Annotated in this window: 42 protein-coding genes; 9 read left to right on the forward strand and 33 right to left on the reverse strand. The window is 24.3% G+C overall.

From position 1 onward, the window contains the following. Together IC214_RS00470 and IC214_RS00475 are read right to left on the reverse strand one after the other, a co-directional pair. On the reverse strand, window positions 1–1,087 hold a 1,087-nt coding region (locus tag IC214_RS00470), incomplete at its 3' end, for a DUF4116 domain-containing protein (RefSeq protein WP_227845477.1). A gap of 205 nt (window positions 1,088–1,292) precedes the next feature. Then, window positions 1,293–1,598, reverse strand: coding sequence for a hypothetical protein (locus IC214_RS00475; protein ID WP_227825181.1), 306 nt, complete (start codon window positions 1,596–1,598; stop codon window positions 1,293–1,295). A 420-nt stretch (window positions 1,599–2,018) separates the two neighbouring features. Here IC214_RS00475 and IC214_RS00480 point away from each other — a divergent pair, with 420 nt between their 5' ends. Continuing rightward, window positions 2,019–2,864, forward strand: coding sequence for a DUF6076 domain-containing protein (locus IC214_RS00480; protein WP_227825180.1), 846 nt, complete (start codon window positions 2,019–2,021; stop codon window positions 2,862–2,864). Between the two features lie 33 nt (window positions 2,865–2,897). Here the strand turns inward: IC214_RS00480 and IC214_RS00485 are convergent, their stop codons facing one another. The 8 genes from IC214_RS00485 to IC214_RS00520 all read right to left on the reverse strand — a co-directional run bounded on the left by IC214_RS00485 (window position 2,898) and on the right by IC214_RS00520 (window position 7,068). Continuing rightward, window positions 2,898–3,326 (reverse strand): DUF4116 domain-containing protein, encoded by a 429-nt coding sequence (locus tag IC214_RS00485; protein WP_227825179.1) that lies wholly within the window; start codon window positions 3,324–3,326, stop codon window positions 2,898–2,900. A gap of 19 nt (window positions 3,327–3,345) precedes the next feature. Beyond that, window positions 3,346–3,879, reverse strand: coding sequence for a hypothetical protein (locus tag IC214_RS00490; RefSeq protein ID WP_227825178.1), 534 nt, complete (start codon window positions 3,877–3,879; stop codon window positions 3,346–3,348). Window positions 3,880–3,967: 88 nt separating this feature from the next. Continuing rightward, window positions 3,968–4,327, reverse strand: coding sequence for a hypothetical protein (locus IC214_RS00495; RefSeq protein ID WP_227825177.1), 360 nt, complete (start codon window positions 4,325–4,327; stop codon window positions 3,968–3,970). Beyond that, window positions 4,328–4,849 carry a Panacea domain-containing protein gene (locus IC214_RS00500; RefSeq protein WP_227825176.1) on the reverse strand — a complete coding sequence of 174 codons (522 nt, stop codon included), beginning with the start codon at window positions 4,847–4,849 and terminating at the stop codon, window positions 4,328–4,330. It lies immediately after the preceding gene. 10 nt (window positions 4,850–4,859) lie between these two features. Next, the gene (locus IC214_RS00505; protein ID WP_227825175.1) at window positions 4,860–5,369 is read right to left on the reverse strand and encodes a Panacea domain-containing protein; all 510 of its coding nucleotides are present in this window, start codon (window positions 5,367–5,369) and stop codon (window positions 4,860–4,862) included. A 20-nt stretch (window positions 5,370–5,389) separates the two neighbouring features. Next, window positions 5,390–5,593: a hypothetical protein gene (locus IC214_RS00510; RefSeq protein ID WP_227825174.1), complete on the reverse strand. Its 204-nt coding sequence runs from the start codon at window positions 5,591–5,593 to the stop codon at window positions 5,390–5,392. A 28-nt stretch (window positions 5,594–5,621) separates the two neighbouring features. Further along, complete coding sequence (locus IC214_RS00515) at window positions 5,622–6,092, reverse strand: Panacea domain-containing protein (protein WP_227825173.1); 471 nt, start codon at window positions 6,090–6,092, stop codon at window positions 5,622–5,624. A gap of 106 nt (window positions 6,093–6,198) precedes the next feature. Further along, the gene (locus IC214_RS00520) at window positions 6,199–7,068 is read right to left on the reverse strand and encodes a hypothetical protein (protein ID WP_227825172.1); all 870 of its coding nucleotides are present in this window, start codon (window positions 7,066–7,068) and stop codon (window positions 6,199–6,201) included. 144 nt (window positions 7,069–7,212) lie between these two features. On the opposite strand from IC214_RS00520, the gene IC214_RS00525 reads away from it, so the two are divergent. Beyond that, a complete protein-coding gene (locus tag IC214_RS00525; RefSeq protein WP_227825171.1) occupies window positions 7,213–7,848 on the forward strand; it encodes a hypothetical protein in 636 nt (211 codons plus the stop codon). 6 nt (window positions 7,849–7,854) lie between these two features. Here the strand turns inward: IC214_RS00525 and IC214_RS00530 are convergent, their stop codons facing one another. Beyond that, window positions 7,855–8,517 carry a hypothetical protein gene (locus IC214_RS00530; protein ID WP_227825170.1) on the reverse strand — a complete coding sequence of 221 codons (663 nt, stop codon included), beginning with the start codon at window positions 8,515–8,517 and terminating at the stop codon, window positions 7,855–7,857. A gap of 120 nt (window positions 8,518–8,637) precedes the next feature. On the opposite strand from IC214_RS00530, the gene IC214_RS00535 reads away from it, so the two are divergent. Together IC214_RS00535 and IC214_RS00540 are read left to right on the forward strand one after the other, a co-directional pair. Further along, complete coding sequence (locus tag IC214_RS00535; RefSeq protein ID WP_227825169.1) at window positions 8,638–9,639, forward strand: LCP family protein; 1,002 nt, start codon at window positions 8,638–8,640, stop codon at window positions 9,637–9,639. A gap of 83 nt (window positions 9,640–9,722) precedes the next feature. Next, window positions 9,723–9,995, forward strand: a complete 273-nt coding sequence (locus IC214_RS00540) for a hypothetical protein (RefSeq protein ID WP_227825168.1) — start codon at window positions 9,723–9,725, stop codon at window positions 9,993–9,995. A 47-nt stretch (window positions 9,996–10,042) separates the two neighbouring features. Here IC214_RS00540 and IC214_RS00545 read toward each other — a convergent pair whose 3' ends face one another. Continuing rightward, on the reverse strand, window positions 10,043–18,778 hold the full coding sequence (locus tag IC214_RS00545) for an immunoglobulin-like domain-containing protein (RefSeq protein WP_227825167.1): 8,736 nt from the start codon (window positions 18,776–18,778) through the stop codon (window positions 10,043–10,045). Between the two features lie 162 nt (window positions 18,779–18,940). Between IC214_RS00545 and IC214_RS00550 the strand changes: the two genes are divergently transcribed. Then, on the forward strand, window positions 18,941–19,288 hold the full coding sequence (locus tag IC214_RS00550) for a DNA-directed RNA polymerase subunit alpha C-terminal domain-containing protein (protein ID WP_227825166.1): 348 nt from the start codon (window positions 18,941–18,943) through the stop codon (window positions 19,286–19,288). A gap of 38 nt (window positions 19,289–19,326) precedes the next feature. On the opposite strand, the gene IC214_RS00555 is transcribed toward IC214_RS00550, so the two are convergent. From IC214_RS00555 to IC214_RS00605, 11 genes are all read right to left on the reverse strand, one after another. Then, the gene (locus IC214_RS00555) at window positions 19,327–19,869 is read right to left on the reverse strand and encodes a hypothetical protein (protein WP_227825165.1); all 543 of its coding nucleotides are present in this window, start codon (window positions 19,867–19,869) and stop codon (window positions 19,327–19,329) included. A gap of 13 nt (window positions 19,870–19,882) precedes the next feature. Further along, entirely contained in the window at window positions 19,883–20,890 is a 1,008-nt protein-coding gene (locus IC214_RS00560) for a hypothetical protein (RefSeq protein ID WP_227825164.1), read from the reverse strand. 507 nt (window positions 20,891–21,397) lie between these two features. Beyond that, a complete protein-coding gene (locus tag IC214_RS00565; RefSeq protein WP_227825163.1) occupies window positions 21,398–21,724 on the reverse strand; it encodes a hypothetical protein in 327 nt (108 codons plus the stop codon). A 347-nt stretch (window positions 21,725–22,071) separates the two neighbouring features. Further along, window positions 22,072–22,293, reverse strand: coding sequence for a hypothetical protein (locus IC214_RS00570; RefSeq protein WP_227825162.1), 222 nt, complete (start codon window positions 22,291–22,293; stop codon window positions 22,072–22,074). A gap of 87 nt (window positions 22,294–22,380) precedes the next feature. After that, on the reverse strand, window positions 22,381–22,716 hold the full coding sequence (locus IC214_RS00575) for a hypothetical protein (protein ID WP_227825161.1): 336 nt from the start codon (window positions 22,714–22,716) through the stop codon (window positions 22,381–22,383). 54 nt (window positions 22,717–22,770) lie between these two features. Continuing rightward, window positions 22,771–24,309 carry a hypothetical protein gene (locus IC214_RS00580; protein WP_227825160.1) on the reverse strand — a complete coding sequence of 513 codons (1,539 nt, stop codon included), beginning with the start codon at window positions 24,307–24,309 and terminating at the stop codon, window positions 22,771–22,773. 284 nt (window positions 24,310–24,593) lie between these two features. Continuing rightward, complete coding sequence (locus IC214_RS00585; RefSeq protein ID WP_227825159.1) at window positions 24,594–25,145, reverse strand: hypothetical protein; 552 nt, start codon at window positions 25,143–25,145, stop codon at window positions 24,594–24,596. Window positions 25,146–25,222: 77 nt separating this feature from the next. Next, a complete protein-coding gene (gene nrdG / locus IC214_RS00590) occupies window positions 25,223–25,723 on the reverse strand; it encodes an anaerobic ribonucleoside-triphosphate reductase activating protein (protein ID WP_227825158.1) in 501 nt (166 codons plus the stop codon). Between the two features lie 140 nt (window positions 25,724–25,863). Continuing rightward, entirely contained in the window at window positions 25,864–27,009 is a 1,146-nt protein-coding gene (locus IC214_RS00595) for a toxic anion resistance protein (RefSeq protein ID WP_227825157.1), read from the reverse strand. Between the two features lie 34 nt (window positions 27,010–27,043). Next, a complete protein-coding gene (locus IC214_RS00600; RefSeq protein ID WP_227866130.1) occupies window positions 27,044–27,862 on the reverse strand; it encodes a hypothetical protein in 819 nt (272 codons plus the stop codon). A gap of 139 nt (window positions 27,863–28,001) precedes the next feature. Beyond that, a complete protein-coding gene (locus tag IC214_RS00605) occupies window positions 28,002–28,544 on the reverse strand; it encodes a DUF2196 domain-containing protein (protein ID WP_227825155.1) in 543 nt (180 codons plus the stop codon). Between the two features lie 215 nt (window positions 28,545–28,759). Here IC214_RS00605 and IC214_RS00610 point away from each other — a divergent pair, with 215 nt between their 5' ends. Beyond that, window positions 28,760–29,188, forward strand: coding sequence for a hypothetical protein (locus IC214_RS00610; RefSeq protein ID WP_227825154.1), 429 nt, complete (start codon window positions 28,760–28,762; stop codon window positions 29,186–29,188). Between the two features lie 32 nt (window positions 29,189–29,220). On the opposite strand, the gene IC214_RS00615 is transcribed toward IC214_RS00610, so the two are convergent. Next, on the reverse strand, window positions 29,221–29,520 hold the full coding sequence (locus tag IC214_RS00615; protein WP_227825153.1) for a hypothetical protein: 300 nt from the start codon (window positions 29,518–29,520) through the stop codon (window positions 29,221–29,223). 221 nt (window positions 29,521–29,741) lie between these two features. Here IC214_RS00615 and IC214_RS00620 point away from each other — a divergent pair, with 221 nt between their 5' ends. Together IC214_RS00620 and IC214_RS00625 are read left to right on the forward strand one after the other, a co-directional pair. Further along, window positions 29,742–30,752 (forward strand): NlpC/P60 family protein, encoded by a 1,011-nt coding sequence (locus tag IC214_RS00620; RefSeq protein ID WP_227825152.1) that lies wholly within the window; start codon window positions 29,742–29,744, stop codon window positions 30,750–30,752. A gap of 155 nt (window positions 30,753–30,907) precedes the next feature. Further along, on the forward strand, window positions 30,908–31,648 hold the full coding sequence (locus tag IC214_RS00625) for an MjaI family restriction endonuclease (RefSeq protein WP_227825151.1): 741 nt from the start codon (window positions 30,908–30,910) through the stop codon (window positions 31,646–31,648). Between the two features lie 360 nt (window positions 31,649–32,008). Here the strand turns inward: IC214_RS00625 and IC214_RS00630 are convergent, their stop codons facing one another. Next, on the reverse strand, window positions 32,009–32,812 hold the full coding sequence (locus IC214_RS00630) for a hypothetical protein (RefSeq protein ID WP_227825150.1): 804 nt from the start codon (window positions 32,810–32,812) through the stop codon (window positions 32,009–32,011). A 27-nt stretch (window positions 32,813–32,839) separates the two neighbouring features. Continuing rightward, the gene (pth2, locus tag IC214_RS00635) at window positions 32,840–33,247 is read right to left on the reverse strand and encodes an aminoacyl-tRNA hydrolase (protein ID WP_227825149.1); all 408 of its coding nucleotides are present in this window, start codon (window positions 33,245–33,247) and stop codon (window positions 32,840–32,842) included. A gap of 131 nt (window positions 33,248–33,378) precedes the next feature. Here pth2 and IC214_RS00640 point away from each other — a divergent pair, with 131 nt between their 5' ends. Next, on the forward strand, window positions 33,379–34,026 hold the full coding sequence (locus tag IC214_RS00640) for a hypothetical protein (RefSeq protein WP_227825148.1): 648 nt from the start codon (window positions 33,379–33,381) through the stop codon (window positions 34,024–34,026). Between the two features lie 56 nt (window positions 34,027–34,082). On the opposite strand, the gene IC214_RS00645 is transcribed toward IC214_RS00640, so the two are convergent. The 7 genes from IC214_RS00645 to IC214_RS00675 all read right to left on the reverse strand — a co-directional run. Next, window positions 34,083–35,219, reverse strand: coding sequence for a hypothetical protein (locus tag IC214_RS00645; protein ID WP_227825147.1), 1,137 nt, complete (start codon window positions 35,217–35,219; stop codon window positions 34,083–34,085). A 152-nt stretch (window positions 35,220–35,371) separates the two neighbouring features. After that, on the reverse strand, window positions 35,372–35,662 hold the full coding sequence (locus tag IC214_RS00650) for a hypothetical protein (protein WP_095903682.1): 291 nt from the start codon (window positions 35,660–35,662) through the stop codon (window positions 35,372–35,374). Between the two features lie 905 nt (window positions 35,663–36,567). Then, entirely contained in the window at window positions 36,568–37,251 is a 684-nt protein-coding gene (locus IC214_RS00655; protein ID WP_227825146.1) for a DUF4116 domain-containing protein, read from the reverse strand. A gap of 151 nt (window positions 37,252–37,402) precedes the next feature. Further along, entirely contained in the window at window positions 37,403–40,606 is a 3,204-nt protein-coding gene (locus tag IC214_RS00660) for a tetratricopeptide repeat protein (protein ID WP_227825145.1), read from the reverse strand. Window positions 40,607–40,619: 13 nt separating this feature from the next. Then, window positions 40,620–40,880 (reverse strand): hypothetical protein, encoded by a 261-nt coding sequence (locus IC214_RS00665; protein ID WP_227825144.1) that lies wholly within the window; start codon window positions 40,878–40,880, stop codon window positions 40,620–40,622. A gap of 120 nt (window positions 40,881–41,000) precedes the next feature. Next, window positions 41,001–41,519 carry an ImmA/IrrE family metallo-endopeptidase gene (locus IC214_RS00670; protein ID WP_227825143.1) on the reverse strand — a complete coding sequence of 173 codons (519 nt, stop codon included), beginning with the start codon at window positions 41,517–41,519 and terminating at the stop codon, window positions 41,001–41,003. Between the two features lie 289 nt (window positions 41,520–41,808). Beyond that, window positions 41,809–41,926: transposase (locus tag IC214_RS00675; protein ID WP_227866131.1), on the reverse strand; the 118-nt coding region annotated here is incomplete at its 5' end.

The raw sequence follows: 41,926 nt of genomic DNA on the forward strand, positions 1-41,926 counted from the left end.
TTTTAGCAGTTTGATTATTTACAAATACTAAAGCCAATCCATTTTGTCTTACTGCCTCAACACATATTTCTTCTGTCTGTTCTTTTACATATTTTAAAGCATTTCCATTCTGCTTTACCGCTATAAGACACATTTCCTTAGTCTGTGCATCTACAAATTTTAAAGCATTTCCATCTTCCTTTACTGCCTCAACACATATCTCTACAGTCTGATTTTTTACAAACTTAAGAGCATATCCATTTTGTATTACTGCTTCTTTACATAATTCTTCTGTTTGTTCCTCCACATACTCAAGTGTTGACCCATTCCTCCTTATTGCTATCAAGTATAGTTTATATACTTGTTCCTTTGATAGTATATCCCTATTTACATACTTGAGTGCATTTTCATCCTTTTTTACTGCCTCTATACATATTTCTGGAGTTTGTTCTTTTACAAATTTCAAAGCACTTCCTTCTTGCCTTACTGCTATTAAACATATCTCATTAATCTGTTCGTCTGAAAGTTTATCCTTTAACTTACTCCATTTTATATATATTAATGCACTTCCATATTTTTTTACAGCTTCAATCCATAAGTTATATATCTGTTCTTTAGCTAAATTAAGTTCGTCCCAATTTACATATTGTATAGACCAGCTATACTTCTTAACTGATTCAATACAAATTTCATAGCTTTGATTATTTATATATTGAAGTGCATCTCCATCTTGTCTTACTGCTATTAAAAAGATATTCTCTATTTGCATTTCTGTTAAGCCATCTAATATTACATACTCTAAAGCTTTACCATTTTCTTTTACTGCTTTAGTATATATGTTATATAATTGTCTGTTACTAAGTTTATCTATTAGTTGTTTTAAGTCTATAAATTCAAGATTTAAACCTTGATACTTTACCCCTTCTATACATAGTTTTTCTAACTCTTCACTTGTCATTCGGTTTTTTATTCGTTTCCATTTTATATACTTTAAAGATTCTCCATTTATTTTTATTGCTTCCATGCAAATATTAAAATTTTGATCAACGAAAATTAAATTCCTACAGTCTTCCCTTATTTTTAATAAATTATGTTTTTCTAATTTCATAAGAAATCCCCTTTTTTTATTTATGTAATTATATTGAATTGGCAAATTATTTATAATAAATGTATTTATGAGACTCATATTTCTTAGTTTTTCACATTTACCTTTTACTAAAAAATTCAATTTTCTATAAAAATTTATAATTTTTTGATTATAAACAATATATCAAACAATTTATAAGATAAAATTAAATAATTACTGATATAATTTATTTCCAATAAAAAATAATTTTTTTAGCTTTAGCTATATTACTATTTATATCTTCAATCAATTTTTTTATATTATTGAGTCCTTCTCCACCTTTAACAACTTTACATTGTTCATAATAATCTTCGACAAAACTCTTTTTAATACTATAAAAACTTGAAAGTTCTATTTCAACCAAATCCTCTTGATTATAAAAATCAACAAAATTTTGGAAAAAGTCAAATTCTGATTGATCCATACAATTTGATTTTAAAAATACATCCCCTTCTATTTTATTTATAACTACATATATGTTATAGGAAAACATAAAAATTACCTCCTTTAATTTTTAAAAAGATATATGGGCCCTTTTATATCTCCTTTATTTATTATTAATAATGATACTATTTTGTTAAGATTTTTAAAATAAAGAATTGAAAATTTAAATATTTAAAATATTAATTCTCTATGATATTATGAAAATGGAAAGAGGTGAATTTCTATCTTAAAAAAGATTAATTATCCATTTATAAAGGTTTTTATTGATAGTAAAAACAATGTACATTATGTAAGACATTTTGATAGTAAAAACAGTTGTCCTAAACATTTAGACTGTGTAGGTACAGATTTTATAGACTTTATATTACTTGATTTATCTAAATATAAAGAACAGTTAAAATTATATTATGATTATGATAAACAAAAAACTAATTTTTACAATCTACCTGAGGATCATTATGGTATATATATGGTTATCTATAAAATAGCCAATATTATTAGTGAGCATGAAATAGCACATTTTTATTTAATAGGTAAATTAAACAAGGTTTTTAACAGTAAAACTACCCTATTAGAACAAATAGATTTAGCTTTTAATGTTTTAAATGAGTTAGTTATACTTCATGATATTTTCCAGGATGGAGCTAATATATGTTTTGACATAGATTTTTCTACAGCATTTAGTAAAGTTGAAAGATTCGCTGTTTTTTTAGGAAAATATCCAAGCTATGCAAATTTCTCTTTAAACACTAAATTTGCTATAACTGTTACAGAAAATGGGAGAATGGATTTTGATTCTGTTATGAGTATAAACAACAAAAGTATTAATAATAATCGAGAATTAGTTTCTATTATAGGAGAACAATCTACTGGTAGAGTTAGCTTAATTAATTATATTATTTTAGAAGAATTAGAGGAATTTCTATTCTATGAATTTTCTGAGATGGCCAAACTTGGATTAGTGGTTAAAAAATGTAATCTTTGTGGAAAATATTTTATATTAAAGAATAAGCACAATACCTTATTTTGTAATAGGATATATAAAGATAACTTTACCTGTAAACAAATTGGTAATAAAGAATCATATAATAATAAAGTCTTAAAAGATTCTATACTTAAAAAATATGAAAAGATTTATAAAGCTAATTATGCTAAAATGCAACGAGATGAAGCAAAAGAGATGCATGGATTAAACAATGGAATAGCAAGAGATAAGTTTAAAAATTGGTCAAAAAAAGCACAACATTTGAGAAAGGAATACTTAGCTAAAAAGATTTCAGGTGATGAACTAATATTACATATAACAAATAAATAGAGAGTGATTTTTATCACTCTCTATTTATCTGTTTTATGAAACTAATTTAGTAAACATTTCTATTAATTCATTTTTTGATACTCCAAATTCATCCCATTTTATATGGTTGAAAGATCTTATATCTTGCTTTAAGGCTTCTAAGCATATTGTGTAGTTCTGTTTTTCTACATACTTAAGTGCATTACCAACTTTTTTGACCGCTATTAAACACATTTCTTCTGTCTGTGCTTCTACAAACTGAAGTGCATAAGGACTTCTCTTAACTGCTTCTAAACATATTTCTTCTGTCTGATCTTCTACAAATCTTAAAGCCCAACCAGTTTCTTTTACTGCTTCTAAACATATTTTTTCTGTCTGTTCCTTTACATACTGTAAAGCCATTCCGTCATCTCTTACTGCTTTTATACATAACTCCTCAGTTTGTCTTACTGCTGTATATAAACTATCTTTAATTTGAATCATAAATATTCCTCATTTCTATTTAGTATTTATCTATACTCTTTAAAGCTTTCACATACCATAAATTTTCTATATCACTATTACTTATCTCTTTTAAATCTTCTTCTCTTTCAATAACTCCCCAAAAACTTTCATTCCCATAAATTATTTCATTTAATTCAAACACAAACATAGCAGGGTTTGTTCCAGAACTTATATCTAATTCTTTTGTCTTAGGAGCATAACTTATTAATAAGGAATTTGATAACTCTCCAAGATAAAGACCTAAGTATGTTTTATTCTCATATTCTTTTTTACATGGTCTTACCTTAACAAATTTTCCTATTTCAGATTTCCTATAGCTACCTTTGTTTATATATTTATCATTTATTTTTGATACTTGAATTGGATATTCTATATTGCCACTTCTATAGTTTTCACACATAAAATTTTCTTTAAATTCATTAGCTCCTGCTATTCCATCCATCTCATTTATTTTTATATATAATTTATTACTTTCTAAAATTTCACAGTTTCTAAGAAATTGTTTAGAACAACTAAAACAATTTTTATCCATATAGTTACACCTCTTTTATTTTATATAATAAAATAGTATCATGTTTGTTGTTTATATTCAATAAAATTATCACTATTTTTTATTAGTATTAAATTCTTCCCACATTAATCCTATCATCTACCCAATTTCCTTCTAATTTATCTATATCTAAATCCCATATTCCCTCTTTTATTATTTTAGAGAATGAAAACTCAGGGAAAAATAAGTCATCTATAATTAAATCTGGCTTTGGCATACAGAAGGTGATATAATCTACCAAATTTGCTTTATTAATTATTTCTTTCGTATAATTTAAACCACCCTTTGACCAAATTATTATATTAGCTTTTTTAGATAACTTTATTATGGACTCTAATGCTTTTGGGAAAAATGAATCCCCCATATTTGGAGTTATGGTATCATCCACATCTATATATATAGTTGCTAAGTCATCTTTATATTCTTTCATTTAATTCACCTCTTTCTCCTCTAACAAGAACTTTGGAATTAAAATACCATTATTTTCTTTAGCCCAAAACTTTATGTCTTGAGTTGGAATTGAGCTATCTCCTATTTTATAATTCCAAATAAAAGGATTTGTATCTTTTAGATATTTAACCAAATCCCAAGTGTTTATGTTCTTAGTAATATTAAGTATATCTTCAATGACCTCTTTTTCTTTCTTAGTAAATAAGTTACAATCTGCAGGGCAAACATCTTTTATTATATGAGATTCAAATGTCTTGCTAATTTCAAACCAAACCTTTGGCATAGCTGGCCCATAATCCCAAGCTTCAAACCTTTCATCTAAATTTAAAAAGATGCTCTCGTTATATAAATATAAATATTTTGCTTGAATTAAATACAATAACTTATTTAATCTCAAATTATCTATTGCTTTATTCAATTTATTTTCACAGTACCATAGTACATAGGTTGCTACATCTTGAGCACTATATCTGGACTCTATAAAAATACTTGTATTTACCATAAAAATCCCTCTATTCTTTACTTAAATTTAACTTTTTATCTAATAATTCCTTAGATATCAATACCCCATTTCTTTTTTCTATATAATATTCTATATCAAATGAAGATATTGTTTGTCTATCCATAAAATGCTCTGGCTCCTCTAACCTTAGATATTCTATTATATCTTTAGTACTTATATCTTTAGTAAGTTCAATTACCTCCTCAATAGTGTCTTTCTCTTTACCTTTTACTAAATCATTGTTTTTAGGTATGATACCTGTAATTGGCTTTGAATTAAATTCATAAAAAGTAAACCAAACTTCTGGCATTGCAGGTCCATAATCCCAAGCTTCAAACCACTCAAATTTATCACTAAAGATACTATCTTTATATAAATAAAGATATCTCTCTTGAATTAAATACAATAATTTTTGTAATCTCAAATTTGTGGATGGATTTTTTAATTTATTTTCACAATACCATAAGATATAATTTGCAATATCTATAGCATCATAATCATTAAACTCTATACAACCCATAAAACTTCACCTCTTTTATCTTAGATTTCAACCTCTTTATTTTCTATCTTTTTCAACTTAGACTTATATTCTTCATCTGTAATTTTCTCTTTACTTTGACAAGAATTATAATAACTAATCCATATAAAGTCTTTTGTACATATTAGAATTGGCTTATATGGATAATGTTCACTATTATCTATATACTTAGAATATTTACATTTTTTCTGTTCACATACAACCATTTTTACTCCTCCTTCTATAATTTTTCATTTATTTTTCCTTAGATATCCAATACAAAATCTCCCATACAGGAATCGTTTTTTCTTTGAGAGTACAATATGCTTTCCAGGTCTCTTCTCTCTGGGTTTCTTTTATTAAATCTTCAATATCCCTGTATGCCAATGACTCCACCATATCATTTATAAATTTACTATCATCCTCTGTAGATATCTCAAAATATCTACATGGGCGAATTCCTGTTATATCTTCTACTCCATAATTATTATAGGAATAATAAACATCTGGAAATACAATTCCATAGGACCAGGCCTCCATGTCATTCTCAAATAATAGTTTATTAAATTTACAAATATACTCCTTTTGCAAAAAATATAAGATTCTTTGTAATTTAGAATTATTTATTGGTTTGTTTAATTTATTTTCACAGTACCATAAAATATATTCAGCCACATCCATTGCATCATAATTAGGACAAAATCCAGTAAGATTAATAAATTCCATAAAATTTCCTCCTCTTTTATAATTATTAAATATAAAACCTATGTTTTGTTTAATCTATTATATAAATGAACATAATAAATAATTCACATGTATAACTACATGTGAATTAAAAAGCTTCTGATTCTAATATTTCTTGTATATTAAGTATTAAATCTTTTGTAGCATTAACTTCATTGGCAGATACATTTCTGTTGTTTAAATCTAACCAATCTAAATATCTTTTGTCTATATTATTATTAATGGAGATGTAATCTGAAAAATTGTCTTTCAAAGAAATCAAATCTTTTTCAAAATTCTCAATATCTATATCTTTATATTTAATTAATTTATTAATAGGAACCGTATCTTCTTTCTTTAATAGAGTCCCAACTTCTTGTATCAACTGAAAATCTTTTAATTTTTCTAATAGGCAAGTTAAATACATTCCAAATTTTATGATATCTTTCTCTTTCTCTACAAACCATTTTTCTTGATATTGTTTTTTACAAATCTTCATTTCTTCATTTAACTTATCTATTAATGGTTTTTTCTTTATAAACATTAGCTCATCAGAGCTATCTCTAATTTCAATCATTAGTTTATTTTTGTTCAATTCTATTTTCTTAATATGATTTTTAAACTCTTCTAAGCTTTTTAAAAACATTGGTATCTCTTCCAAGTATTCTATTTGCAATTCTCTACCATCTTGAAAATATATTTTTTTAAAATCCTGAATTTCTATTTCTTCTATTTTATCAGTTCTCCCAATGTATTTTTCGCCTCTTATTTTAAGAAAATTTATTTTATTTTGATCCATGTTTAATACTAAAAAATTTTTTGGATAATTATAATATAAACTTTCTAAAGGCAATCTGTCCTTAATCTTATAATTTTTATTTGATCCATTATCTATCTCAAGACCACTACTTTTTGTATAAGATACTTTATTAAATAATCCTATTTTTATTTCTTCTAAATAATCAAATATATATATCACCTCAACTTATAATCATTACATTAATTATAAAATTTATATTTTATATAGTCAATAAAAATTATAATCTTTCTAATAATTGTGTATATATATTATATATTTTAGTTTTATTTTAATATTTCAAAATAAATTTTAGGAGGTTTTATTATGAATTTTAACAAGGATAATTTAGAAAAAAAATTTTTAAGACATCAAATAATAAGAATTGATGGAAGTAATGTATTTTTTGAAGTTTTATCTAATGCTTTTCCAATAGGAAAAGTACAAATAAATTTTAGGAAATATGATAAAAATGCAAATAAAGGTGAGAAATTTACTCAACAGGTAGATATATTTATAAACATAGAAAATGCCTTAGTATTGTGCCAAGATATATTATCTGGAAAAATGGAAAAATTAGCTGTTCTTTCTGAAAAGGAAGCTAAACAAAAAGATAGTAAGTATCCTCAGCCTATTTGGAAAAATTTAGGTGGTACATCTGTAAAAAAATTGAAAGAACAAAATAAAGAGAGAAAAGATGGCTATGCTCTATCAAGGATGTTAAAATTATCTCCTGGCAAAATTGGATTTTTATTTACAGCAGAAGAAGGTAAAGGAGAAGAAACAGATACAGGACTAATAACTCCAAGATATAATCAAAATCCTGATAGTAGAATTTTGGTCCCTTTAAATTCAGAACAATTAAAGACATTAGCTCTAATGATTAAGATACACATAGAATCTTATCTAACAATAAAATACAATCCATATTTTTCAAATTCGTATTGGGAAAATAAACAATAAAAGAGCCTATGGCTCTTTTATTTCTATATTATCTATTATTAATTGAATAATTGTAAAAATATTTATATTTATTATGTTAAATAGATCTATAGATAAATTATTTGTAACTATTATAGCAAATATCATTTTTAGCACAAACCCAAAAAATCCAGTTACTATTAACCACTTAATACATTTCCTTATTTCACAAAAATTTTTATTTGCGAAAGAGATAAAAAATAATAAAATAAAAAACAGGGTTGGTATGAGGCATATAGCACTATTTACAACAAATAATAAACATATAGTTAATACTATAGAAGTTTTTAATAATAAGTTTTTATAGTCTCCTAATAGATCATAATTTTTAATTTTATACTCTATAAAATCATTGATTGATTGAGACAGATTCCCTATTACAACATTTGTGACTTCATCATTGTTTTCTTTAAATTTTAATCTCCTGCCAATATAAATAGTTAAAAATGTACAGATAACACTATAAATAAAAAGTTCCCATTTAGCTACAATAAAGGATGCTATTATGGAGATAATTAGTATCCCACAGCATAACAATAACTTAGAATCTATTTGAGTAAAAGGTATAAGCTCTTCCTCTAACATTTCTTCTTGATCTTTTATATATTTTTCTTTTTTAATTTTTCTATCTCTATTTCTAATTATATTCATATTTATGCTCCTTTCTTTATATATATATTGTATTAAAATATATTTTTATTCGTTTTTATTGACTATATAAAATATAAATTTTATAATTAATATAATATACTAATTATAAAGGAGAGAATAATGAAACTGAAAGCTAAAAAAATAATAAAAACATTATTTATTTTATTATTTATAGTAATAATGTTTGTTGTTAGCTTCTTTACCTCCTATACATTATCCAATAATAAGATCGAGACAAAAAAGGTAAAAGAAGATACGATAAGTATAAATAAAAAAGAAAATAAATTCAAAAAAATAGAAGGCATTACAAATATACTTCTTTTGGGCACAGATGAAAGGAGCTCTAATGTTACTACACGAACTGACACAATGATAATTTTAACTATAGATACAATAAACAATAAGATAAAATTGACTTCTCTTTTTAGAGATGCTTTAGTTAATATCCCTGGCCATAATAAAAGCAAACTTAACCATGCATATGCATATGGAGGGGTTGATCTTTTAGAAAAAACTATTGAAGAAAATTATAATTTAAGTATAGATAAATATGCATTAGTTAATTTTAATGATTTTGTTAAAATTATAGATGTTCTTGGTGGAGTAGATGTTGAAATAAAAAAATCTGAACTTAAAGATTTTAACAAGCATCTAAAAGATATACCTAATAATTCAGAAGAAATAAAATCTCCAGGTTTAAAAACTTTAACTGGTGCCCAAGCATTATCCTATACAAGAATAAGATATAATTCTGGTGGAGAGCAAGGTAGAACAGAAAGACAAAGAAAGGTTATTAGTTCCATGGCAGAAAAAATGAAACATGTTAGTGTGTTTAAATATCCATCTATATTAAATACCATTATAAAATACATTGATACTAACTTAAACTTTAAAGATATATTAGATATATTATATACAGCTAATAAAATAGATTTTAATACAATTGAAACTCTATGTATCCCATTTGAAGAACTCTCCATATGTGGTAAATATAAGGATTATGGTTGGGTTTTTAGAACTGATTTAGATTTAACAGCAAAACTACTAAATGATTATATATTTAAAGATATTCCTGTTAATTTAAATAACATCAGCAAAAATAATCTTACAATTATTGAATAAAATTCAATTAAATATATCTAAAATTTCTCGTATAATAAACTTAAATATGCTACAATGAAGTTATATTTGGAAAATTATGGAGAGTGATTAAGATAGATAAAAATGACAATGAGAAAAAACAATTAAAAGATTCACTTATAGGATTTTTAATTAAATCGTTTATTTTAAATGTTTCTTTTATTTATATGAATAACCACATGGAAGCAAGTATAATGACTTTTTCGCTTCCTTCTGGAAAAACTCTTTTTTCTGTTGATGGTTTCCCTATATTAAAGTTCTTACTTTTTTCATCATTGTTGATTGAATTTTTTATACTTATAATTGATATGATGAATTATTATATTAAAAATTTATAGATATAAATTAATAATACCAAGTGGATATCCACTTGGTATTATTATGTTTATTTTTTCTTCCTATTAAAGAATAATCCTCCTATGGCCAATAATCCTAAAGCTACAGAACTTAATATTCCTTTATCCCCTGTAGAGGGGCTTTTACCATTTGAATCTAAGCTATCAGTATTTGTTTTTTCTTCATTGTTGTAATTATTGTCATCATTGTTATAATTATTGTTATCATCATCATCATTAGGATTTTTATTATCTGGTTCTTTTCCACTATAATCGTCATTGACCACTATTGTTCCATCTGGTCTGATTATAGCTCCATTAATAAATTTATCTGAGCTACCATCTGGTTTAATAACAATTACATTTGGAGGTATTATGATGTTTCCTTCTTCATCTATAGATGGAGTTTCTCCATCTGGCTTTATTACTGTCCCATCTGGTGTTACTATTGAACCATCTGGTTTTATTACATTTCCGTTTTTATCTATATAAATGTCATTTTGTCCATCTCCATCTTGATTATCATCTATGTCAGGTAAATTACTTGAGTTATCTTCATCTTCATCTTGATTAGGCTGATTAGGCTTAGAAGGTATATGGTCTCCTTCTTCCTCTTCGTTGTCGTTTTCGCCCCAATCTGGATTTGGATCTGGTTTTTCTCCAGCCCCATTATCCCAGCCACCTTCATAGACATAAACACCTCTACCACAATAAGAAGTATTTCCATTACTATCTGTTACTTTGTATGTTAAATAATAAATCCCTGGTTTTAAAGTATTAACATATCCACTAACTTTTAATTTATTAGTAATATACCCATCTTCTTCATCATATGCTCTTACATCGCTATAAGGATTAAATTCTGTTCCTACAGCTATATATGCAGGATATGCATATATTTGAGGGAATGCTCCATTGCCTTCAGTATTTGAAGGGTCATTTGAGTCAGAATCCTCCTCTATTTCATAGTCTACAACATGGACAACTCTATTCCATCTAACTCTATTATCTCTTGAATCTCTTACATAATAGCTTACAATATAATCCCCTACTTTACTTGTGTCTAAGTTGGTCGTATATGTTACCTTAGAAGTTAAATCCCCATCTTCTATATCTGTTACTTTAATTCCATCCATAACATTATATTTAGAACCTACTTTTATATAAACTTCTTCATTTAGCATATTTACAACTGGAGCATTATCAATCTTGTCAGGTTTTTTATCTGGTATATTCTCATTAAAATCTGCCACTCTTATAATAGCAGTTTCTTCTGTTAATTGTCCTTTAAAATCCATAACACTATATGTAATAGTATATTCTCCTACTCTATTTACATTTACAAATCCATTAACCTTTATATAGTTAGTTAAATCTTCGCCTTTAAAATCATGAGCTTTTATTCCTTGTAATACATCGAATTTACTATCCACCATGATTACACTATCTTTTACTCCTTCTATTACTGGAGGTCCAATAGGGCTCTCTTCATTTCCAAATTCTCCTAATTCGTAGTGAACAAGTTGGCCAGCATTTCCAAAAGTATCATAGGGAATAAAATGAATGTACTTATAGTCTTCAGGATTAAATTCTATTTCATTTGAAGAAACAGATGTTTTTACTATTCCTGTCTCTAAATTATCTTCTCTTTTGTTGCTTAGTTTCCATCTATAGTATTCTATTTCTCCACTAAATTCAACACCTACATCCCAGTCTCTGCCCTCTTCATCTGTCATATCTCTTACTATTGTATTATCTTTTTTCAATCTTGTTCTAACTTGATAGGTCTGAGATACACCTCTATCTCTTGCATTTATATTTAATTTCATGTGATCATCTATGTTACTTTCTTTTCTTAGAGATACATCACTATTTATATTATTTTCTTCTATGCCGTCTATACTTTCAATATCTTTTTCTTCTACAGGGTTATAATCCTGTTCCTCAGATACGCTATTTTCTTCTTCAGCTTCTTGGTTTTCAGTTATACTGTCTTCTTCCTCTGTAGGTTGTTGTTCTTCTTTATCTTCAGTTACTCCATTTACTTCTGGACCATAGATATCTTTTGTATTATTATCTACAAAAGATAAATCTTCAGTATATCCTATAGTAGAATAATTATCTAAAACACTATTCCACTTTCTTACTTCATAGAAAACATCTTCTCCTAAAACATTTTTATCCCAAGATACAACTACATTGTTATCTTCTTTATTAGCAGTTACTTCTATTTCCATATCTCCATGTACAAGAATATTTCTTTTTACCTCTCTTATATTCCCTGATCTATCTTCTACTTTATAAGTTAATTTGTATTTCCCATTTTTACTTGTATTAACTGAACCTATTACTTGTATTTTGTTTGTTATATCTCCATCTTCCACATCATAAGCAGTTACTCCAGCAAGAGGATTAAAAGATTCTCCCTCTTTTACTCTTTTTGATGTTAATCCTTTAATAACAGGGGCATAATTAGTATCATATTTACCAGTTATTAAATGATGTATTGTCTTACTCACATTTCCATTCTTGTCTATTGCTTTAATATGCAAGAATTTAGATTTATTATTTTTTATATCTATATCTTCTGCATTCTTTATATTAACAGAATTCTTAACTTCTGTATTTTCTTTTTCATCTATTATATAGCTAAATCCAGCTAATCCTGCTGTAACTTTACCATTTCTAATTTCACTGGAATTTATTACATTATTATCTTTATCCAAAGCTTCTACAAAGTATCTATATGTAGTTCCTAAGTCCTTAGACATAACTTTAAGCTTAATCTTATCTGTATTATCTATTTCCTTATTCAATTTTCTTAATATTTCTTTACTTAAAGAAACAACTTTTCTTGTTTTAATAGAATCTTCATTTATTTCTCCTAAATATGTTATAACAGGAGAACTTATATCTGTAGCAGTATTATCTATAAACTGTGTATCATTAAATGTTCCTTTTTCTTCAAAAGAAAACCCATTTTCATTTGTTCTATAAAGAACATATTTAACAGCATTATTAACCTTAGTCCAATTAACTTCTAAATTATTACTTCCTTCTTCTATATTAACTTCCATATCTCCAGTTACATGGACCTGTACAATCTCTTCCACTTGAATACCTTTTGAATCTTCAACTGTGTATTTTATTTTATATACACCCTTTTTATTGTTATTAACTTCACCTTCAACTTTAATTTTATTAGTTAAATCACCATCCTCAAAATCATATGCAGATACTCCTTGTAATTTGTCAAACTCTTCTCCTATGCTAATAACTCTGTTTTTCCCAGGTAAAGTTATTCTTGGCTTATTGTTGTAAGTATCATCGGATAATTTTATGTGCTTAGTTTCTGTTTTATTGCCATTGTTGTCTATTGCATATATATGGAGATAAGTATTATCTGTTACATTTTTAAACTCAAATTTACCATCTGTATTGTTTACTTCTCCACTAATTTCTGTATTTGGACTCTCATCTACTAAATATCTGTATCCTTTAAAACCAGATGTAATTTTTGTCTTTACAGTATTAGAATATGCAGTTTGGTAATTATCTTCATCGTAGCTTTCCACGTTATATTCATATTCTGATCCTAAATCTTCAGAATGAAATTCCATTTTAGCTGTTCTTTCTTTATTTAATATTAAAGAATATTCCATCTTAGGAGAAACTTTATCTTCAGCTAAACTATCACTAAACAAGCTCTCTTTTAAATTATCTTTTATTATTTCAAAAGAATTTTCTTCTTTTCTTAGAATTTTATAATATTCTGCATCTTTATACTTATTCCAATTTAAAACAATATTATCTTTTTTATCTAAATTTAAAACAATATCTTGATTCGCTATAATATTATCCACCTTTACACTATCTTCATACTTACATACTTCATAAGAAGAACCATTATTATTGTCTACATTTTCATATTCCACGACAAATCCTTCTATATCAGTCCAATATGGATCGGGGGCGTTATTTGTATCATTCCATAACCCATTTGAATTTTTAATAGACACCATATAATCTTCTGTTCCTCCGAAGTTGTTTGGTTCTCCAGCACACCAGTTCGTAAATTTAACAAACTCTCCTGTTACCCATTTCCATTGTCCTTCTTTTTCTTCGTCTGTCGCTCCAAGCCAAACCGTTTTTGTTGTTAAAGAATTAAATAAGTTAAGTTCATGCTTTGATTTAATTGTTGCTAAGTGACCTTTTAAACCTTTGTACTCCATTTTTTCAGCTTTTAATTTTGCATTTTTCCAACTAATTCTTCTATCTGCTACAAACTGATAATAATTTCCATTTACAGGATTATATATTATATCATCTACGCTATTATTTTGTAATCTTACATTAAATATAAAACTTGTGCTGTTGTCATGTTCAATTTGTATGGATTTTATTAATTCTTCAGCCTCTTCACGTGAATAATTTCCTGTTAATATTATTTGTTGTCCCTTAGTCGTTTTTTGTACACCTTTATCTTTATATTTTATTAATATACTGTCATTATAACCTTCGCTTATATATAATTTTATCCCACTTATTAGTTCATTGCTATTATTTACAACAGTAGCATTAGGAAAAGAAACAACAAATCTTTTTTTGTTAGGTTCTCCTAAATTAATACTCAAATAATCCAAATTTTCTTTTACTGTTATTTCTTTTATTGCTTTGCTTTCCTGTTGTTTACTATCTTTAACGCTATACTCAATACTCCATTTTCCAAGTACATTTGTATCAAATTGATCAACAATTTTATTAGAAGGATCCTTTATTGTAATACTAATATCTTTAGTCAGATCTCCATCATAATCATCAGTGGCTGTGATATTTTCCATTAAGTTATAATCTTTACCTCTGCTTATACTTATGTTTCCTCCAACATCTAATACTGGAGGCAAATCTTCAAAGATACCACTAATTGGAAGTGTAACTACTTCGCTCTTATTTCCAACCTTATCTAATGAGATTATATGAACATATAATTTACTTGCTAATTCGTTTGCAGGTATAAATCCATCTGTACTATTTATAACATCTCCCAAACTTACTGATGGGGTAGGATTATTACTAACTTCATATGAGTACCCCTTAAATCCTGATTTTATTTCAACCTTTTTCTTATTTGAAATATTAGTCACATCCCCATATTTTGAAACTCCTTCTACATAATATTCGTATGTAGATCCTCTATCCTCTGAATTAAATTGAATCCCTTGTTTTATACCTGTGTCATATAATTGGTACTTTGGAACTGTAGGAGAATTAATGTCTTTTCCATTTACATCTTCAAGATAACTTTCATCTATTTTTTGTGCTAAATAAAAAACAGTATTTGCCAACATATTTTTTTCATCGTTTGTTATACTTTTTCCAGAATGCCCTGTCTGAATCTGTGCTGTATTCCCATGTATACTTAAATAAGCGTTTTGAGATACATTTTTCCCGTTTATCTCTCCTGTAAATCCATTATAATCTTTATTACAATTATAAGGATATACATGTTTTTTAGGATTATGGAATTTTATTATAACATCTTCTTCAAAAGGGAAAGCACTATAATTACTGTGGGAATTTGGTATCTCTAATACATCACCTACTTTTCCTAATTGATTTGGATAATTCAGTGCTTCATGAGATTTATCAATCTCTACTTCATTACTGCAAACCTCAGATGTATTCTTGTATTTATTCATGTAATATTCTTCACTATATTTAGGGAAATTACCTATATTTTCTCCAATATAATGGTGCCCCAGAAGAATTCCAACATTATTTCTTTTAGCCTCATTTATAGCAATCACCGATTTTTCTGGAAGTGCTATAGATGAATTTATATTAGCAAATCCACACGCAATTACATCATATTTATAGTTCCCACTTTCATTTTTTAAATAATAATCTGGGTTATTATTAAAATCAGCATTACTTACAACATCTATATCAATTAAGCCTTGACCAGACTCATTTACCCAATTTTTGAACGTATTTTTAACAGAAACAGTAGGATATATATTTAAAACTTTTACTTTTTCTCCTTTTGCAAAATTGTTTGAAGACATTGTCTGAAAATCGTTTTGTCCTTCTTTTTTCTGCCATATTTTATAGTAATCTATATCTTTTATGTTATTCCAATCAAGTATTACTTTGTTGTTATCTTTATCTACTAAAGCATTAAGCACTATGTCTTGTTTTGCTTTAAGTGGTTCTATCGTTGCAGTATCTTCATACTTAAATTTATCTAAAGTATTAGGATAAGGCAGTTTTTCATCTAAGCCAAATTCTACAATATATCCATCTATTTTCCCCCCACTTGCTATATTAAAATCATCATCCCATAATCTCTGATTATCATTGTAGGAAATAATGTAGTGTTGTTGATTTAAATAATTGTCTGGTCTACCAGGATACCAGTTTGTATATTCAAAAGGTTCTCCTGTAACCCATTTCCAGTTGCCTTCTGCTTCTTCATCAGTTCCACCAAGCCAAACGCAATTAGAAGTTAAATTATGTACTACTTCTTGTTCATTAGCAGAAGTTATTGTTGCTAAATATCCTCGAACTCCTAAAAATTCCTGTTTTTCTGCATCTACTTTTGCTTCTTTCCAAGTTATTCCTGATGCAGAAATAAATTTATAGTAATGATTATTTTCATAGTTGTACACCATATCGTCAACTTCATTTTTACCCAGTCTTACAGTAAATTTAAACTCTTCATTATTTTTATGTTCAATTTTTATAGATTTAATTAATTCTTCTGCCTCATTTATGCTAAATTCATTATTTATCTCTATCACTTGATCTGTTGATACCTTTTCAACTCCATTTAATATATAATGTACTTTAAAAGTATCCTTATTGAAATTTTGAGGGAAATACATTTTTAATCCATCTATTTTTTGTTTTTCATCAGTAGAACTTATTTTTACATTAGGAAATTTCACATACTTACTTGTAACAAGCTCTTTTCCTAAATCTATACTAACATTAAAATCTTTAACTACTCTTAATGTTCTTAAATAGCTTGTAGTATTATCCCCACTATCTTTTACACTATATTTAATTGTCCATTTTCCAAGTATATTTGTATCTAATTCAGAAACACTCTCTCCATTTGGATTCATTATCTCAACAGTTATTTTATCTGTTAAATCTCCATCTATAACATCAGTTGCAGTTACTCCCTTCATAATATCAAACTTGTTATTTTGTAAAATATCTATATTAGCACCTACTTTTAATTCAGGTGATTCATCTTTAAATATTTCTAATTTAAAATCTTTACTTATATTACTATATCGAAGATACAGATTTCTCATATCTAAAGTAGATGAGCTAACAAATTTAATCTCATCATAGTAACCAGGGGCTAAATTGATCATTTCAGCTTCGTTTGAAGAATGTTTTCCTATATCTGTCCAAGTTCCATTCTTTAATCCTTTTACTATGATAATACTATTTCCATTTAAAAAGTAGGCTCCATTTATATAAAGTTCTTTTGTATTCTTTAAAATTAACTGGTTATCTGATCCAGATATAAAATATCCATTACTTCCACTAAACACATTCTCTGCTGTATACTTATCAGCCAAGGAATTCCCTTGTGCTAATACTCCTTCTGGAACATCTTCTGTAAAAGAAAAAGTATCTGGTAATAATGTTATTCTTACATTATTCTCGACCTTATTATCATTATAAATTTTTAAACTTCTAATTATTTCATTTAATTCAGACTCATTACTTACAGTAATTCCACTATCTCCTTCTTTTTCATTATATTTACCATTTTGTATATAAGATATTTTATTTTTATTACTGCTGTTTTTAAAATTAATTAAAAGTTTTACATTATCCCCTTTAGCTGATGCTTCTGTAAAAGAAATACTACCATCATTGTTAATACTTTTTTTCCCTAAATTAAGACTATATTCCGAACGATTGTAATTTATTTTTTCTCTATCACTTTCTTTATTAAATTCTAATTCAGATATAGTACAAGAATCTACCCCAGAATGAGCTTGTTCGATTCGAATACCTTCATACTCTCCAGCTGTGACGTTTACTATTTTTTTACTTTCATCTTTTCCAAACGATGGAGTACCCTCACCTATTTTTGTCCAGCTACCATTTTTTAATCCTTTTATAACAAAATTTTTATTTGCTTTAATAAGTACACTTTCTATATACGTTTTATCTTCAAATAAAATGGTAAATACGCTATTATTTTTATTTATTGCACCATAAAAACTATCACTATTCCCGTCTATTGCTCTTTCAGCCTTATATAATCTTGAAGGTACACCTTCTATACTCTTGTAAAGTGGTAACCCTCCTAATATAATATCAAATCCTAATTTTTTATTATTTTTTGTATCTATTTTTAAAGTTCTTAAAACCTCATTCAATTCATTTTGTGTTTTAACAGGTATTTTTATGTTTTTACCAATTAAAGTTTTTTCTTCCGAATTTAAACTATAAGTAATTGTTACATTTTCATACACATTTCTATTAAAATCAAATCGTAAATAAGTTGGATTATCTATTGTTCCTTTTGCTTCTGGAAAAGTTAAAATCCCATTTGTATCTACATAATTTCCCATATCTAATGAAAAACTTTCACTACTTTTCTCTTTTCCTTCGTTTTGTGCTTTTTTATTTATGGAATTGTTTTCATTGTAAACTATTGCATCTCTCTTTATATTATCTGCAAACACATTATATGGCACATTTGTACTTAAAATTGAAGCAGAAAGAACTATTGAAATTAATTTCTTGTTATCCACAAAACACACTCCTTTTCTTTAAAAATATATACCATTATATGTATATATAGAGTTTTAATAACAATTTATATGTTTTATAGAAAATTTTTTTAGTAGTTCAAACTTTAATTATATTTTTTTATATTTTATATATGATTATAAAAAATATAAAAGGAGAAAAATATGAATCAACTTAAATTATCTAAAAAAATAGTAAATTATCTAATAAAAGCTAATATAAACTCCATTGAAAAGTTAAAAACGATGACATCTAATGATCTTTTAGCAATAAATGGTATTGGACCTAAAAGCTTAGAAGAAATAAAACAAGCCCTTAGTTTACTCCCTAAACCAAATAATGTTACAGAAGGGGTATTTACAAAGAAAAGGTATTTAAAATCTGAAGGAAGAAAAAGTTACAAAAAAAATAAATCTATTGTAAATAAATTAAACGGAAGAGTTGTCGCTTTAGACACTTGTGTAAATGGGATTAGAATAGATAAGAGATACTGCATAATTAAAAATAATTAAAATAAAAAAGCTCAGCATATGCTGAGCTTTTAAGTAGTTTATTGTTTTAAGACATTCTTTAATTTAAAAAAGGTATCTTTTCTAAGAGAACTTAATCTTATTTTAAGCTTCTCTATCTCATTATTTTTATTTTCTACCCTCTTGTATAAACGTCTTAAGCCTTTACTTTTTTCTCTAATAGATTTAATTCTATTTGGTGTTAATTCCTTGTTTTTAATATTATTTATTTCCTTTTCTATTAAAATAATTTTTCCTTTTCTAAATAATATATCCTCTTCTAACCCTATTATTTCATTTTTGTACTTTTCTCCAATACTACTAATTTCTTTATTACACTTTTCCATAACCATATTTAAATTAGCTCTTTTAAAATAAGTTTTATTATAGAGGTCCTTCCTTAATTCTTTGTACCTATCTTGAAACCAAATAGATTCGTAATTACCTCTATTTTTTTTATAACTTATTATATAATACTCTTCATCATGTGGATCAAATATAAAATATGCATTCTTTATATTTATATTATTTCCATCATTTGTTATAAAAATTAACTCCTCTTTATAATTAAAAACTTCACTCATAATAATCCTCCCATTATAAAAATTGTTCTAAGAAATCAAGATATATTTTCCTATGGACATTAACACCTTTCTCTAAATCAAAACCTCCATCTGTATTATAAATTCTATAAATAAATTCTTCTTTAGTAATATTATTTTGGCATCCTATAGTAAATAACCATCTCCCATCTATATAAATCGCTATTACTTTTCTACTTCTAATAGTTTCTTTTAAGATATTATATTTAAACATATCTCTGTTTTTTATTAGTTCAATACAAAAACCATCTATTTTTATAGCTTCTAAACAAATCTCATAAGTCTGGTTTTTTATATATATAATAAAGCTTGGATTATTTTTAATAGTCTCTATAGCTCTTTCCTTTATTGTTCTTTTTAATATATCTCTATCCTTTATTGCATACATTTTAGATAATTCTAAAAGTATTTCTTCTGTATATTTCTCAATAAAAATAATAACGTCTAAATTTTGCTTTATAGCAATAAGATATAATTTATTTTTTTTATATGGAGATAAATTATTATTTATATAAGCTATATTCCATGCTTCTTGTCCAACTGCTTCTAAGCACAAATTATAAACTTGCTTATCTGTAAGGTTTAACAAATCCCAGTTCATATATTTTAAAACTTCTCCAAAGCTTGTTATTGCCTCAAGGCAAATAAGATAGATTTGCTTCTCTGAAAGATTTTTTACTATTTGAGCCCAATGTATATTCTTAAATGCCCAACGGTTTCTCTTTACTGCCTCTATACATATCTCCATAATATCTTCTGTTTTTAAATTAAGCTTATTCCAATTTATATACTTTATACTATCTCCATTTTTCCTTACAGCAGTTAAACAGATTTGTTTAATCTCTTCTTCTAATAGCGTCATGCTATCCCATCTTACATATTCTAAAGCCCTCCCATTCTCTTTTAATGCTTCAATACATACCCTATAATCTTGGTTCTTTATACACTTTAAATATATGCCATTTTTCATTGCTATTTTTAAATCTATTTCATACTGGTTCATACACTCTCTCCTTCTAATAGATTATTTTTTATATAAACTTTTTAACTATTTAGTATAGTTTTATGTTAATATTTTTATAATCTAAAAGGATTGTTTTTATTAGATTGTTTTATGTTTTTAAATAAATAAATATATATTATTTTATTTTTTATTTATTTTCGCATTTTTTAAATGTTATAAATTATCACATAATATTTTTTATTGTATTTATTGTATTTATAAAACATTTTTCGATATATATGTACACAAAAAAAAGATTATATTATATAATCTTTTTTTGTGTACATATATATTAAAACATTATTAGATAGCTTGGTATTTATTAATTAACCAGCTAAATTCAGTTGTTCTTTTAGGTTTAGGGCCTAAAAAACCTAAAAAATTTGCCCTCAAGGATCCCGCAGTGATGATTCTATCATTCTTACTCTAACTTCTTGGAACCTATTTTATCTTTACTTTATTATGTTTTTCTAAAAAAACAAAACAAGAAGGTTTATAATAATTATTTTAATTATCTGTTTCACATAAAAAACAAATTTCTTGTGATATACATTCACTCATAAAGTATATTTTTAAAAAAATACTTTTATAAGATATCTCAATTTGTTCATCTTTTATAAAAGAGAATACTCTCTCTAATAGTTTTTTATAATTATTATCACTTAAGTCTTTTAAACTCTCTTTTGATAACTCTTTTTTTATATATATTTTCAATTTATTAAAAGACTTATAAAATTCATCCATATTAACATTAGATTCGCAACTATTTTTGTTTTTTAAAGTTGTTACCATATTGTAAAGCTTGTCTATCTTTTCTATGTTATATGTATCCATTTTATCATTCCTCCAGTTATGTGTTTAAAATAAGCTTATAATTACTTAACTATTAGTTATAATAACATATAAATTATATTATAGTATAAGCTTTTTTATTCATTCTTTATATAAAATTTTATCATTTTTGTTGTTTATAAGCAATAAAAATGATAAAATTTTTAATTTAATTTGAGAATAATATTATTTTAAGATAAGTTGGATAGTGCTTATAGACTTTTGGCACATTAATACTACTGTAGAGAATTGACTTTGTTTTTAATATGAGATATTTAATTTTTAAAAAAAGGAGTTTTCTTAAAATTGATTTTTCTGATAAAACTCCTTTTATCTACAAACATAGAATTTTATTCACTCTTAGATTTTTTTCTATTTTCAAAAAAACTTAATCCAAGTTGAAATATTATAAATCCAGTTGTTATACCTAATGCACTTACTGGTATTGATTTTATATTATCGAAATTTCTTAGAGCAGAAAAACATAACAATACCATAGATACAGTAGCCAAAAAAATAGCAACTTGTTTTAATGGTATTGAAATTTTTAATTCTAATTCTACATCTTTCATAATATCATTCCTTTCCAATAGTTAATATATTTTAATTATATCTAAACATAAGTTAAAGAATAGGACTATTCCTCCCGACCATAATAATTAAAACAGCCCTATCTCAGCCAATGAGTCATAGATATAATCAAATTCGTCTAAGTCATTAAAATAATTTTTAAGAACAAACAAAGGGATATAAAACTCAACAGCGTTATTATCCTTTATCTGTTTTATTACTTTATATTTTTCGCCACCAAAAACAACGTATTTTTTCTTCACATTATTATTAGATATATAATATATAACTAAATCATCTTTAACTTGTCTTAATGGACGTTTATAAGAAGGCATAGAAAAGATATCTTCTACTTTCAGTCCTCCACCTATACTTTTTTTAAGAACCTTTTTTTCTTTTAACGCTTCAAGTAAATTATTTTTCATTTTGTTTTACTCCAATTTAAACATCTTTAATTTAGATATTTTCTTATTTTAAGATTATATTATGCTAATTTCTACCTTATCTTTTTTTAAAGGTTCTGTAATTAATCCTAATTCTAATAATAGTTTTGAATAAGAGCCATATTTCTTAATTAAATAATTGATATGAACTCCACTATCTTTAAGACTTCGGATAGTTGGTTTTTTACCCAGAGCTTGTGCCATTTCTAAAATTATCCTCTTACTTTCTTCCAGCTCTGCATCTGTATATTTATTTTTTAAAGGCTCTGTAATTAATCCTAATTCTAATAATAACTTTGAATAAGATCCATATCTATTAATTAAATAATTTATGCGAACTCCATTGTCTTTAAGATCTTGAATAGTTGGAATTTTACCCAAAGATTGTGTCATTTCTAAAATTATTCTCTTACTTTCTTTTATTTCTGTATTTGTGTACTTGCTTCGTTTTGGCAATTTAAGTTTTGCTTTTATTTCTCCCCAATTACCAAATTTCCTAAAAAATGTTGCTGTTTTTATTCCATATTCCTTAAGCTCTCGTATAATTGGAGTTTTATCAAGTATCTGGTAAACTTCCATTATTTCTTTCATAGTTTTATCTCTAAATATTTTTTCTTTTTCCTCTTTAATAGTTTTAGCTTTCTCTACAATAGCTTTCAAGTTAAGGCTATCTATCATATTTTCATAACTTCCATAATAAGAAAATAAAATTTTAATTGGAATCTTATAAAAAACAAGACGAGTCATACTTGGCACTTTAATTTTATTTTTTGTTAATTTTATTATCTCATTATTAAATACTTCTATATCATATTCTTCTATTTTTAGTTTTTTATATGCTTCTTTAAGGCTTCCATAAGTCTTTTTCAATAGATTAACATCTACTCCTCTTTTTTTCAGAAGAAGCTCAGATGGTGCCCTTTTGTACTTATTTTCATTTTTAATGTCTAATATTTCTTTTTTTATATTTTTTATCTTATCTTCATCAAATTTAGAAACAATTGACTCTAAATTCAATTCTTTTTTTATTTTTTCCCAACTACCCATTACTCTCATTAATTTATTTATTTTTATTCCATTTTTCAATAGTTGTTTGTGTGTTGGAATACATTTCTTGTTATTTGTTAAATCTAATATTTTTTCTATTATTTCCTCTATCTCTTTTATATTCGATACTTTTTCCAAAAGTATCGCATTTTTATCCTTATTTTTTTCAAGTAAAGGATTTTCTATTACTACATCTGTTTTTAACTTACTCTTTACAGTACTCCATTTACCATACTTTTTTAGTAAAGGTTTTATATTTATATTATTTTCTTTAAGTTCTTCTCTGTTAGGTATTTTACCTAATCTATCTCTTAATTCTTCAACTTCTTTTAACACATCTTCTGCGTTATTTGTTTTATTTATAAAGCCAAGATTTTCTAAAACTTTATTCCAACTTCCATAAATTTGATGTAACTGTTTTACATCAGAATTATTTAAATCACTAAAACTTGGCACATAACCATTTTCATTTATAAAATTATTTATTATATTTTTTGTATATTCTACATATCCACTTGGTACAAACATAAAATTTTCCTCCTTTATAATAAACCGTTCACTAATTTTTTAAATTCGCTCTTAAAATTTATATTCATAGTTTTCAAAAAAATTACTATTACTTAAATTCCTATTTAGCGACTTATTCATTTAAATATATGCATTAATTAAATTTAAATTTACTAAGTATCCAAAGTTAATCAATATATACATTTTTATCTTATTTACTAATTATTATACCATAACAATGTCAAAAAAAATACTTGTAAAATTTTTAAATTTTACAAGTATCTTTTTTCTTTCTATTTTTTATATTAAATTAATTGTAATTTATTTATATCATTTTCTTTTAGAAATAATTCTATATTCTTATTATATACATATAACACTACTTTTTTCTTTTCTATTTTTGGCACTACAGTAACATCTTTTCTTTCAGGAAACATATTTTTATAAATTTCTGTAGTTTCTACTATTAAATTAATCTTAGCTAATTTCAAATTTTCTTTATTTAATTTGTTCATATGCATTAGAGCAATTCTATTTGCTAAATAAAATTCTAACTCTGGATCTTCGACACATTGTTTATTATCTTGTTTTACAATTATTCCTAATATCTTAATTGTCCTATAAATATCATTGAGAGGTATATTAAACATAACTGAAAGTTCAGTTATTTCATCAACATAAATTTCTCCTTTCTTCATTTTCTCACTCCAAAACACATTTAATCTATTTTTCTTACTACTATCTTCTTCATTTTTATCATCATTAGTCTTAGTCTCTATAGCTTGGACAACCACCTCAACAATATCTTTCATCATTTTTTCTAAAGAAGCACTTCCTTCACAAATTATTTTATGCATAATAATACCTTCCTTTTCATTTTATATTATATATAATACCTTTTTTATTGTTTATAGTCAACGTAATTTGTATTTTTTTATAATATTTTTTCTATTTTTCCATTTTTTAAATAAATTAACCTTTGATTATACGAACCTCTAAACTTATAATTAATAGATTTTTTATCTAAGTCAAACTTACCATCAACTAAAACATCAATTAACTTAATAACTTTAAAAGATATCACTTCTTCATAGTTATATCCAGTATATAACCATATATCAAAATTATATTCTTTTAATTTTTTTCTAATGTCTTTAATAATGTACTCTAATTCTTCTTTTTGTAAAAGGGGATCTCCTCCACTAAATGTTATACCTTTATAATAGCCATTACATTTTTTATATTTTTCTACTATGAAGTTAACAATCTCCTCATTTGAGTACATAACACCACTGTTTATATCCCAAGTTTCTGGATTATGGCAACCTCTACATCTATGCTGGCATCCTGCAAGAAATATAACTAATCTTAAGCCTGTCCCATCAACTATACTTTCAAATATACATTCTTCTTTATTCTTAGCTAAAACAATCATATTCTTACCCCCTTATATCATTATTTAATATATTAATACTAATTTTTTATATATTATAGATAATGAATATATTAATAATTCATATAAAAACAATAAAATAGCAATTGATTATTAAATGTAACAACCAATTGCTATTTTATCTATATATTAAATTTTTCAACTCCAAAATCACCTTTATTAGAAGCTATTTTAGGACCTGAAGCTCCTTGAGTTAAAATTCCCATTTTTAATTCTTCTAATCTACTTGCATTTCCTTTAAAATTTGACTTATTCTCTATTTCAATTCTTCTACATTCGTCTATCCCTTCCATAATTTTTTTATAAGAAGTCTCTAATGAATCTAAACTAATTTGACTATTACCTGCTAACTTTGATATTCCAGGAGCTTGTTTAGATAAATGTTCAGCATTTTGTATTAGAAAATCATTAGTCATATTTCTAACGCTTTCAATATCTTTATACATTTTTTCTTGTTTTTTCAATACTATCGCATTTATTAAACATTGTTTGAATATAGGTAAGGTAATTATAAAAGAAGATTTTATTGCTCTCATAAGGTCAAAATTACCTTTTTGCATTTGCTGGATCATCGGAATGTTCTGTAGAGATATATTTTCAGCTATTTTTAAATCATAGACCCTTTGCTCTAACATATCTCTATTATTTTTTAAAATATTAATCTTTTGTAAAGATATATTTTCTCCTGAGTTTAATGCTTTTTCTTCTAAACTTGGAATTAATTCATTATCTAATTTTTCTAAAGCCATTTCGCCAGCTACTATATATTTTTCTAAATCTCGGTAGTATATAATATTAGATTCATACAAGTTAGTTAAATTCTTTATTTGCTCTTTTATATCAACTTCATGTTTTTTTAAATCTAAGTAAATTTTATCAACTTCATTTCCAATTGTTGTACATCTATCCACTATATTATCAAAAGAGCTTTGGGCTTTATTAAACATCTTCTTAAGAAATCCCTTTTCCTCTTTTTGCAAGTCTTGTAAGTCAAAACCTTTAAATGTTTTATTTAATTTATTTAATATAGCTCCTATATCTTTTTCTTTTTGGATTTTTTGAGTTGTGCTTAAAATTTCATCAGACAACCTTGAAATCGAATTCGCAGATTTATCTCCAAATGCTAAAATATTCTCAATCTCACTTATGTCTATTTTAGTCATTATACATTTCACATCTTTATCATTTCGTAGATTTAGTTTATATTCTTCTGTAAACTTCACTGCATACTCATTAACTGACACTTCATTTAAAACTAAACTTTCCATTTTTTATCCTCCTTTTAATTATCTCCTAATCAAACTATTTCATAAAAACTGCTTTTTCTTCTATTACATCTTTATTTATTCGCTTTAATAAATCTCCACATTTTTTTAGTTCATTTAAATTATTTTCTTCTTCCATAGAAAAACTCTTTTCATTTTGTGCCCTATAATTTAAATCATGAAGCAATTTTACAAATGCTAAGATTGCTTCATTCTTAGCATTTATAACTTTTTCTTTTTCATTAAGACTATAATTTCCTGATATTATTTTATTGTTTTTATCTACTAACTCCTTTAAATTCAAGAACGTTTCAATTATAACTATATAATACTTATTTTTACAGTTGACCTCTATATCCTCAACATAAGTACGAGTTTTATAATTTAAACTCGACCCATCTAAATTATTAATAATAAATTTTTTTATACATAAGAAATCAATAAATTCAAACAAGATTTTTTCTCTATAGTTATTTAGATTATTTATTTCTTTTTTATAATCAGTATTTATACAAAATAATCCAAGTATTGGTACTAAATACTTCCACTTAAAACAAATATCTAACTTATCTAATGTTATTCCTATTAAAACTGTTTTATATTCTTCAGTAACTTCAATAATCTCTTTATTAATAGCTTTTTCTAATTTTACACAATTCAAAGTCAAAAAAATAAATTGAATAAACCTTGATAAAACTACAATAAAAAAAATAAGTAAAGCTAAGTTTGTTGAAAACATTAATACAATCAAAAGGATTATAACTTCTATCATTATCCCAAATAATAGAAATAACTGTTCCACAATGTCCTCAAATTTATCGACTATTAGTTCTATTAATATACCTATTACAAACACATCCTTACTTTATATAGTCATTTCGTAAATATGCTCCTATCATTTTTTACATAATTATATCTTTATAATTATAAATCCTATTTATAACTTACTATTTAATAAAAATTATAACATTTATATTGTTTATATTCAACGTATTTTATCTTTTTAGATATATTTCAAGTTCCAACAATTTTTCTTTTGTTATTTTTCTTTTCTTATTGATAGAAAAAGCTTTTACATTACTCTCTTTAAAATTATCTGTTATAAATTTCTTTCTGCTAATTGGCTTTAATACATAATTCTTATCACTTATCTTATTTAGTTCTTTTTTTGCCATTTCAAGATCATCAAATAAATATGCTAAATTTTCATAGTTGCCAGATATCTTATTTAAATGTCTAACAACAAGAAATTTTTTATTTGACTTATCCCAAATAGAATAGATTTTAGATTCATTTATAAATAAATTGTAAAATTTGAAATTTTCTTTTTTCAACTGATTTTTATTGACTATATCTTTAACAGCTCCTTTTTTCCCATTTGTTAACTCAACAATTATTCCTCCTTTTTTATCTTTTTTTGAAATGATGGTATCTACATACCCCCTTGTTAGCTTCTGCGACTCTTTGTCTTCTTTGGCCACTATTTCTACTAAAAGGCCTTTAAATATATTATCTAATTTACTTGTATCTACATACATTTATTTATTGCTATTTTATCTATAAAATAGCAAACTCTCACCCCCATAACTTTATAATTTTGTTATATCTTATAAATTATAAATCGCAATTTTATTCTTTATATATGCACTATAAAACAGCATATAAGTTGAATAAAAAAAAATTATAGGAACTATATTATCTAATAATAGTAAAAGTTTTTTATTTTAAAAATTTATAAAAAGGTGATGATTTTATGTTAAAAGAGCTTAATGAAATTTTAAAAAACTCTATTCTAAAAAAATTTCTAATTGAAATTTTAAAAAATTATAAGATTATGGTAATAACGAAAGAAAGAAATGATTATAAATACACATTGTACTCTTATACTGAATTAGAAGGTATTTATATAGAGATAAGAGAGGGGATATCTTTTGAATACTTTGAGTATTTATCTAAAAATGAACCTACAGAGTGTTTGAATTATTTAATATATAGTAATAATATGTATTATAATAATGCAAATTTTAATACACTATATAATCTTATAAAAAAATTTAATCTAAAAGACATAAGTGATTTTTATAGGATATTTAACTCCTATAAAGAAGATGAAAGTGAAGCCTTAAAAGATTATCTGTTATACAATAGCTCTATAAATACATATTTATTAAATAAGATATAAGTTTTTTACTTATATCTTATTTAATATTACAATTAAAATATGTTATCTATAATTGGGATTATAAATGTAGTATTATTTATCTTGAGTAATTCTATCTTATTCTCTTCCAATAAATTTTTTAACATATACTTTGTAGCTGTTTTAGATACATTTAAATTTATTGCCAGGTCTTTTACCTTATATTCTGTATAGCCTTCTGCCATATAAAAAAGCCTACTTAACTTTTCTTTAATAACAATATCACTTTCTTCATTTAGTATTTCTTTTAATATTATAGAAATACTACTATTTTTCTTACTGTAATTATATTTTATTAGTTCTAATAATTCCATTTATCTAATAATCAATTGAATATGGTTTTAGCAATTCAATTAAATATTTACCTCCTCTCGTTTTTAATACATTTTATTATTAAGTTATTAAATTTATTCTTTTTTAGTATAAGTAATAATATTAATATTTTAATAGTTGCTATTATTCATATATTTATTATATTTTATTTCTATTCTGATTAAATATAATAAATATTAACTTTGTATTTGGAGGAAATTAAATGAAAATAAAAAAGAAAATAATTAGTATAATATCGCTAATAATAATTGGGGCTAATCTATTGCCAGGAGTAGCGTATGCTTCTCCAAAAGAAGATTTGGAAGAGAAAGTCCAGATATTAAACAGTAATATAACCGATAATATAATAAGAATTAAAGATTTAGAAGAAAAAATATCTATTACAGAAAAAGAAATTTTAGATAAACAACATAAAATAATAGATATAAAAAAAGAATATAATACTAAAAAAATTCAACTTGAAATGTGTAATGATTCTAAATTAAGCAAGTCAATAAAGGGTAATGATTTTAAAGTATTAGAACTTATTTTGAAAAGTGACAGTGTAAGTGAGTTACTACAAAACATAGAACTTTCAAAGGTTATAATAAAACAAAACAACAAAACTTTAAAACTTTTAAATGTAAAAGAGGAACAACTAAATGAATTACAAGATTCATTAAAGAATAAATCAGAGAATTTAAATAAGGATAAAAAGAATTTAAAAAAAGAACAAAATTCTTTAAATAATTCTAAAAAAGAAGCTGAGCTTGCTTTAAATAATTTAATTCAAGAGGAAAAAATAAATAAAAGAAATCAAGTGGATCCAATGGAATTTAAAGATTTAGATTTTAAACTTCCTGACCCTAATGCAACTCCATCTGAAAAAGCAGAATTACTAATAAACAATGCAAAAAAATTTTTAGGTCTATCTTATGTTTGGGGAGGGACAACACCTTCTGGATTTGATTGCTCTGGATTAACACAATATGTTTATAGAAGCATTGGAATAAATATACCCAGAGTTGCAAGAGACCAACAATTAGATGGAAATCAAGTTAAAATTGATGAACTATTACCAGGAGATCTTATATTTTTTGGATATCCAGCTCATCATGTAGGCTTTTATATTGGGAATGGAGAATATCTCCATGCTCCTCGAACTGGAGATGTAATAAAAATATCTCAAATTGATTGGAACAAAGTTTCTTCTGCTACAAGATTTATAGAGTAGTTTATTTTTAATTTTCTTTATATTATTTCACCATTTCTGTTGACTATATAAAATTTTTTAACTATAATTAATAATATAAGATTAATAGAACTACAAACTTTTTTAAAATTTAAAATGAATAATTAAATAATAGTAAAGGATACATAGCATTCAAAATGTTAGATTTATTTGAAAACCCAATAGATAAAAAAAAATTTAACAGTACCAATGAAATTTGGAATAAAATGCACTTTAATTCTCCTGTGAAAATTGGATATACAAGTAAACTTGTTAAAGAAAAAAAATTTTCAGATAAACTTGATTGGGCCGATTTTTATTTTGAAAGTGGAGAAAAAAGAAAAGAGTTGTTAAAATTAAATCCATATGATAAAAATATAAATCTTAATTATGGAAGAACAAAAAAAGAAATTGCTAAAATAGGTTGCTACCTATATAAACATCTTTTAGAAACTGGTAATCCTTTAAAATTAACTAAAGAAGAATGTATGTTGACAGCTTATTTTCGTATAATTGGAGAGACTTGGAATGGCATAATCTGGAGAGAATCTAATACTAAAGATGCTTTATCAAAAAAGATAACCAATTTAGGTTATGAAGTTTCTTTAATCGACACACCAAGCGATTTTGATGTCTTATTCGCAGTAGATTATGAAATATACTTTAAAGGTTCTATTGTTTGTGGGATTCAGATAAAGCCCAAGAGTTATTCTGCTAATAACTCTTACTTAAATAAAACGATAGAATTAAATGAAGAAAAGAACCAAAAATATAAAAAAAGATTTAATAGAGATGTTTATTATGTTTATGCAGAGACATCAGGGATAATTTTAAATGAAAATGTTATTCCAAAAATAATAAAAGATATAAAATCGAATCAGATAAATTTTTTTAATTAGTTTTTTTTAATTAGTTTTTTACTCATAATTTTTTTAATATTATATATTAATTTTTTAATACACAATTAAGACATAATCAAAATTTCAAAAAAATCACCACTCTATAGTAATAAAATTATAGTTACATATCTATAATATTATGTATAAAGTAAAAATCAGGATACATTTTATGTAATTTTAATTTGCTTACCACTCATGAAGAGTGTTTATATAGATATTTAAAAAAGGAATAAATTATTATGTTGCCCCATCCAGGTTAAAATGGATGTTTATGTATATAAGGAGAAGTTAATATATGTTAGAGCTAAAAAAATATACCAGTTTATACTTATTTAAGTATATAAACTGGTATATTTTTATTTAATCATATATAACTTGTTTAAACCCAATGTTTATAATAAGTGTAATAAAATCATTTAATCCTACTGTATACATCTTCCCTTTACTAAAGACATTAACGTAGTCAACCTTTTCTCTATTAATTAAAACCACTAAACTATTGAATAAATTCTCCTTTGGTATTGTTGTGATTGGATAATCATTACTGGAATTATCTATGATTTTGTTTTTCTTACAGTAGTCCTCTATCTCTTTTTCTTCTAAAAAAATTCTTATAAATTTTAACCCCTTAGAATCATTATATATATTGTATCTAATTATGCAATTTAAGATATCTTGTACAGATAATGTATTGTGATATATGTAATAGATATATTCATTTTTAAATAATACATTATTTAAGCTTCTAATAAGATTAATATTGTCTTCTTTTATTAATGTATTATTAAAATTTTCTGTTTTATTAAAAATATCAAAGATAGAATAATAATATGAATAATAATCTTTTTCTATTTTAGTATTAAAAATTATTCCAGATAACCCCCTATAAAATAAATTATTTAACAATAATAATAATGAGTTTAATTTTATTTCACTAACGAACATAATTTTATCAATTTTATTATCCAATAAATACTTATTTGCTAAGGTCTCTTCTTCAAATAGTATTATACTAATATAATCTGTTAAAGTAATTGGTATTATTACTGGTGAACCTTTTGTCTCAATAAAACTCAGCATATAAAATTTATCTAAATTTAAAATTTTATCTAATGATTCAGTATAAAAATTATTATTGTCACTAAATATTAATTTCTCTAACATTAAACATCACCAAACTTTCATATTATTTTATAATAATTTTAAATCTCCTGTTATTTTATCTATTTTATCCCCTTTAGCTGGACCTATAGCTACTGCTGTTTTTTGTTTAACTCCATTAAATACAGTTAATCCCAAATCAACAGTCATATAAGTAGGAAGCTTCATCTCCATAGCTTTATTATATACATTTGTCAACTCTGACTCAGAATTTACATATAGGCAAACTTTTTTAAATATCCCATTAATCCAAACATCTAAATCAGAATGCCTTTCAACATCTAATATTAATTCATAGTTATTTTTATTAAGTTCTTTTCTTCTCATTATTTCTAAAATAGCTCCCAAAGAAGCATGGCTCCCTTGAGCAACCATTTTACCTTTTGGCATTTTCAAATCTTTTCTTATAATTATTACTTGTTTTATATTATCTTCCATTTTTATATCCTTTCTGATTTTTTTAGTATATTTAATATAGATATTCTATTTGTGTTTTATAAATTATTTTTTTATTATATAATTGAATTAAGTTATTGTTTGAATAAACCTATAGGAAGGAGATAAAAAATTTGCCTTTATTCGAAAATTTAAAAGATGATGTAATGAATACAATTACTTATAAAATGGATGACCTTCAAGAAATATTTTCTTCCCCAGATAATTTCCTTCTTAGCTTTAATAAAAATACTATACATGATATAAATTTATTATGTACGATAGGTTCAGTAAATAAAGAGGAATTGTATAAGGAATTATATTTTAAAAATATAGATGGGATAGTATTATTAATTAAAAATAATTTAGAGGAAATTGAGAACTTGATTGTATTAACCAATATAAAATATAAAACAGGAGAATTTGAAATAAATATAGAATATAATGATGAAAGAATTTTTACTATAAATATCCCTGAAAAGTATTATAAATATGAATACTCGTATATAGAAAATTCCTTATTAGAGTTAAAAGAAAACTTATCTGTATTAAAGCTTAAACATAAGAGAAGCAGAATACATAAAGAAGATATACAAAATCAAATAAATAAAGTAGAAACAGAATTAAATAGCCTTATACATAAGAAAAATACATTAGATAGAATTACTTCTAATTTAAGTTCTTTCTTAAATGGATATAATTTTTTAGACTTTAGAAGACTTTCTTCTCTTTTTTCTGATAATGATAACAGTGATTTTAATGACATATTATCTATTTTATAAAAAAATCAATATAGTAATAGCTAATAAAAAAACCTTATATGTCTTTTTATTAGCTATTACTTATTAAATAATACAAACACATCTTGATTCGTTTTTAATGAATATTTTTTCTTTAAGACCTTATTAGGTTTTATACTTTTCCCAATAAATGAATTGTCTTCAGATAATTGTTTCCATTTTTTATTAAAAGTAGATATACTTGTACTAACTTTGTCAGATCCCATAATCCATTCTTTTGCTACTATATTGTATTCCTTTAGATAAAAATAGAATAATCGTTCTATCTCAACTATATGAGTATTTTTCTTCTTATTTTTAAAAAAATATAAGTCTTGTTCTAAATTATATTCATCATTCAAAATTTTATTTATTCCAGTTCTATTTAAATTGCAATCCTTTATCAATTCTTTCTTTGTATATAAATCATTTGATTTTAATTCTTTAATAGAGATATTTATACTTGGAATAAAGTATAAACAGACATTGCTCTTTATGTCTAATTCATCTCTTATTCTATCTGATTCTATTCTTTTGACTAACCCAAACAAATTGTATAAGTTTATAGTTTTTGAAATTGTACTTATTGAATAATTTAAACTATATTCATTTTTTAGATGTCTAAGCGATACAAAAAATAATTCTTTATTATTAAAAATAATAGACTCTGCACTAACTTTTTTCCCATAATTATTTAAAGCTATATATATATCAATTTTTTCTTCTAACATGTCTTTTAAATATTTATCTTTAATTAACAATTCTTCTATAATCTTTATATTTTCAGAGTACTTTTGTATTCCAAAATTATTCTTTATTTTTTCTCCAAATCCTTTTTTTATTAAAATACTTGAAATTTCGGTTAGTCTACAATTAAAAAAAATACAAAGTAAATCATATATATCTAATCCATATAAAATATATCTTTTAGTAAAATATCTCATTTTGCCATTAGCATTTCTACTTATCCAACAAAAATTATTAGCTATAAATTTACATTCATAAAATGTATCTATTTCCATATTTAACAATATACTTATATCTATATTTTCTATATCATTTTTATTTGAAAGCATTTCTTTTAAATAAACAACATTAAATATATTAGATAAGTTATGTTGTATGTTTGCATATATTTTTTTTATATATTTATTAGTTAAAGTAAAAATACTTTTGTTCGATACAACACTATCCATTTTATTAACCTTTTTCTATTTTTTTACTTGATAAATTTAAAATGTTTTCTAATCCCCCATACATATCAATATTCATCCTTCCAAAGTATTCTATATTTCTACTTTAACTTATAATTTTAATTGTTTTTAATATCTAAATATTAATATAATAACTATGCAACGCAATCTAAAATTAAATTAATATCATTATCTGAAAATTTATATTTCAACTCAGGCCATTTAATATATGTTATTGCTTCTCTTTTACTTTTAACTGCCTCTACACATATCATTAGAGCCTGTTCTTTTGTAAAATTAAATTCATGCCACTTTATATTACGAATCTCATTACCATCTTGTTTTACCACCTCTAAACAAAGTTCAATTATCTTATCTATAGATAATTGGCTACTACTAATATTAGCTATCTTATCTGTAATTTCTATTACCTCATTATTATTCATAAATATCCATCTCCTATTTTATTTTTATATTGTTTATATAAAATTTAATCATTATTAGAATATAAAAACATCTTACCTTTCATTTTTAACTTATATAAAGGCTCCTATAGTCTTTTTTTACAACGTTTAGATAAATACATCCAAAGAACATTTCTGATAGTCTCTAAACTCGTTCTACCATGTCTTTACTAAAATTTGTTTTAAATTCATATTTTTAAAAGCAATTTTTTAAGTACTCATACTCAATTCTCCTTTTTTATAATTATTAAATATAAAACCTATTTATCTCTTTAATTATTATAGTTTTAATAATTTATTTTAATTAGATTTTTTTAATAAAAAATAAGAATAAGTATTGATTTCTAAAATATAAATTTAAAATTTATGATTTCCTAATATTATTTATTATAAACATACAATAAATATCTACATAATATTATAAATAAAACAATAAGAAAAAAGAGATGAATTTGGGGAGGGAGTTGTCACTATATATAAAAATCTCAACTAAGCTTGCTAAACAAAAGTTAAATAGGCATAACTATAAGAGATAGCCTTAGATTAATCAATATAGCTAAATTTAATATTTGGGCATTTTAAATCCATTTTTTTATAAAGAATATTTACAATAGCACTATGGACAATCTCTGCTCTTTGCTAAATTAATCATCTTTACACTTTATATATTACTGTTATAAACACTTAATGTCAAGCTTTCGTTGTTTATAAAAAACAAAACAAATAATTTTCAGAATATTCACAACTACTCAGAACAATAACCTATATTAATATACTAAAAAATAGTTTTTGTCAAGTTTATTTTTTAAAAAAACCTAAAAAACAAATGTACTCAAAAGATATAATAAAAAAAGAGTCATCTGTACTTTAGACAACTCTTTTCATTACTAAAACCTTCCTATAACTTTTTCTTTATCTCTTATATACTCAAAAACTTGTTTATTTTCTTTTAATGCTTCTAAACAAATTCTATCTGTTTGATTCTTTACATATTGAAGTGCAAATGGATTCTGTCTAACTGCTTCTAAACAAATATCTTCTGTTTGAGTATGAACAAACTCTAAAGCTAAACCATTTTGTCTTACTGCTTCAATACAAATTTTCTTTGTCTGTCCTCCTGCATGTTTAAGAGCCAATCCATTTTGCCTTACTGCTATTAAACAAAGCTTTGTTACTTTATGTTTTACATATGCAATTAAATTTCCATCTCGTACTAATGCTTCTGAGCAAATTCTATCAGTTTGGATAGGAGCAAATTGGAATGCATCTTCGAATTCCTGTATTGCTTTTAAGGTTATATTTTCTATTTGTTCTTTTGATAATTTATCTTTTAATAAATCAAAAGGTATATATCTAAGATTTAATCCTTTGTCCACAACTGCTTCTAAACAAAGATCTTCTATTTCCCAGGCTGATAAACTATCTTTTAAATCATCCCAATCTACATATTTTATAGAAGTGCTATCATTGATAATTGCTTCCCTGCAAACTTCATATGATTGTTCTTCTATCTCTTTTAAATAACTCCCTGTTTCCATTACCATTGCTAAATTATACTCTAATTGGTCCATTAGACATCCTCCCTTATCCTAATTCAAAATATATTTAAATATACCATTTTTGTTTATTTCATTATATATATTAAATATCTTTAGTATTCAAAATAATAAGGGAAAAGGGAATATTACTATAAATATAAATTTTACATTAATAATATCAAATTTATATTTCTGAATTTGATATTATATCCATTATAATATCTATTTTCACTTTATATTCTGGATATAGTTTAAGCCTAAATGTGACATCTATACAAATATGTTTTAATAATAGAGTATAAAAACCATTTATGTCATTTTTTAAAATTGTTTTAATTATATTTCTAAATTTTTTTATATTATTTTTATTATTTATATCTAAGATATGTATAATCCTTCTCAAATAGCTTTCATTAAAAAAATATTCATACCTACTTTCTATTAATTTCTTTGCTGTCTTCCAGTATTTATTAAAATTACCAAACATAGATGAATTTATAAACCCAGCTATATTAGAAGTATCTTTTCTATAATAACAGCTATAATACAATGAGGTAAATTTATCATCTATAAATATAAATGCATCTTCTTTGTTTGATATCTCAAAAGCTTCAATATCTGATGTGCCTATAGCATTTTTAGGTAAGTTTATAAAATCTTTTAGATATATGTCTTTAGATATTATAATCCCCTTTTTTAGAGAATTTCTTATATCACTAAAGTTTTTCAGCTCAGATTTTTTATATTTTTGATCTTTCTCACTAAACTTTATTTTTCCTTCAATTAAATACAAACTTATTTCTTTATTATTAAAATTAGAAGTCAAATCATTTAGTACATTCTCTATATCTTCTACTAAACGCTTTGGGACATAAACATTATAATAATTCATAAATTCATCAAGTAAATTAAATTTACTTAGTAATAACGTTGTAACCATTGTTAGCACTACTTTACTATCTTTCTCTACATAATTTGGAATACCTGCCTTGAAATACAAATCTTTAGATAGTAATAAATAGTCTATTGTATCATTAATCCTTTCTAAATCAGAAAACAAATAATTAATAGGAGCTCCAAAAGACTCCATTTGTTCATCTTCCCCTAAATAAATATTAATACGTTTATAAAACAAATCTAAATCTTTTTGTAATTCTACCATTAACTCATTATTTTTATTATCCTTTAAATCTTTTTCTTTTATAGAAAAGCTTTTTATACTACTATCTTTTTCTTTACATCTAATTTCTAAACACAATCTTGTTAAAAAGTTATATTTATTAATTATCTCTATTATTATATATTTTTCTTGTTTGAAATAAATTTCATCCCCAACTTTACTTCCCAAAAGATTAATCCATAGATCTTCATTTGTATTAATCTGTAAACAACCAAATCTCATATCACTAATTCTATAAAAAAATTCTTTATTTAAACAAACTTTCAAAAACTTGTTTTTATCCGATCTTAATATAACAACATAATCAGATTCAACTAATTTAATTTCTTCCATATTCTTTTTAAGATCAGATAAATTTTGTTTCTTGCTTTTTAACAAAACATTTCCTATCCTATTTGCAAGATTTACATCTATGTTATTTACATTAAAAGCAACCTTATAACTTAATTCTCTCGCCTTAACAGTATCTCCAAGCTTCAAATACAATTCACTTGCAGTTATTAAATATAATGGCTCTTTCTCGTTGTTTAACATATCAGCAAATTCTTTTAAATTATCTAATTCTTTATTTACTAATTTCATCTTAGCTAATTCATTTGCCCAATCTATTTTTTTAGATTTTTCAAATGATTTTTTAGCCACAAAGTAAGCCCCTTTATATAACTCTTTTTTAAGATAGATAGAATACATACATTTTTCTATATATTCATTATAGGTATCACTATAAAATTTAATATATATTTCTAAGATATTATCATAATACTCATCCATATTCTCACTTAAAACAATAGAAAGATATCTTTTAAAAAATCTTATATCATAAATACTATTTTCTTTTACTATGTTAAGAGCTTTTTTAGTATTATTCATCTCTTTATATTCACTTGCTACCTCTAATAAAATTGAAGCTTTATTTTTTACATCTTTTACAATTTTATCTAAATAAAATTCACTCTTTTCTTTATTTTTTGAATTAGCTTTAGCACATAATAAATCTATAAGATGTCCTTTTATCTTACATTCTTTATCTATTACTTTAATTAAAAAATCTTCTCCATGCAAATTTAATACAGACAAACCATAAGCAAAAAAAGCAAACTCTACATTTTCTAAAAAATCTCTATGTTTCTGAAATAATTCTATTATTTTAGACCAATTTTCAAGGCTTAAATAATTATTAATTATACTTGGAATATATATATCTATTTCAGCATTATTTTCTAAAAGATATTTGCTAAGTTCCTCTGCTTCTTCATATTTATCATTTAAATTAAAAATATTTATCTTTAAAACATTAAAATCAGTGTCTTCTTTAAAGATATCAGGTATATTATTAATTTCTTCAAGAGCTAATTTTTCATCGACAAATAAAAGAGCCAGAAGTTTATAGTATGATATTTCCTTAAACTGATTAAATTCTAATTCCTTTTTATTTATTTCTTCTATTTCAATCAAACATTCATTAAGAAAGGCTCTTTCATTTTCATTGACTTCATCTAAGCATCTACTTATAGGATTTAATTTACAAAGTATATAATCAGCCTTATACTTACTTCCCATTTCTTTTATCTCAAATAAAAGTTTCTCTGCTTTATTAAAATCTTTAATTGCAATTAAAGATTTAGCTACATATGATTTTATTTCTAATATTTCTAAATATCTTTCATTGTTAAACTTTTCTATTAAAGTACTGTATTGTTGAGAAAGATATAAATATTTAGCTTCCTTACAATCTATATCTGTTCTATTCATATCCATACGATCAAATATAACCATTAATTCTCTAAAGACCTTATCATCCTTATAAAAAATAGCTATGTTAAATTTAACATTTATAAATTCAGCTGTTTCTTCTCCATATTTTTTTAGTTCTTTGAAGTATTCAATTAATCTATCTTTCTTATTTGTTACTATTGATAAAAAACAATTATATTGTAATAACTTTCTTTCAATAACTTCGCTAAACCTATCTTGTTTTTTCCTATATATCCAGTTAATCTTATCTTCTATCTCTTCATATTTTTGGACCTCAAACAAAGACTCTATTTCATCTAATTTTCCATTCATGTAATCATCTACTATTTTTTCATTTTTATAAATATTTGATTCTTGTATTATAGTGTTTCCACTTAAAATTACCCCATTTATCTTTTGTTCAGAAATATTGTTATTAAAAAAGATTCCACTTAATATTTTCCTTATTCCCATAATATTAATCCTTTTATTTATTATTTTGTTTTATTTTATTTTTAGATATCTTCTTACCTTTAATAAGTTGTTTATTATCTCCTTGTTTCTTATTATTATTTAACTGAGATATTTCGTTATTTAAGATATCTTTACCCTTAATAACTTGCTTGTTATTTTTCTTACTTACATTTATTTTATTCTGACGTACTCCTATAAAAGTTAATATTATAGTTATTACTCCTATTACAATTGTACCTATAGCTCCTATCTTGCTCCAATCTAAATTATCCATGGTCCTCACCTCTATTTCTATGGGATATATTACCTATATAATTAAAATTATATCTTAAATAAAATATATACTTCAACAAGGAATTTAAAAAGGTGCTTTTAAAAGCACCTTTTTAAACAATTATTTTTTTATATATCCTAAACTATTTACTCGATTTAAAGAATCTCTTTGAGTAACATTAAAATATTTAGAAACTTTATCTATATTAATTACATCATTCTCTTCAATAAGCTCAAATTCACTTTTAGGCATTAATAATGCAAGTGCAAACTCTTTAGCTTGTTCTTCTTCTTGCAAATTTTTACTTTTATAAAATTCATTTATTTTCTGAGAATTCCATACTTCCTCATCTATATTATATCTCATGTGCAAAAATAAGTGTCCTAATACTTTAGCTATATGCATATTGCGTATATGATTAGATTGACCATAAGGAATCACTATTTCAAATTCATAGTGATTATTTTTTAATTTTCTAATATAAGATTCTGAAAATTCACTTAAAGAATCATCTTTTTTAATTATTCCTCCCATTTTATCAATAACATTATTCATATCTTTTATTGGAATTTCAATCATATAAATATCTATTATATCTTTTGTTAGTTCATTAATTAAATTGATATTTTTTTTATTCATAATAATTCTCCTAAATATTTATAAAATAATATTTATTTTTACGAATAAGCATAAATATTATTATTTTTTATAAAATAATATATTATTTTATAATTTTTATTAATATAAATATTTTTTATTATTTTTCTTCTAAATGTTTTAAAAAAATTAAATAATCATCTTTTTGAGAATTTAAGTTATTATATTTAAAGATATTTTTATCATCTATTAACATATTTTGAACTACTCCACCTTAACTACCCTTGGTAGCGTTTGAAGATGAAGATTCCTATTCGATAGCACTTTTGTACTAAGCATTCATAGGCTCTAAGGGCTGTTCCATCCCCACTAATCTTAATCCTTCTTTTAGTATATTTATACTTGCATTTATATCCCTGTCATGTTGTGTATTACAGTCTGGGCAAATC

Origin of the sequence: Clostridioides sp. ES-S-0190-01 (assembly GCF_020658275.1) — a bacterium.
Classification (GTDB): domain Bacteria; phylum Bacillota; class Clostridia; order Peptostreptococcales; family Peptostreptococcaceae; genus Clostridioides.

Coding starts and splice junctions, on each gene's coding strand:
- IC214_RS00630 (WP_227825150.1), bottom strand. CDS start 32,812: ATGTTAGAGAAATTAATATTTAGTGACAATAATAATTTTTATACTGAA.
- IC214_RS00475 (WP_227825181.1), bottom strand. CDS start 1,598: ATGTTTTCCTATAACATATATGTAGTTATAAATAAAATAGAAGGGGAT.
- IC214_RS00615 (WP_227825153.1), bottom strand. CDS start 29,520: ATGGAATTATTAGAACTAATAAAATATAATTACAGTAAGAAAAATAGT.
- IC214_RS00660 (WP_227825145.1), bottom strand. CDS start 40,606: ATGGGAATAAGGAAAATATTAAGTGGAATCTTTTTTAATAACAATATT.
- IC214_RS00550 (WP_227825166.1), top strand. CDS start 18,941: ATGAATCAACTTAAATTATCTAAAAAAATAGTAAATTATCTAATAAAA.
- IC214_RS00555 (WP_227825165.1), bottom strand. CDS start 19,869: ATGAGTGAAGTTTTTAATTATAAAGAGGAGTTAATTTTTATAACAAAT.
- IC214_RS00500 (WP_227825176.1), bottom strand. CDS start 4,849: ATGGTAAATACAAGTATTTTTATAGAGTCCAGATATAGTGCTCAAGAT.
- IC214_RS00585 (WP_227825159.1), bottom strand. CDS start 25,145: ATGCATAAAATAATTTGTGAAGGAAGTGCTTCTTTAGAAAAAATGATG.
- IC214_RS00575 (WP_227825161.1), bottom strand. CDS start 22,716: ATGAAAAATAATTTACTTGAAGCGTTAAAAGAAAAAAAGGTTCTTAAA.
- IC214_RS00485 (WP_227825179.1), bottom strand. CDS start 3,326: ATGATTCAAATTAAAGATAGTTTATATACAGCAGTAAGACAAACTGAG.
- IC214_RS00610 (WP_227825154.1), top strand. CDS start 28,760: ATGTTAAAAGAGCTTAATGAAATTTTAAAAAACTCTATTCTAAAAAAA.
- IC214_RS00650 (WP_095903682.1), bottom strand. CDS start 35,662: ATGAATAATAATGAGGTAATAGAAATTACAGATAAGATAGCTAATATT.
- IC214_RS00480 (WP_227825180.1), top strand. CDS start 2,019: ATGGTTATCTATAAAATAGCCAATATTATTAGTGAGCATGAAATAGCA.
- IC214_RS00515 (WP_227825173.1), bottom strand. CDS start 6,092: ATGGAATTTATTAATCTTACTGGATTTTGTCCTAATTATGATGCAATG.
- IC214_RS00570 (WP_227825162.1), bottom strand. CDS start 22,293: ATGAAAGATGTAGAATTAGAATTAAAAATTTCAATACCATTAAAACAA.
- pth2 (WP_227825149.1), bottom strand. CDS start 33,247: ATGGAAGATAATATAAAACAAGTAATAATTATAAGAAAAGATTTGAAA.
- IC214_RS00565 (WP_227825163.1), bottom strand. CDS start 21,724: ATGGATACATATAACATAGAAAAGATAGACAAGCTTTACAATATGGTA.
- IC214_RS00605 (WP_227825155.1), bottom strand. CDS start 28,544: ATGTATGTAGATACAAGTAAATTAGATAATATATTTAAAGGCCTTTTA.
- IC214_RS00530 (WP_227825170.1), bottom strand. CDS start 8,517: ATGAATATAATTAGAAATAGAGATAGAAAAATTAAAAAAGAAAAATAT.
- IC214_RS00510 (WP_227825174.1), bottom strand. CDS start 5,593: ATGGTTGTATGTGAACAGAAAAAATGTAAATATTCTAAGTATATAGAT.
- IC214_RS00655 (WP_227825146.1), bottom strand. CDS start 37,251: ATGGACCAATTAGAGTATAATTTAGCAATGGTAATGGAAACAGGGAGT.
- nrdG (WP_227825158.1), bottom strand. CDS start 25,723: ATGATTGTTTTAGCTAAGAATAAAGAAGAATGTATATTTGAAAGTATA.
- IC214_RS00645 (WP_227825147.1), bottom strand. CDS start 35,219: ATGGATAGTGTTGTATCGAACAAAAGTATTTTTACTTTAACTAATAAA.
- IC214_RS00560 (WP_227825164.1), bottom strand. CDS start 20,890: ATGAACCAGTATGAAATAGATTTAAAAATAGCAATGAAAAATGGCATA.
- IC214_RS00495 (WP_227825177.1), bottom strand. CDS start 4,327: ATGAAAGAATATAAAGATGACTTAGCAACTATATATATAGATGTGGAT.
- IC214_RS00525 (WP_227825171.1), top strand. CDS start 7,213: ATGAATTTTAACAAGGATAATTTAGAAAAAAAATTTTTAAGACATCAA.
- IC214_RS00625 (WP_227825151.1), top strand. CDS start 30,908: ATGTTAGATTTATTTGAAAACCCAATAGATAAAAAAAAATTTAACAGT.
- IC214_RS00620 (WP_227825152.1), top strand. CDS start 29,742: ATGAAAATAAAAAAGAAAATAATTAGTATAATATCGCTAATAATAATT.
- IC214_RS00580 (WP_227825160.1), bottom strand. CDS start 24,309: ATGTTTGTACCAAGTGGATATGTAGAATATACAAAAAATATAATAAAT.
- IC214_RS00490 (WP_227825178.1), bottom strand. CDS start 3,879: ATGGATAAAAATTGTTTTAGTTGTTCTAAACAATTTCTTAGAAACTGT.
- IC214_RS00535 (WP_227825169.1), top strand. CDS start 8,638: ATGAAACTGAAAGCTAAAAAAATAATAAAAACATTATTTATTTTATTA.
- IC214_RS00670 (WP_227825143.1), bottom strand. CDS start 41,519: ATGAATAAAAAAAATATCAATTTAATTAATGAACTAACAAAAGATATA.
- IC214_RS00665 (WP_227825144.1), bottom strand. CDS start 40,880: ATGGATAATTTAGATTGGAGCAAGATAGGAGCTATAGGTACAATTGTA.
- IC214_RS00505 (WP_227825175.1), bottom strand. CDS start 5,369: ATGGGTTGTATAGAGTTTAATGATTATGATGCTATAGATATTGCAAAT.
- IC214_RS00595 (WP_227825157.1), bottom strand. CDS start 27,009: ATGGAAAGTTTAGTTTTAAATGAAGTGTCAGTTAATGAGTATGCAGTG.